Source organism: Mesorhizobium sp. WSM4845 (assembly GCF_055811455.1).
The window spans coordinates 116,019-157,465 of record NZ_JBVVQA010000014.1 but is presented as its reverse complement, the minus strand read 5'-3'; the positions used below and the strand labels follow the sequence as shown (position 1 = coordinate 157,465).

55 protein-coding genes and 1 pseudogene are annotated in these 41,447 nt (G+C 62.8%); 26 read left to right on the top strand and 30 right to left on the bottom strand.

Features of this window, described 5'->3' with window-relative positions; all coding sequences use genetic code 11:
- Both AC0L2C_RS17920 and AC0L2C_RS17915 read left to right on the top strand, forming a co-directional pair.
- Positions 1-1,383: efflux RND transporter permease subunit (locus AC0L2C_RS17920; protein ID WP_473524015.1), on the top strand; the 1,383-nt coding region annotated here is incomplete at its 5' end.
- Between the two features lie 98 nt (positions 1,384-1,481).
- Positions 1,482-1,640: a DUF3309 family protein gene (locus AC0L2C_RS17915; protein WP_091593346.1), complete on the top strand. Its 159-nt coding sequence runs from the start codon at positions 1,482-1,484 to the stop codon at positions 1,638-1,640.
- 114 nt (positions 1,641-1,754) lie between these two features.
- Here AC0L2C_RS17915 and AC0L2C_RS17910 read toward each other — a convergent pair whose 3' ends face one another.
- A complete protein-coding gene (locus AC0L2C_RS17910) occupies positions 1,755-2,714 on the bottom strand; it encodes an NAD-dependent epimerase/dehydratase family protein (RefSeq protein ID WP_287238288.1) in 960 nt (319 codons plus the stop codon).
- Between the two features lie 94 nt (positions 2,715-2,808).
- Between AC0L2C_RS17910 and AC0L2C_RS17905 the strand changes: the two genes are divergently transcribed.
- Positions 2,809-3,720, top strand: a complete 912-nt coding sequence (locus tag AC0L2C_RS17905; protein ID WP_128181997.1) for a LysR family transcriptional regulator — start codon at positions 2,809-2,811, stop codon at positions 3,718-3,720.
- Here the strand turns inward: AC0L2C_RS17905 and AC0L2C_RS17900 are convergent.
- The 3 genes from AC0L2C_RS17900 to AC0L2C_RS17890 form a co-directional block, all read right to left on the bottom strand.
- Positions 3,678-4,874, bottom strand: coding sequence for an MFS transporter (locus AC0L2C_RS17900; RefSeq protein ID WP_473524014.1), 1,197 nt, complete (start codon positions 4,872-4,874; stop codon positions 3,678-3,680). The two genes, AC0L2C_RS17905 and AC0L2C_RS17900, sit on opposite strands and share 43 nt — an antisense overlap.
- 194 nt (positions 4,875-5,068) lie before the next feature.
- Positions 5,069-5,377, bottom strand: coding sequence for a DUF1244 domain-containing protein (locus tag AC0L2C_RS17895; RefSeq protein WP_023797020.1), 309 nt, complete (start codon positions 5,375-5,377; stop codon positions 5,069-5,071).
- Positions 5,378-5,402: 25 nt separating this feature from the next.
- On the bottom strand, positions 5,403-6,200 hold the full coding sequence (locus tag AC0L2C_RS17890) for an N-formylglutamate amidohydrolase (protein ID WP_473524013.1): 798 nt from the start codon (positions 6,198-6,200) through the stop codon (positions 5,403-5,405).
- Between the two features lie 245 nt (positions 6,201-6,445).
- Here AC0L2C_RS17890 and AC0L2C_RS17885 point away from each other — a divergent pair, with 245 nt between their 5' ends.
- Together AC0L2C_RS17885 and pyk are read left to right on the top strand one after the other, a co-directional pair.
- Positions 6,446-6,934 (top strand): DUF1036 domain-containing protein, encoded by a 489-nt coding sequence (locus AC0L2C_RS17885; protein ID WP_473524019.1) that lies wholly within the window; start codon positions 6,446-6,448, stop codon positions 6,932-6,934.
- The gene (gene pyk / locus AC0L2C_RS17880) at positions 6,931-8,367 is read left to right on the top strand and encodes a pyruvate kinase (protein ID WP_023797023.1); all 1,437 of its coding nucleotides are present in this window, start codon (positions 6,931-6,933) and stop codon (positions 8,365-8,367) included. The genes AC0L2C_RS17885 and pyk overlap by 4 nt, the downstream gene beginning before the upstream one ends.
- A 33-nt stretch (positions 8,368-8,400) precedes the next feature.
- Here the strand turns inward: pyk and AC0L2C_RS17875 are convergent, their stop codons facing one another.
- The 11 genes from AC0L2C_RS17875 to AC0L2C_RS17825 all read right to left on the bottom strand — a co-directional run bounded on the left by AC0L2C_RS17875 (position 8,401) and on the right by AC0L2C_RS17825 (position 17,131).
- Positions 8,401-9,468 (bottom strand): alpha/beta fold hydrolase, encoded by a 1,068-nt coding sequence (locus AC0L2C_RS17875; RefSeq protein ID WP_473524012.1) that lies wholly within the window; start codon positions 9,466-9,468, stop codon positions 8,401-8,403.
- 87 nt (positions 9,469-9,555) lie between these two features.
- On the bottom strand, positions 9,556-10,140 hold the full coding sequence (locus tag AC0L2C_RS17870) for a tetratricopeptide repeat protein (RefSeq protein WP_023797025.1): 585 nt from the start codon (positions 10,138-10,140) through the stop codon (positions 9,556-9,558).
- 219 nt (positions 10,141-10,359) lie between these two features.
- The gene (ykgO, locus tag AC0L2C_RS17865) at positions 10,360-10,485 is read right to left on the bottom strand and encodes a type B 50S ribosomal protein L36 (protein WP_006327841.1); all 126 of its coding nucleotides are present in this window, start codon (positions 10,483-10,485) and stop codon (positions 10,360-10,362) included.
- Between the two features lie 178 nt (positions 10,486-10,663).
- Complete coding sequence (locus tag AC0L2C_RS17860; RefSeq protein WP_473524011.1) at positions 10,664-11,740, bottom strand: 5-(carboxyamino)imidazole ribonucleotide synthase; 1,077 nt, start codon at positions 11,738-11,740, stop codon at positions 10,664-10,666.
- Positions 11,737-12,234, bottom strand: coding sequence for a 5-(carboxyamino)imidazole ribonucleotide mutase (gene purE, locus AC0L2C_RS17855; RefSeq protein WP_287238283.1), 498 nt, complete (start codon positions 12,232-12,234; stop codon positions 11,737-11,739). Before purE ends, AC0L2C_RS17860 begins: the two co-directional genes overlap by 4 nt.
- Positions 12,235-12,338: 104 nt before the next feature.
- Entirely contained in the window at positions 12,339-13,544 is a 1,206-nt protein-coding gene (locus AC0L2C_RS17850) for an aminotransferase class V-fold PLP-dependent enzyme (RefSeq protein WP_031254066.1), read from the bottom strand.
- A gap of 24 nt (positions 13,545-13,568) precedes the next feature.
- Positions 13,569-14,030 (bottom strand): RidA family protein, encoded by a 462-nt coding sequence (locus tag AC0L2C_RS17845; protein ID WP_287238282.1) that lies wholly within the window; start codon positions 14,028-14,030, stop codon positions 13,569-13,571.
- A 37-nt stretch (positions 14,031-14,067) separates the two neighbouring features.
- Positions 14,068-14,862, bottom strand: a complete 795-nt coding sequence (locus tag AC0L2C_RS17840; RefSeq protein WP_287238281.1) for an amino acid ABC transporter ATP-binding protein — start codon at positions 14,860-14,862, stop codon at positions 14,068-14,070.
- Positions 14,863-14,866: 4 nt separating this feature from the next.
- The gene (locus AC0L2C_RS17835; RefSeq protein ID WP_077380470.1) at positions 14,867-15,517 is read right to left on the bottom strand and encodes an amino acid ABC transporter permease; all 651 of its coding nucleotides are present in this window, start codon (positions 15,515-15,517) and stop codon (positions 14,867-14,869) included.
- A 1-nt stretch (position 15,518) separates the two neighbouring features.
- Entirely contained in the window at positions 15,519-16,184 is a 666-nt protein-coding gene (locus AC0L2C_RS17830) for an amino acid ABC transporter permease (protein ID WP_023797032.1), read from the bottom strand.
- A 71-nt stretch (positions 16,185-16,255) separates the two neighbouring features.
- The gene (locus AC0L2C_RS17825) at positions 16,256-17,131 is read right to left on the bottom strand and encodes a transporter substrate-binding domain-containing protein (RefSeq protein WP_031254072.1); all 876 of its coding nucleotides are present in this window, start codon (positions 17,129-17,131) and stop codon (positions 16,256-16,258) included.
- A 123-nt stretch (positions 17,132-17,254) separates the two neighbouring features.
- On the opposite strand from AC0L2C_RS17825, the gene AC0L2C_RS17820 reads away from it, so the two are divergent.
- Positions 17,255-18,058 (top strand): IclR family transcriptional regulator, encoded by an 804-nt coding sequence (locus AC0L2C_RS17820; protein WP_023797034.1) that lies wholly within the window; start codon positions 17,255-17,257, stop codon positions 18,056-18,058.
- 33 nt (positions 18,059-18,091) lie between these two features.
- Here AC0L2C_RS17820 and AC0L2C_RS17815 read toward each other — a convergent pair whose 3' ends face one another.
- Positions 18,092-18,295, bottom strand: coding sequence for a YdcH family protein (locus AC0L2C_RS17815; RefSeq protein ID WP_023797035.1), 204 nt, complete (start codon positions 18,293-18,295; stop codon positions 18,092-18,094).
- Between the two features lie 240 nt (positions 18,296-18,535).
- Here AC0L2C_RS17815 and AC0L2C_RS17810 point away from each other — a divergent pair, with 240 nt between their 5' ends.
- The 5 genes from AC0L2C_RS17810 (at position 18,536) to AC0L2C_RS17790 (ending at position 22,810) form a co-directional block, all read left to right on the top strand.
- Positions 18,536-18,721, top strand: a complete 186-nt coding sequence (locus AC0L2C_RS17810) for a YdcH family protein (RefSeq protein ID WP_023797036.1) — start codon at positions 18,536-18,538, stop codon at positions 18,719-18,721.
- A 376-nt stretch (positions 18,722-19,097) separates the two neighbouring features.
- A complete protein-coding gene (ispG, locus tag AC0L2C_RS17805) occupies positions 19,098-20,351 on the top strand; it encodes a flavodoxin-dependent (E)-4-hydroxy-3-methylbut-2-enyl-diphosphate synthase (RefSeq protein ID WP_128245993.1) in 1,254 nt (417 codons plus the stop codon).
- A 4-nt stretch (positions 20,352-20,355) separates the two neighbouring features.
- Positions 20,356-21,222, top strand: a complete 867-nt coding sequence (locus AC0L2C_RS17800; RefSeq protein WP_128170589.1) for a lytic transglycosylase domain-containing protein — start codon at positions 20,356-20,358, stop codon at positions 21,220-21,222.
- Between the two features lie 296 nt (positions 21,223-21,518).
- Positions 21,519-21,680, top strand: a complete 162-nt coding sequence (locus AC0L2C_RS17795; protein WP_473524010.1) for a hypothetical protein — start codon at positions 21,519-21,521, stop codon at positions 21,678-21,680.
- 239 nt (positions 21,681-21,919) lie between these two features.
- Entirely contained in the window at positions 21,920-22,810 is an 891-nt protein-coding gene (locus tag AC0L2C_RS17790) for a LysR family transcriptional regulator (RefSeq protein WP_287238279.1), read from the top strand.
- Positions 22,811-22,835: 25 nt separating this feature from the next.
- On the opposite strand, the gene AC0L2C_RS17785 is transcribed toward AC0L2C_RS17790, so the two are convergent.
- Entirely contained in the window at positions 22,836-23,753 is a 918-nt protein-coding gene (locus AC0L2C_RS17785) for a polyprenyl synthetase family protein (RefSeq protein WP_128245996.1), read from the bottom strand.
- 79 nt (positions 23,754-23,832) lie between these two features.
- Here AC0L2C_RS17785 and AC0L2C_RS17780 point away from each other — a divergent pair, with 79 nt between their 5' ends.
- The 3 genes from AC0L2C_RS17780 to AC0L2C_RS17770 all read left to right on the top strand — a co-directional run bounded on the left by AC0L2C_RS17780 (position 23,833) and on the right by AC0L2C_RS17770 (position 25,568).
- On the top strand, positions 23,833-24,603 hold the full coding sequence (locus AC0L2C_RS17780; RefSeq protein WP_128245997.1) for a biosynthetic peptidoglycan transglycosylase: 771 nt from the start codon (positions 23,833-23,835) through the stop codon (positions 24,601-24,603).
- A gap of 137 nt (positions 24,604-24,740) precedes the next feature.
- On the top strand, positions 24,741-24,923 hold the full coding sequence (gene rpmF / locus AC0L2C_RS17775; protein WP_006203806.1) for a 50S ribosomal protein L32: 183 nt from the start codon (positions 24,741-24,743) through the stop codon (positions 24,921-24,923).
- 243 nt (positions 24,924-25,166) lie between these two features.
- Positions 25,167-25,568, top strand: coding sequence for a hypothetical protein (locus AC0L2C_RS17770; protein ID WP_287238278.1), 402 nt, complete (start codon positions 25,167-25,169; stop codon positions 25,566-25,568).
- A 145-nt stretch (positions 25,569-25,713) separates the two neighbouring features.
- Here AC0L2C_RS17770 and AC0L2C_RS17765 read toward each other — a convergent pair whose 3' ends face one another.
- Both AC0L2C_RS17765 and AC0L2C_RS17760 read right to left on the bottom strand, forming a co-directional pair.
- Complete coding sequence (locus AC0L2C_RS17765; RefSeq protein ID WP_473524009.1) at positions 25,714-25,947, bottom strand: hypothetical protein; 234 nt, start codon at positions 25,945-25,947, stop codon at positions 25,714-25,716.
- Positions 25,948-26,026: 79 nt separating this feature from the next.
- The gene (locus AC0L2C_RS17760; RefSeq protein WP_091593309.1) at positions 26,027-26,554 is read right to left on the bottom strand and encodes a winged helix-turn-helix transcriptional regulator; all 528 of its coding nucleotides are present in this window, start codon (positions 26,552-26,554) and stop codon (positions 26,027-26,029) included.
- Between the two features lie 100 nt (positions 26,555-26,654).
- On the opposite strand from AC0L2C_RS17760, the gene AC0L2C_RS17755 reads away from it, so the two are divergent.
- From AC0L2C_RS17755 to AC0L2C_RS17735, 5 genes and pseudogenes are all read left to right on the top strand, one after another.
- Positions 26,655-27,506 carry an alpha/beta fold hydrolase gene (locus AC0L2C_RS17755; protein WP_287238277.1) on the top strand — a complete coding sequence of 284 codons (852 nt, stop codon included), beginning with the start codon at positions 26,655-26,657 and terminating at the stop codon, positions 27,504-27,506.
- Positions 27,507-27,613: 107 nt separating this feature from the next.
- Positions 27,614-27,722, top strand: a pseudogene (locus AC0L2C_RS17750) (glutathione S-transferase family protein); the annotation flags it as partial.
- A gap of 96 nt (positions 27,723-27,818) precedes the next feature.
- A complete protein-coding gene (locus AC0L2C_RS17745; RefSeq protein ID WP_023797047.1) occupies positions 27,819-28,163 on the top strand; it encodes an ArsR/SmtB family transcription factor in 345 nt (114 codons plus the stop codon).
- A 10-nt stretch (positions 28,164-28,173) separates the two neighbouring features.
- Positions 28,174-28,674, top strand: coding sequence for an SRPBCC family protein (locus AC0L2C_RS17740; protein WP_128245999.1), 501 nt, complete (start codon positions 28,174-28,176; stop codon positions 28,672-28,674).
- The gene (locus tag AC0L2C_RS17735; RefSeq protein WP_473524008.1) at positions 28,674-29,282 is read left to right on the top strand and encodes a glutathione S-transferase family protein; all 609 of its coding nucleotides are present in this window, start codon (positions 28,674-28,676) and stop codon (positions 29,280-29,282) included. The genes AC0L2C_RS17740 and AC0L2C_RS17735 overlap by 1 nt, the downstream gene beginning before the upstream one ends.
- A 107-nt stretch (positions 29,283-29,389) precedes the next feature.
- Here AC0L2C_RS17735 and AC0L2C_RS17730 read toward each other — a convergent pair whose 3' ends face one another.
- The 3 genes from AC0L2C_RS17730 to AC0L2C_RS17720 all read right to left on the bottom strand — a co-directional run bounded on the left by AC0L2C_RS17730 (position 29,390) and on the right by AC0L2C_RS17720 (position 31,235).
- Positions 29,390-29,677, bottom strand: a complete 288-nt coding sequence (locus tag AC0L2C_RS17730) for an ArsR/SmtB family transcription factor (RefSeq protein ID WP_128246001.1) — start codon at positions 29,675-29,677, stop codon at positions 29,390-29,392.
- Between the two features lie 31 nt (positions 29,678-29,708).
- Positions 29,709-30,956 carry an MFS transporter gene (locus AC0L2C_RS17725; protein ID WP_023797051.1) on the bottom strand — a complete coding sequence of 416 codons (1,248 nt, stop codon included), beginning with the start codon at positions 30,954-30,956 and terminating at the stop codon, positions 29,709-29,711.
- Positions 30,957-31,040: 84 nt separating this feature from the next.
- Positions 31,041-31,235, bottom strand: coding sequence for a DUF1192 domain-containing protein (locus AC0L2C_RS17720; protein WP_023797052.1), 195 nt, complete (start codon positions 31,233-31,235; stop codon positions 31,041-31,043).
- Between the two features lie 193 nt (positions 31,236-31,428).
- Here AC0L2C_RS17720 and AC0L2C_RS17715 point away from each other — a divergent pair, with 193 nt between their 5' ends.
- From AC0L2C_RS17715 to AC0L2C_RS17705, 3 genes are all read left to right on the top strand, one after another.
- On the top strand, positions 31,429-32,442 hold the full coding sequence (locus tag AC0L2C_RS17715; protein WP_473524007.1) for an NAD(P)H-quinone oxidoreductase: 1,014 nt from the start codon (positions 31,429-31,431) through the stop codon (positions 32,440-32,442).
- 131 nt (positions 32,443-32,573) lie between these two features.
- A complete protein-coding gene (locus AC0L2C_RS17710) occupies positions 32,574-32,714 on the top strand; it encodes a DUF1127 domain-containing protein (protein WP_023797054.1) in 141 nt (46 codons plus the stop codon).
- Positions 32,715-32,954: 240 nt separating this feature from the next.
- Positions 32,955-33,419: a hypothetical protein gene (locus AC0L2C_RS17705; protein WP_473524006.1), complete on the top strand. Its 465-nt coding sequence runs from the start codon at positions 32,955-32,957 to the stop codon at positions 33,417-33,419.
- A 135-nt stretch (positions 33,420-33,554) separates the two neighbouring features.
- Here AC0L2C_RS17705 and AC0L2C_RS17700 read toward each other — a convergent pair whose 3' ends face one another.
- Positions 33,555-33,761, bottom strand: a complete 207-nt coding sequence (locus AC0L2C_RS17700; RefSeq protein WP_473524005.1) for a hypothetical protein — start codon at positions 33,759-33,761, stop codon at positions 33,555-33,557.
- A gap of 7 nt (positions 33,762-33,768) precedes the next feature.
- Here AC0L2C_RS17700 and AC0L2C_RS17695 point away from each other — a divergent pair, with 7 nt between their 5' ends.
- The gene (locus AC0L2C_RS17695; RefSeq protein WP_473524004.1) at positions 33,769-34,083 is read left to right on the top strand and encodes a helix-turn-helix transcriptional regulator; all 315 of its coding nucleotides are present in this window, start codon (positions 33,769-33,771) and stop codon (positions 34,081-34,083) included.
- 39 nt (positions 34,084-34,122) lie between these two features.
- Here AC0L2C_RS17695 and AC0L2C_RS17690 read toward each other — a convergent pair whose 3' ends face one another.
- A complete protein-coding gene (locus AC0L2C_RS17690) occupies positions 34,123-34,740 on the bottom strand; it encodes a LysE family transporter (RefSeq protein WP_473524003.1) in 618 nt (205 codons plus the stop codon).
- Between the two features lie 345 nt (positions 34,741-35,085).
- Between AC0L2C_RS17690 and AC0L2C_RS17685 the strand changes: the two genes are divergently transcribed.
- Positions 35,086-35,781, top strand: coding sequence for a DUF1013 domain-containing protein (locus AC0L2C_RS17685; protein WP_473524002.1), 696 nt, complete (start codon positions 35,086-35,088; stop codon positions 35,779-35,781).
- Positions 35,782-35,949: 168 nt separating this feature from the next.
- Here AC0L2C_RS17685 and AC0L2C_RS17680 read toward each other — a convergent pair whose 3' ends face one another.
- From AC0L2C_RS17680 to AC0L2C_RS17665, 4 genes are all read right to left on the bottom strand, one after another.
- Positions 35,950-36,669: a helix-turn-helix transcriptional regulator gene (locus AC0L2C_RS17680; RefSeq protein WP_128176150.1), complete on the bottom strand. Its 720-nt coding sequence runs from the start codon at positions 36,667-36,669 to the stop codon at positions 35,950-35,952.
- A 70-nt stretch (positions 36,670-36,739) separates the two neighbouring features.
- Positions 36,740-37,150 carry a hypothetical protein gene (locus AC0L2C_RS17675; protein ID WP_091593299.1) on the bottom strand — a complete coding sequence of 137 codons (411 nt, stop codon included), beginning with the start codon at positions 37,148-37,150 and terminating at the stop codon, positions 36,740-36,742.
- A 101-nt stretch (positions 37,151-37,251) separates the two neighbouring features.
- Entirely contained in the window at positions 37,252-37,854 is a 603-nt protein-coding gene (locus AC0L2C_RS17670) for a DJ-1/PfpI family protein (RefSeq protein WP_128246005.1), read from the bottom strand.
- Between the two features lie 83 nt (positions 37,855-37,937).
- On the bottom strand, positions 37,938-38,105 hold the full coding sequence (locus tag AC0L2C_RS17665) for a hypothetical protein (protein ID WP_082982284.1): 168 nt from the start codon (positions 38,103-38,105) through the stop codon (positions 37,938-37,940).
- Positions 38,106-38,362: 257 nt separating this feature from the next.
- Here AC0L2C_RS17665 and AC0L2C_RS17660 point away from each other — a divergent pair, with 257 nt between their 5' ends.
- Both AC0L2C_RS17660 and AC0L2C_RS17655 read left to right on the top strand, forming a co-directional pair.
- Positions 38,363-39,316, top strand: a complete 954-nt coding sequence (locus AC0L2C_RS17660; protein ID WP_128246006.1) for a ring-cleaving dioxygenase — start codon at positions 38,363-38,365, stop codon at positions 39,314-39,316.
- A gap of 160 nt (positions 39,317-39,476) precedes the next feature.
- The gene (locus AC0L2C_RS17655; RefSeq protein ID WP_128170600.1) at positions 39,477-39,638 is read left to right on the top strand and encodes a hypothetical protein; all 162 of its coding nucleotides are present in this window, start codon (positions 39,477-39,479) and stop codon (positions 39,636-39,638) included.
- A 139-nt stretch (positions 39,639-39,777) separates the two neighbouring features.
- Here AC0L2C_RS17655 and AC0L2C_RS17650 read toward each other — a convergent pair whose 3' ends face one another.
- Both AC0L2C_RS17650 and AC0L2C_RS17645 read right to left on the bottom strand, forming a co-directional pair.
- Positions 39,778-40,509: an SGNH/GDSL hydrolase family protein gene (locus tag AC0L2C_RS17650; RefSeq protein ID WP_128246007.1), complete on the bottom strand. Its 732-nt coding sequence runs from the start codon at positions 40,507-40,509 to the stop codon at positions 39,778-39,780.
- A 114-nt stretch (positions 40,510-40,623) separates the two neighbouring features.
- Positions 40,624-41,364 (bottom strand): DUF899 domain-containing protein, encoded by a 741-nt coding sequence (locus AC0L2C_RS17645; RefSeq protein ID WP_473524001.1) that lies wholly within the window; start codon positions 41,362-41,364, stop codon positions 40,624-40,626.
- Positions 41,365-41,447: the final 83 nt, after the last annotated feature.

The following is a 41,447-nucleotide window of genomic DNA, read 5'->3' as shown; positions in this document are numbered from 1 at the left end:
GAAGACGTGGTCGGCGTGATCCAGTACGAGTTCGTCGACTGGCGCGAGCGCAAATCGGCGAACGCCATCCTGGACGAACTGCGCGGCGTCATGGCCGGCATTCCCGGCGTCGACGTCGAGGTTCGCGTGCCCGAGGCCGGCCCGCCCACAGGCAAGCCGATCCAGATCAGGCTGTCAGCCGTCGACCCGAAAGGTCTCGACGACAAGGCGCGCGCCGTCGCCGCACGCATTGCCAAGGTGCCCGGCGTCATCGACATTTCCGACGGCCTGCCGCCGCCTGGCGTCGACTGGGCGCTCGACGTCGATCGCGCCAAGGCGGCGCAATACGGCATCAGCCCGACGTCAGTCGGCACGGTGGTGCAACTGGTGACGAACGGGCTGAAGCTCAGCGAATACCGGCCGGCCGGTGCGGACGACGCCGTCGACATCAGGCTGCGCCTGCCCGAGGACCGGCGCACGCTGTCGACCCTCGACGACCTCAGGGTGCAGACGTCGCAAGGGTCGGTGCCGATCTCGAATTTCGTCGTGCGCAAGCCCGAGCCGACGGTCGGCATCCTCAACCGCATCGACGGCGCGCGCACCGTGGTCGTCCAGGCCAATGTCGCCGCCGGCGAGCAGGTCGCTTCTGTCCAGCAGCAGGTCAGCCAGGCTGTCGCCGAAGTGGATCTCGGCAGCGGCATACGCTGGAAGCTTGCCGGCTCGAACGAGGACAGCGCCGAGGCCAGCGCTTTCCTCAGCAAGGCCTTTGGCGCGGCGATCTTCCTGATCTTCCTGGTGCTTCTGATGCAGTTCAACAAGTTCACCAGCGTCTGGCTGGTGCTGTCCTGCGTGGTCATGGCGACCGTCGGCGTGTTCCTGGGATTGCTGTTGACTGGAGAGGCGTTCGGCATCGTCATGTCGGGCATCGGCGTCATCGCGCTGGCCGGCGTGGTGGTGAACAACAACATCGTGCTGATCGACACCTACGACCGGCTGCGCGAAGAGGGCTGGGACAAGATGGACGCGGTGCTGCAGACTTGCCGCGAACGTGCCCGCCCGGTGGTGCTGACGGCGGTGTCGGCGATCCTCGGTGTGCTGCCGATCGCTTTCGGCCTCGGTCTCGAAATCTTCCATCACGAGACGACGATCAACGCGCCGTCGACGCAATGGTGGATTTCACTGTCCTCGGCGATCGTCTTCGGCCTGTCCTTCGCCACCTTGCTGACTCTGGTGGTGACACCGTCGATGCTGATGGTGTTCACGCGTAGCAAGAACAGCCGCTTCTATGCATTCTTCCGTCGGGTGTTCCGGCGCGGAACGCCAGCCAATGCGACTATGGAGACCTCCGCAGGGCCGGGCTTGCTCGACGAGCCGGCGATTGACTTCTCGAAGGCCGCCGAATAGGTCGCTCCCTTCAGCCCAGGTAGAAAAGGCCGCCGGGAACAACCCAGCGGCCTTTTGCATTGTCCTGTCATGGAATGCCTCAAAGCGGGGAGTTTCTCATGACGCTCAGCACCATTCTCATCATCATTCTGATCCTCATTCTGATCGGCGCGGTGCCGGCATGGCCTCATTCGCGTTCCTGGGGTTATGGTCCCTCCGGCATCGTCGGCGTCATCCTGATCGTGCTGCTGGTGCTGCTGCTGATGGGCAGGATTTGACCCGGAGTTGGTGCACGAATGCTACAGCGCTGCGCGTCCTTTTGGACTCACAGCGCTGTAGCATTTGATTTTGCGCATGGTCCTTTCCGAGCCTTCGGTTCGAAACGCACGTTTTCAGGCAGCTTTCGAAACGCCATCAATCGTGGCCACACCGATATCATCGAGGGCTTCTGCCACCGCCCTATCCAGCGGCGTATGCGGGATCGTGCCGAGGATGCTTTCCAGTCTTGCCGAGACCAACTGGTGTGGCTCGAAGCGGAGATAGGACATCGAGACGAGCTCGCGCCACATCGCCACGAACGGACTGCCGGCGCGCAACACCCACCACGGCATCGACGTCAGTTTCAACGTGCGCCCGAGCGCCTGCTCCGCGGCGGCCTTGATCTCCAGATCGGTAACGGCGTGGCCGGGAAAGTTCAGCGCCTCGTAGGTGCCGAGCTTGTCGAGATTCTCAGTCAGTCCGACGAAAGCCTTGGCCATATCAGGCAGATAGGCCCATTCATGCAGGAGATCGGCCGGCCCGGGGGCGGTATAGACGCCCTTGTCCATCTTGGCGGCCACCATCAGATCGAACCACGATCCGGTGCCGGTGCCGCCGAAGAAATCGCCGGCTCGCAGCAGAATGGTCCGCACTCGGCCTGCTTCGGCCTCGCGGCGGAAGAGGTCTTCCATGGCGACGCGGATGCGGCCCTTTTCCGTCGTCGGGTGGAATGGCGTGTCTTCGGTGATGACCGTCGGCATCGGCGAGCCGTAGTTGTAAACGCTGCCGGGAGCGAGGTGCAATGCGTGGTTCGCCCGGCACGCGGCCATGACGTTCTCGGCCATCGGCAGGCACTTGCCCCAGTCGGTATAGATCGGGTTGAGGCCGTTGAAGATGATGTCGACGCCTTCGGTGGCGCGGATAAGCGCTTCGCGATCGAGCCCGTCGCCGGTGACGGCCGCCGAGCCGATGAGTTCTGCCGTTATCTTGCCGCTGCGGGTGATGACGCGGACATCATAGCCGGCGTCGATGAAGGCCTTGGCAACCACGCGGCCGAGCCGGCCATTGGTTCCCAGAATTGCGATCTTGGTCATGTTTGGTTTCCGTGTTTGCGTTACGGTCACAATATGATCCGCCCGCAAACGAATGGAAATTGACTGAATCTGGCAACATGATATTCAGTTTTGAATGGAAATCGACTGGAATCTGATCAAGAGTTTCGTCACCGTGGCGGAAACCGGCAGCCTGTCCGCTGCCGCGCGCAAGCTGGCTGCAAGCCAGCCGACGCTCGGCCGCCATATTGCCGAGCTGGAGCAGGCGCTCGGCGTCACCCTGTTCCGGCGCGGGCGGCGCGGCTACGCGCTGACGGAAGCCGGCAGCACGCTCTACGAACGCGGCCGGGCGGTGAGCGAGCAGGCAAGCGCCTTTTCGCTATTGGCGCTGGGATCGGTCGAGGCGATCGAGGGCACGGTGCGCATTGCCGCCAGCGAGGTGGTGGCGGCCTATGTCCTGCCAGAGATGACGGCGCGGCTGGGTGCCGAGGAGCCCGGCATCGAGGTCGAGATCGTCGCGTCGAACCAGGTCGAGAATCTTTTGCGCCGCGATGCCGACATCGCTATCCGCATGGTCAAGCCGGCCCAGAACGAGGTGGTGGCGCGCAAGGTGGCAGACATTCCGCTCCGCGCCTGCGCGGCAAAATCCTATCTCGACCGGCGTGGCCGTCCGCGCGAACCCGGCGATCTTGCCGGCCACGACCTGATCGGCTTCGACCGCAGCGATGAGATCATTCGCGGCTTTGCCCAATTCGGTGTCCTGCTCACCCGCAATGCCTTCCGCTTCAGGACCGACAACCAAATCGTGCTGTGGGAGGCGGTGCGGGCGGGAAACGGCATCGGCTTTGGCCAGGAGCCGCTGGCCGACCGCGATCCGCTGGTGGAGACAGTGCTGCCGGGCCTCGGGCTGCCGACGCTGCCGGTATGGCTGGCCATGCACCGCGACGTACGCACCAGCGTGCGCATCCGCCGTGTCGCGGATTTCCTCTATGAGGAGTTGAAGCGCTATTCGGCCGGGGCCGCGTCAGGCGCGAATTCGGCGCGGTGAGCGAGCCCGGCCATCAAGAATACGACGACCAGCAGTCCCGACAAAGCGACAAAGATCGGACCGAAGCTTGAATGCTCGGCGATGAAGCCGATTGCCGACGGCGCCACCAGAATGCCGGAATAGCCCATTGTGGTGACGACGCTCATGCCGGTGCCGGACGACATGCCTTCCTGGTTGCCGCCGGCCGAAAACAGGATCGGCACCATATTGGCGATGCCGAAGCCGCAAAAGGCAAAAGCTGAGATGGCGAGCCAGGGCGAGGGCGCAAGACCCGCCACCAGCATGCCGGCAGCGGCGACAAGCGCCGAAACGCGCAATGTCGTCACGGCGCCGAAACGGTTGCGGACGCCGTCGCCAACGAAGCGCATGACTGCCATGACGCCGGAAAAAGCGGCGTAGGCCAAACCAGCTACGGCGAGGTCGGTGCCGAGTTCCTGTTGCAGGTAAAGCGCTGCCCAGTCGAGCACCGCACCCTCGGAGATCATCGTCATCAGCGCCATCAGCCCGACCAGATAGACCAGCGGATTTCCAGGCAGCGCGAACTTGCGATGCCCGATTACCCCCGAGGATGCTTGGACTGGCTTGTCCTCCGCGATCAGGTAGCGGACTGCCACTGCAATCACGGCGAAAGCGAGCGCCGTCACCACCGTCGCATGGGCGAGATGACCGTAATTCTGGATGGCGAGGCCACCGAGAGCGCCGCCGGCGAAACCGCCAAGGCTCCAGAAGCCGTGCGAGGACGACATGATGGCCCGGGACAAGCGCCGTTCCACCGTGACCGCATTGGCGTTCATGGCGACATCCATGCCGCCGATCGAACCGCCAAAGATGAACATGGCGATGGCCGCTAGCGGCACGTTTGGAGCCAGCGCCACAACCAGCAGCCCGAAGCTGCCGATGAGGCCGAACCAACTCAGCACGGTGCGCGACCCATGCCTGGAGATCAGGTGGCCGCACCAGGTCATCGCTGTGACCGCGCCGGCGCCGAACAGCAGGATCAGCAGGCCAAGCGTGAACTTGCTGATATCCAGCCGGGTCAGCACCACCGGGATCTGCGGCGCCCAGGCGCCGGTCAGAAAGCCATTGGCCAGGAAGATGGCCGCCACCGCCCATCGTCCACGAATGGCGGCCTGCATGCGGTTTAGCGTGTCCATCGTGTAGAATCCGATGCGAAAAATAGTTTCGCGCCGCAAATTAGATCGATTCAATCCTCAGTCAAGCGCTCGTTCTTGAAAAGTGCTTGGGCCAAACGGCTCGCTTGCACCCAGGTTGATGAAGCCGATCTGGTCGGGCTTTGTTCGACCACGATCTTATCCGAAAACCGGTTTCCACTTTCGGGATCGTGGTCTCAGTGATCCCTGGGGCGTCTTGCCTCGAACTCGGCCTTCTTGGCATTGGAGGCGTCGGTCTGGTTGAGCGCCTGCCATTCGGCATAGGGCATGCCGTAGATGATCTCGCGCGACTGGTCCTTGCTGAGATCGACACCCTCGGCCTCGGCGGCATCGCGATACCAGTTGGAGAGGCAATTGCGGCAGAAGCCGGCGAGGTTCATCAGGTCGATGTTCTGTACGTCCGTGCGTTCGCGCAGATGCGCGACCAGTCGGCGGAAGGCGGCGGCTTCGAAATCGCGTTTCTGCTCGTCGCTGAGTTCGGTCATGTGTTCTGGGCCTCCTTGGGCCTCCTTAGAGCGGCCCGGTGCGCGAGCCGAATCGTTTGACCCGATGTATATCGGGACGGCGATTGATCGCGTCAACGATCGGCGCCAGCCGTTCGGCCCAGGCGACCGCATCCTGCCGATCGGCGATCAGGTCCTGACGGATTTCGATCAGCGCATGGGCAAATCCGTTGACGATGGCATGTCTGAACATGGTGTCGCCGCGCAGCGCGCCGTCGTAGGGCTCATTGTCGCCGACGACAAGGCTTTTGTCCTCGGCGAGCATGTCGATCAGCGGTCGCGCCACCCGGTCGTCGCGATCCCACAAGATGCCAACATGCCAAGGGCGCACGAACCCCTGCATGAACGGGGTGAAGGAATGCACCGAAAGGATAAAGGGGGCGTTTGCGCAAGCCTGCGCCACCGAGGCGATCATGGCGCCGACCGCATCGTGGTAGGGTCGATAGAAGCGGTCGAGCCGCCTTTCACGTTCTTTCAAGGTAAGTGGATAATTCCCCGAAATGACGGTGCCGTCATAGAGTTGGCGGATCAGCGTCGGATCGTCTTCGCCGCGATTGGGATCGATCAGAAGTCGCGAAAAATTGGCGAGTACCGCCGGCACGCCGAGCAAAGCGGCCAGTTCGCGCGTCACCGTCTCGACACCGATGTCGTAAGCGATATGGCGGTCGAATTCCGCCGCCGGCAGGCCGAGGCTGCCATACTCGTCCGGCAGGTCGCGACGGGCGTGATCGGCCAGGAGCACGATGCCTCGCTTGCGATCGCCTTCGACGACGTCGAAAGGCGCGAAAACTGTGGATCGGGTCATCGGCGGGAAATGGTCTGTTCGCTGGCTTCGGGGGAGGATGGTATCCTCATTCCACGAAGGGGACGATTACGCAATGCCGTCGTTTGGCCACGGTTTCTGCGGAAATCTGGCAGAAGGCGACTGGCCGTGCGCCGAAGCCTTTCTAAATCGATTGGAATTGAGCGGGAGGGCGCGTTGACACGCGCCCGGACTTTTCCGAAAAGGGGCGTTGAGAGATGCAAATGTGGTTCTTGAGAGGTTTCAGGATGGGTTCCGCCGGCAGGCCGCGTGTGCCCTATGCCTTCGCCATGCCGTTCCTGACCTTCGCCGTTGGCCTCGCCGCGATGGTTGCTGCCTCGCCGGCGCGCGCCGATTTCCGTGTCTGCAACGCCACGCAGAACCTGGTCGGCGTCGGCATCGGCTATCGCGCCAAGGCCGGCTGGATCACCGAAGGCTGGTGGCACATCGAGGGTTCGAGCTGCAAGACGCTGATCGAGGGCCCGCTGTCATCAAGATTTTACTATCTTTATGCAGAAGACGCCGAGCGCGGCGGGCGCTGGGATGGTCCGATCAACATGTGCGTGGCCGAAAAAGAGTTCAAGATCGCCGGCGTTAGCGATTGCGTCGCCCGGGGCTTCCAGCGCGCCGGATTCCAGGAATATGACACGGGCGAGCAGGCAAGCTGGATGGTCCAGCTGACCGATGACCCCGCAACGGGGGGCGTTCCAGCCGCTCCGGGAACAAACAGTCAATGAGACGCAGCCGCAAGGTCAAGATACTCGCCACCATCGGTCCGGCCTCCTCCTCCGAGGACATGCTGAAGAAGCTTTTCGAAGCCGGCGCCGACGTGTTTCGCATCAATATGAGCCACACCGATCATGAATTGATGCGCACACTTGTCGGTCGCATCCGCACCGTCGAGAAAGCGGTCGGCCGGCCGATCGGCATTCTCGCCGACCTGCAGGGACCCAAGCTTCGGGTCGGCAAGTTTGCCAACGGGAAGGAGACGCTGACACTCGGCCAGACCTTCACGCTCGACGACAATCCCGAGCCCGGCAACTCGACCAGGGTCTATCTGCCCCATCCGGAAATCCTGAGATCGGTCGAGGCCGGTCACCGTCTTTTGATCGACGACGGCAAGCTCGAGCTGAAGGCGGTGGAGAGCGACGGACAGGCGATCGTCTGCACCGTCGTCGCCGGCACCAGCATCTCCGACAAGAAGGGCGTCAGCCTGCCCGACACCGACCTGCCGGTCGGCGCGCTGACCGAAAAGGACCGCAGCGATCTCGATGCTGTGCTGGCCACCGGCGTCGACTGGGTGGCGCTGTCGTTCGTGCAGCGGCCGGAGGATTTGGCGGAAGCGCGCAAGATCGCGCGCGGCCGGGCGCTGATCATGGCCAAGATCGAAAAGCCGCAAGCCGTCGCCAGGCTGGCCGAGATCATCGAACTTTCGGACGCACTGATGGTTGCCCGCGGCGATCTCGGCGTCGAAATGCCGCTCGAAGCCGTGCCCGGCATCCAGAAGCAGATCACCCGCGCCGCGCGCCGCGCCGGCAAGCCGGTGGTGATCGCCACGCAGATGCTGGAATCGATGATCACCGCGCCGGTGCCGACCCGCGCCGAGGTGTCGGACGTCTCGATCGCCGTGTTCGAAGGCGCCGACGCCATCATGCTCTCGGCCGAATCCGCGGCCGGCGCCTACCCGGTCGAGGCGGTGGCGATGATGAACCGCATCGCCAGCAAGGTCGAAACCGACCCGACCTATGCCGGCATCATCAATGCGCAGCGCTCGGAGCCGGAAGCGACCGGCGCCGACGCCATTTCGCTTGCCGCCCGCGAAATCGCCGAGACGCTGAAACTGTCAGCGATCATCAGCTATACGGCGTCCGGCACGACCGGCCTGCGCGCCGCGCGCGAGCGGCCGCAGGTGCCGATCGTCGCCCTGTCGCCGATCGTCAACACGGCGCGGCGGCTATCGCTTTTGTGGGGCACGCATTGCGTCGTCTCGCCCGACGCCATCGACCTAGACGACATGGTCGACCGCGCCTGCCGCATCGCTTTGGACGAGGGGTTCGGCAAGCCCGGCGACCGGGTCATCATCACCGCCGGCGTGCCGTTGAGGACGCCCGGCTCCACCAACATGCTGCGCATCGCCTATGTCGGATCGGACGTGCAGGCCCGCCGCTAGGCTTGGCCGTCGCTTCGAATGATTTCGGTTGCTCTAAATTGGCGCGAGTTCGGCGTCCGGGGCTTTGATGTCGGCGCATTTGCCGGCACCGTAGGTGTCGCCGGCAATCCTGATTTCCACGGCCTTCGCCATTGCCTGGAGGTCCACGTCCCTGCCGGCGACCTTTTCGATCGCGCCGACAACGACATCGGGTGCTATCCAGTCTGGCTTGTGGCCGAGATTGCGGACCCAGACCAGTTCGGCCCCGGCGATATCGCGGACGAGGCCGACCGAATGGATCGTTGCATAGACCACCTTGTCGCGGTCGCCCGAGATGACCACAGTCGGCGCCTTGATATCGCGGTAGTGCGGTGCGGCATCGAGCGTGTAGCGATAAAGCCCGGCGACATCGGTGGCGTTGGCACGAAAGGCGTTCGGCCGAAGCACCAGCGGGATCGCGACCTCGGCGACATAGAAGTCCGGCACCTTGTTGGGGGCAAAGACGCAGGCGGTGGCGGCATTCATCTGCAGCGTTCCCGACGGATAGGTCAGCGTTTCGGAAAAAAGCCGGCCGACGATCGGAATGGTCGTCAAATTGTAGTACCAGGCGGTCGCGCCGCCCGGCCAGGGATGGGTGGCAGGCGCCATGAACACCAGGCCGAGCGTCTTGTCGGGATGCTCGCGGCCGAAGGCGGTGGTCACCGAGCCGCCGAAGGAATGGCCGGCGATGATGGCTTTCCTGATGCCGAGATGGTCCATCAGCGCTGCGATGGTGCTGGCCTGTGCCGATGGGGTCTCGTTGTTGCCGGGGCCGCGCGCCGACCAGCCTGCACCCGGGCGGTCGAAGAACAGCATCTCGGCACGGCCTTCCAGCAAGGGCCTCAACGGCAGCATCTGATCCCTGAGATTGGCGCTGGCGCCGTGGATAAAGACGATCGGCGGCAGTTCGGCGTTTTCCCCGGCCGGAATGTGAACGTAGTGGATGCGGGCACCGTTTACATCCGCGAAGTCGCCGATCGGCGGATTGCGGCGCTCGATCAGCCATGAACCGGCGCGGGTGACACCTGCAAAGGTGAACACAAGCGCCAGGAGGAAGGCGAGCGCGGCGTAGATCGGGTTCATGGAGAGAGGTACGGACCGGAGCGAAATTAGTTCACAGTCTAGCTAAAAAGACTTTCACTTAAGTGGAATTGTCCGCCAACTGGGAATTCAGATCCCTTCGCCGGCAAGTTCTTCCGAAAGCGTGCCGACCTGATCCTGGGCGCTGCGCATCATCGGATAGATGCTGAGCACGCGCTGCCAGGCTTCCAGCGCCGACTGCTTGTGGCCGGTTACCGCCATGATCTGCGCCAGGCCGGACAGCGCGCCGAAATGGCGCGGCTCGAGCTGCAGCGTGCGGTCGATGTCCGCCATCGATTTCCCAAAGTTATTCATCATGAAATGCACGGTGGCGCGCCGGTTCCAGCCTTCGGCATAGGCCGGTTGCAACGTCACCACCTGGTCGAGGAAGTCGAGCGCCACGTCGAACTTCTTGTCTTCGGCCGCCTTTTGCGACCATTGCATCATCAGGTCGATCGAGGCGCTGCCGGATTGCGACCACTCGTGCGAGATGCGCGCCGCGATGCGCTCGGCGGCTTTTTCATTGAGCTCGCGCTTCAGGTCGACAAACAGCTGGTCGAGCCTTTCCTCCCTGGTCGTGGCAACCGGAGGGGTGACCGGGTCTTCCGCTTGAGCCGGAAGCGGGGCGACACCGAAAAGAAAAAGCGCCGCGAAGAATGCAAAATGAATCCGCATGACCGGAATCTAACCCCGGACAGCGGATCGTCAAACTGAATTTAGCGTGAAAGGGCCGGCAGGCCGGTATTAGAGCGCCACGCGTCCTTTTGGACGCGTAAAGGCCGTTCCAGCATTTTGAATTCCTGGCATCGTGCTTTCCGAAAATCGATTCCGATTTTTGGATCGATGCGGTACATCATGCAGGCGCGGAGGCAGGCGCCCCCAACGCGAAAAGGCTCAGCCCTGGCGCGCCTTGTAGCGCGGAGCGGTCTTGTTGATGATGTACACGCGGCCCTTGCGGCGAACCAGCTGGTTGTCGCGGTGACGCGCCTTGAGCGCCTTGAGCGAATTCTTGATCTTCATGGTCTTGCCCGTCGGTCTGGGCCCGCTTGGGCCGAATTATTAAGGCGCGCTCGGAAAGCGCGCCTCTCAACTTGTGCGTGGCTCATAAACGAGGAGCCTTGCCCGTGTCAACCAAGCATGTGGCGGAGTTTGAGTTTCTGCCCTATCGACGGCATTGGAGCGGCGCCGTCCAATAGCCTCAATGGTGGCGGCTCATTCGCGTAAAATGGCCCATCTTGCGGCCGGGACGTGCCTCGGCCTTGCCATAGAGATGCAGCATCAGATCGGGCTCCACGAGCAGGGCCGGGACGCGCAGGATATCGTCGCCGATCAGGTTTTCCATGACGCAGTCAAAATGGCGGCCGGGGTTTCCCAACGGCAGGCCGGCGACGGCGCGAATGTGCTGCTCGAACTGCGAGACGAGGCAGGCGGCTTCCGTCCAGTGGCCGGAATTGTGAACACGCGGCGCGATCTCATTGGCCAGCAGCGCGCCGTCGGCAAGGACAAAGAACTCGATGCCGATGACGCCGACATAGTCGAGCGCGGCGAGTATTTCTGCTGCCGCCGCCTGCGCTGCAGCGGCGGTTTCGGACCCTATCCTGGCCGGCAGGGTCGAGCTGTGCAGGATGCCGCTGCGGTGGATGTTTTCTGCCGGATCGTAGGCGGCGAGCGAACCGTCCATGCCGCGCGCCGCGATCACCGAAATCTCGCGTTCGAAGGCGACGAAGGATTCGAGGACCAGCGGCACGTTGCCCATTGCCTCGCAGGTGCCGGCAAAGCCCCCTGTTTCCATACTGCGGAACACGCGCTGGCCCTTGCCGTCATAGCCCATGCGTCGCGTCTTCAATATGCCGCTGCCGTCGAACTTTTTCAGCGCCGCCGTCAATTCGTCGTCATTGTCGACGGGGCAGAAATCAGCGGTGGGAATGCCGATGCCGTTGAGGAATTTCTTCTCCGCCACCCGGTCCTGCGCTACTTCCAGCGCGCGCGCCGGCGGGTAGACGGGCACCGTGACGGCAAGCGCGCTGGCGGCCATGACTGGAACGTTCTCGAACTCGTAGGTGACGACGGCGCTGACTGCAGCCAGTTCGGCGAGCGCGGCCGTGTCGTCATAAGCGGCAGTGATCTGGCGGTTGGCGACCTGTGCCGCCGGACAATCCGGCTGCGGCTCCAGCACGACCGTGCGGTAGCCGAGGCGCGCCGCGGCCATCGCCAGCATGCGGCCGAGCTGGCCGCCACCGATGATGCCGATGGTCGATCCGGCGGCCAGGCTCATGGCGTGTCCGTGGGCTCGGCGGCGACCTTGGCGGTCTGGGCGGTGCGCCAGGCATCGAGCCGGGCGGCGAGCTTTTCGTCGGTCAGCGCCAGCACGGCCGCAGCCAGAAGGGCGGCATTGGTGGCGCCCGCCTTGCCGATGGCCAGCGTGCCGACCGGAATGCCGGCCGGCATCTGCACGATGGAGAGCAGCGAGTCCTGTCCGGAAAGCGCCTTCGATTCCACCGGCACGCCAAAAACCGGGAGCGGCGTCATCGCCGCCGTCATGCCGGGCAGGTGTGCCGCACCGCCGGCGCCGGCGATGATCACCCGAAAGCCGGCCGCCTTGGCGCCCTTGGCGAAGTCATAGAGCCGGTCGGGGGTGCGATGAGCCGAGACGATCAGCCGCTTGTGCGGGATGCCCAGCGCCTCCAGCGTTTCGGCGGAGTGGCGCATCGTCGCCCAGTCGGACTGGCTGCCCATGATGATGGCGACGTCGGCGCGGTGATCGTCCAATCTTGTGCTCCCGGCGGCAAAGGCGCGCCTTAGCGGAATTCGGGTTCGACGGCAAGGATGCGCTGCCTCTGCGCAAGCGTTCTGGCGCGAGGCGCCATCATTACCTAATCCGGCCAGCGCAAGGCGCCGGCGCTATCCTTGCGGGCTGCCTTCATCGCATCCGCCGGACGCTCGGCCGCGCTCAACACGGCCCGCAGGCGTTCGGCGACGATTTCCGCCTCGCCGGGATGAAGATTGCATGGATCGAGGAAGAAATGCCCGCGCTCGACTTCGTGGTTGCGCACTATAATGGGAGGCGAACCGGCCGCCAGCGCCGACGCAAGGCCGGCGGCGGTGAACCTGCTCTCAGCCGTAACAAACACCTGCAGGCGGTCGAGCGGATTACCGGTCGGATCGGGAATGACATGCGCGGCGATGCCCGGCAGGCCCTGCAATGCGTCCTTCCACAGATCGAGCGCCGCTTCTTCCCGCTTGCGGATGCCAGCATGATCGCGCCGCTCCCAGGCCTCCAGTGCGGCCATGGTGCCGGCGATGCTTTCCTTGCCGACCTTCATCGCCCGCGCAACGCCACGGACCTGCAGATAGGCGGCGCGCACCAGATCCTTGCGCCCGGTGACGATGCCGCTTGTCGGTCCCGAGAGGAATTTGTGTCCGCTATAGACGACGATGTCGGCGCCGCGCGCGAGAAAGCCGCGCAAATCGTATTCGGAGGCGGCGTCGACGATCACCGGGACGCCTTTGGCGTGGCAGATCTCGCAGAACTCCTCGAGCGAGAGCATGCCGTATTGCACCGTGTGATGGGCAACGACATAGAGGCCTGCTGCGGTGCGGTCGCGGATCGCCTCGCGCACATGATAATCCTGAGTCACGCTGACCGTACCGGCCGGTACGGTCCTTGCCCCGGCGAGCCGGATCGACTGGTCGATCGGCGCGCCGTAATTGACGATGTGGCCGAGTTGGACGATGACCTCGGACTTGAGGCCTTCGGTGTCGTCCGGCAGCCGCTCGATCGCCAGAAGGTTGGTGCCGGTCATCGTGCCGGCAATGGCCATGGTGATGCCGCTGGCGCAGCACGCCGTGATGAAGCCGGCCTCACCGCCGGTGAGGCGCGCGACAACCGTGCTTGCAGCGCGCTGCAGATCGTCCATCTCCACCCACTGCGAGGCGATTTCCGACATGGCGGCGATCGCTTCCGGGACGATGATCGAGGCGCCGAGTGCCGTCATCGTGCCGGAGACATTGATGATCGGGCGAAGGCCGAGCCGTTCGCGGATTGTCGTGTTGGAGCCGTTCGCGGAATAGGTTTTCATCTCTAAAGGTCCCATTGGTAGATTTCAGGCGGCGATCTCGACGACCGCCTCGATTTCCACGGTGATGTTGCCCGGCAGGGAGCCGACACCGATCGCCGAACGGGCGTGCCCGCCGATACTATCAAAGACAGCGGCGAAAAGATCGGAACAGCCATTCACCACCTGCGGATGGTCGCTGAAGGTCGGGATCGCGTTGACGAAGCCAAGCAGCTTGACGACGCGCACGATACGGCCGAGGTCGCCTGCCGCAGCGTGCATGACGGCGAGCAGGTTCAGACCGGTGAGACGGGCATGCTTATAGGCCTCTTCAACCGTGACGTCCTCGCCGACCTTGCCGGTGCAAAGCGTGCCGTCGGCGCGCAACGGCCCTTGGCCGGAGAGGAAGATCAGCCGTCCGCTTTCGGCGTGCGTGACGAAGTTGGCGATCGGCATCGGCGGCTCGGGCAGCGTCAGGCCCAATTCGGCAAGCCGGATGTAAGGCGTCATGAAAAGGCTCCTTTGCGACAGCTTTCGCCGTCCGATGTCAGAAATGCGAGGCACGGAACCGCGCCAGGAAACTGCGGAGACGCTCATTGTCGATCTCCGCGCCCAGAATCTCGGCGGGCGGGCCTGCGGCGCTGACGCCGCCATCTGCCATGAAGATGATTCGGCTCGAGGCATCGCGGGCAAAGGCCATCTCGTGCGTGACCATCACCATCGTCATGCCGTCCTCGGCCAGGCTGCGGACGACTTCGAGCACCTCGCCGACGAGTTCCGGGTCGAGCGCGGAGGTTATCTCGTCAAGAAGCAGGATTTTTGGCTCCATCGCCACCGCGCGGGCGATGCCGACACGCTGCTGCTGGCCGCCGGAAAGCTCGGCCGGCAGGCTGTCGGCCTTGTGGGCAAGGCCGACCCGGCCGAGCCAGTGCTCGGCAATGGCGCGGGCCTCGGTACTGCTCTTGCCGCGCACCTTGCGCAGGCCAAGCATGATGTTGCCGGCCGCCGTCAGATGCGGAAACAGATTGAAACTCTGGAACACCATCCCGGTTTCGGCCCGCATCTTCGCCAGGTCGCGCTCGCTGCGGCGCTGGCGTGTTCCCGTGTCGCGAAAGCCGACCTCCTTGCCGTCGATGCGGATGGAGCCGCTGTCGTAGCTCTCCAGGAAGTTGACGCAGCGCAGCAGCGTGGTCTTGCCGCTGCCGGAAGGCCCGATGACAGTCACCACCTCCCCGCGCGTCACCTGCAGGCTGACGGAGCGCAGGACCGCGACGGATCCAAAGGATTTGGAAACCTCGGAGACAGCGAGAAGCGCCGGATTGGCGGGCGGGGCGATGGGCATCTTGCTATTCCCGGATGAAGGAGAAACGCCGCTCCAACCGTCGGCTGGCCAGGGAGAGCGCGTAATTGACGGCGAAATAGATGACCGCGCCGAGGATGTAGAGCGGCATCGCTTCGTAGGTGCGGCCGATGACCTGGTTGATGGCGTGCATCAGGTCGGTGATGCCGAGCAGCGAGACCAGCGCGCTGCCCTTCACCGCATCGGTGACGCCATTGATCCATGGCGGCAGGAAACGCCTGAACGCTTGCGGGAAGATGACATAGGCCAGTCGCTGGCGAAAGGTCAGCCCGATCGCCATCGCCGCTTCGGACTGCCCCTTCGGTATGGAACCGACCGCACCGCGCAGATACTCGATGACCTGCGCCGTCTTGAACAGGGTGAGCGCCAGCACGGCTGCCCAGAAGGATTCCAGATGGAGGCCGACGGCAGGCAGGCCGTAATAGACGAAGAAGATGAGCACCAGGATCGGAATGCCGCGAATGGTATCGCTGAAAATGCGCACTGCCCAGCGCAGCGGAGCCGGGCCATAGACAAGGCCGACGCCCATCATCACGCCAGCGACGAGCGACAACACCACGACCAGCAGCGACACCCATAGCGTCACGGCAAAACCCTGGGCCAGGAAGGGCAAGGCATAGGCGATCTGGCCAAGCATCCTAGTGCGCCGCCCTGAACCGGCGCTCGACAAGCCGAAGTGCAAAAAGAAGCGCGTAGCCGGTCAAGAGATACATCGCCGTCACCACAAGGTAGACCTCGACGATGCGGAAGGTGTTGAAGTTGATCCACTGGGCGCCGTAGGTGAGTTCGGGCACCGAAATGACCGACGCAACGGACGTGTCCTTGAACAGCGACAGGAACGTGTTGGAAAGCGCGGGCAGCGTTATGCGCAGCATCGTCGGCAGGCGCACATGGACCAGCCTTTGCCATGGCGTCAGGCCGATCGCCTTGCCGGCGTCGAGCTGTCCGCGCGGAACCGCTTCGAGCCCCGAGCGGAACACCTCGACCAGATAAGCGCCGCTATAGAGCGACAGCGTGGCGATGAACGAGGTCTGCGCGCTGTAGGCGATGTCGACCACCGTCGGCAGGCCGTAGAAGACGAGATAGACGAGCAGGATCAGCGGCACGTTGCGGATGAACTCGACATAGGCGGCGATGACGGTCCGCACCGCACGCCCGGCCGACACGTACCAGACCGCCAGAAGCAGTCCGATGAGGATGCCGATCGCGATGGAGATCACGGCCAGCTCGAGGCTGAGCAGCAGCCCGCCCCAAAGCTTGTCGAAATGCCGCCAGATCAGGTTGAAGTTCAGGGTATAACCCATGTGTCCCTGTCATTATCGAGGGCTGTCGACGATAAGCCGCGGAAGGGCGCAAGCCCTTCCGCCTGCTTGCATCAGATGACCGGGAAGCCGGGATGGCGCGCCGGCGGCTCCTGTCCAAAATAGTCCTTGAATGCAGCGTCGTAGAGCGCCGTCTCATGGCCGAACATGGCGGTGGTGAAGGTCGTGTTGACGAAGGTCAGCCAGTCGGGGTCGCCTTGCCGAAGCGCGGCGCCGTAAAGCATCGAGAACCAGCTCTTGCCGGCATCGAAGTATTTGTCCGGATTGCGCGAGGCGAGCCATCGAACCGTCGACAGATCGACGGCGGCGGCGTCGACGCGTTTCGATTCCAGTGCCTGCAGCACGTTGGCCTGCGTGTCTATCTGCATCACCTGCGACTCCGGCAGGACGATGTGCACATTTGCCTCGGCATCGACATTCTGCAGAATGGAAACCCGCGTCGCCGAACCGCCGGCAAGCAGCTTGTCGAAGGTCTTGTTTTCGGCGTTCGGAAGGGTCAGCAAGGCGATGCCTTCGACGTAATAGGGCCGGGAGAAGTGGATCAGCTGCGAGCGCTGGGCGGTCATGGTCATGAACTGGATCGAAATGTCGACCTTGTTGGTGGTCACGTTCGGAATGCGCTGGGCCGGATCCTGCATGACGAACTCGACCTTGGTCGTATCGTCGAAAAGTCCCTTGGCAAGAATGCGCCCCATGGTGATGTCCATGCCGACCAGTTCGCCGGCATCGTTTTCAAAGTGCCAGGGCGCGTTGGTGCTGCCGGTGCCGACGATCACCTTGCCGCGATCGAGAACGGTGCGCAGCAGGCTGTCCGGTGCCGCCTGCGCCGCCGCCTTCTGAACATCGACTGTTGTCGCTGCGCCCACCACTCCGGCCGTTGCAAGCCCGGCCAGTTTCAGAAAATCACGTCTTTTGGATGTGTCGTTCACGGCGACCTCCTTTTCGTGTTGTGTTCCCCTTTGCCGATACATGCATCGGTAATCTGCTGGATTGTCTCTTACAAAAGACACATGTATCCTGTACGAGACAGATACTAACACCAGGAATCAGCAATGCAAGATGGCAATGGCTTGGCAGTTCGGCCGGACGCTGGTCCGGACGAAGACAGGATTGCGGGCTCCCGCGAGAAGGGTCTCAACCGCGTGCTCCATATCCTGGAGTTTCTTCATGCGAACCAGCGAGCGATCGGGATTGGCGATCTCGCCAAGGGAGTGAATGCGCCGCGCTCGACGATCTACACGCTTGTGCGCTCGCTCGTGGATGCGGGCCTGCTGGAAATGGCCGGCGACGGCAATCGCGTCTATTTCGGGAAGAAGCTTTATCTCTACGGAATGGACTATGTGCGCGGCAACGACCTGCTCAGGAGAGGGCGTCAGGAAGTCGACGATCTTTCGCGCGAGACAGGCGAGACCTCCGAATTGTGCATGCTGCAAAGCGGCCGCTACACGATTGTCCATTCAAGCCCGGGCACCAGGCCGTTCCGGATCAGTTCGGCCACGGGTCTGCAGATACCGCTTCCCTGGACCGCTTCCGGGCGGTTGCTTCTCGCCGGTTTCGAACGGGCTGTTATCGAAGACATGGTGTCCGAAGACGATCTCGTCCTGCCGGATGGCCGCAGATTGCTGCTGTACGACTTCATAGAAGATATCGCTACGGCCGGGGCTGCCGGCTACTGTGTGACTTCCGGTCTTGTCGACGCCTATACAAAGTGCCTTGCCGCGCCGGTCTTTTCAGCTGCCGGCAAGGTCGAGGCGACGATATGCCTGGTGGTTCCCATCGACACTTCCGAGGAAAAGACCGGCGATCTCATCGCCCTGCTGCGCGAACGCGCCGCGAGGCTTTCGATCACGGGATGAGCAGGATTTGTCGCGACCGTAAGTGGGATTCGCTCACGCGATGATGTCGGGGATGATCCGGTCTTCCAGCGCCATCAGCCGGTCTTTCAGGAAGAGCTTTTTCTTCTTCATGCGCTGGATCTGCAGAGGGTCGCAGCCCATGGCGATCATCGCGTTGATCGCCGCGTCGAAATCGGCGTGTTCTTGCTTTAGCCGAGAATATTCGAGGCGGATATCGGCCTGTTCCTGTTCGGACATTATTTACCGTCTGCACGTCTGCGGCGCCCAAAAATGGGCCTGATTGGGCGAGGCCGGAGGTATCTTGCACCGGCGCGCAGCCAATACCACATTTCGTATTGTCGTGGAATGCTACCACGCAGCATTCGACATCGGTGCCCGATAGTGGCACACTGTCATTATGCCGTCACAGAAGCGAAATTGCGGTGGGACGCGCCTTGACGGCTGCAATCGAGGAAACCATGAAAGGGAGAACCAATCATGTCTCTTGCATCCCATCTTGATGAGCTGCAGCGGAAACACGGCGACATCGAACGCGAAATCGATGATGCGATGAACCATCCATCGGTCGACGACCTCGAAATCGTGAATCTCAAGCGGCGCAAGCTGGCGCTCAAGGACGAGATTGAGAAATTGAAGGCGAAGCCGAAACCCACCACGCACTGACGCTCATCTACGGCGCTGCGCGTCCTTTGGACGCGCAAAGGGCGCTGTCGTGCTTCTGATTTCGGCGCATGGTCCTTTCCGAAAATCCTTTCGGTTTCGGGTTCATGCAGGGAACAGTGCGCGCTTTGCCCGACCATCTTCTCCGGTGGCAACCAATGCCGCCGGAGCGTTTCCCTGTTTGTCCGGCGGTTCGATTTGACAGGTTTGCCTGCCTATCGCCATTGACAAGCCATCTTTGCTCCTCCACCTCATGCCGGGACCTTCTATAGCGCCGCGCCTCCTTTCGGACGCGCAATGGACGCTGTATTTTGATTTTTGCGCAGATTGTTTCCGGAAACCGATTCCGGAATTCGGCGCTAACAAAGGGCAGCCGGCCATGACCGGATATTTTTCTTCACCCTTCTCGCGCCGCACGTCTGTCGGTGTCGACGTCGGCGGCGTGATGGTCGGCGGGGGCGCCCCTGTCGTCGTTCAGTCGATGACCAACACCGACACCGCCGATGTCGACCAGACAGTCGCTCAAGTTGCCGCGCTGCATCGCGCCGGCTCCGAGATCGTGCGCATCACCGTCGACCGCGACGAGAGTGCCGCCGCCGTGCCCGCCATCCGCGAGCGGCTCGAACGGCTCGGCATCAATGTGCCGCTGGTCGGCGATTTCCACTATATCGGCCACAAGCTGCTCGCCGACCACCCGGCTTGCGCCGAGGCGCTGGCCAAATACCGCATCAATCCCGGCAATGTCGGCTTCAAGGACAAGAAGGACCGGCAGTTCGCGGCGATCGTCGAGATGGCGATCCGGTACGACAAGCCGGTGCGCATCGGCGTCAACTGGGGTTCGCTCGACCAGGAGCTTTTGACCAGGCTGATGGACGACAACCAGCGCCAGGGCTTTCCGCTGACCGCGCAGGAGGTAACGCGCGAGGCGATCGTGCAGTCGGCGATCCTGTCGGCCGGAATGGCCGAGGAGATCGGCCTTGGCCGCGAGAAGATCATCCTGTCGGCCAAGGTCAGCGGCGTGCAGGATCTGATCGCGGTCTACACCGAGCTTGCCACCCGCTCCAACCACGCGCTGCATCTCGGCCTCACAGAGGCCGGCATGGGTTCGAAAGGCATCGTCGCCTCATCCGCGGCGATGGGCATTCTTCTCCAGCAAGGCATTGGCGACACGATCCGCATCTCGCTGACGCCGGAGCCGAACGGCGACCGCACCCGCGAGGTGCAAGTGTCGCAGGAACTCCTGCAGACCATGGGGTTTCGGCAGTTCGTACCGATCGTCGCCGCCTGCCCCGGTTGCGGCCGCACCACCTCTACCGTGTTCCAGGAACTCGCGCAGGATATCCAGGCGGATCTGCGCAAGAACATGCCGGTGTGGCGTGAAAAATACCCCGGCGTCGAAAACCTCAAAGTCGCGGTGATGGGCTGCATCGTCAACGGTCCGGGTGAATCCAAGCATGCCGATATCGGCATTTCGCTGCCCGGCACCGGCGAGACGCCGACGGCGCCGGTATTCGTCGACGGCAGGAAGGCGGCGACGCTGCGCGGCCCTTCGATCGCCGCCGACTTCGAGAAAATGGTCGCCGACTATATCGAGCAGCGGTTTAGGCAACCTGGCAAGGCTGCGGCGGAGTAGGTCGATGCGGCGCTTCCCTTGGGCGACGCCGATTTTGCTTGGTGTTTTACTTGGTGGGCTGGGCTGGGCGACGGCCGTCCACGCCGATCCGCCGCGCCCTGCCAAGCAGCGGCTGCTCGACCGGGTTTGCAACCTGATCGAGGCGCATGCCGATCAAAACGGCCTGCCCAAGGATTTCTTTGCCCGGCTGATCTGGAAGGAAAGCCGCTTCGATCCCAATGCGGTCAGTCCGGTCGGCGCCGAAGGCATTGCCCAGTTCATGCCGGGCACCGCCAAGATACGCGGCCTCGCCAATTCCTTCGATATCGAGCAGGCCATTCCGGCCTCGGCAAAATATCTCGCCGAAATGAAAACCGGCTTTGGCAATCTGGGCCTGGCCGCCGCCGCCTACAATGCCGGCGAAAGCCGGGTGTCGCGCTGGCTGAGTTCCGGCGGCTTCCTGCCGATGGAGACCGAAAACTACGTCCTGGACATCATGGGCGAGCCGGCCGACAGGTTCACCGACACCGCCTATGCCGGCAGCATCCAGCCGCTCGACAAGAAAGCGAGCTTCGCGGTCGCCTGCCGAAAACTGCCGGTCATCAAGTCCCAAACCGTGGCCATGGCGTCGATCAACATCAAGCCGTGGGGCGTCCAGGTGGCCGGCAATTTCCGCCGCGCCGCGGCGCTCAATCAATGGACTGGTGTGAAGCGCCGGTTTCCGGCCTTGCTTAAGGGCCATGATCCGGTGGTCAGCCGGGTGCGCTCGCCGATCGGCAGGCGCGGGATCTATGCTGTCCGCATCGGCGCCGACTCCAAAGCCAAGGCCGACAACATCTGTCGGAAACTGCAAAGCGTCGGCGGTGCATGCATTGTGGTGCGGAATCGGTGATGGGTGCCGACTGATTTTCCCGACAAACCATCGAAGCTGCGCTTTTATTCCACGAATTCTGCTGGTCCACGGCTTCAGCTATAGGCTTACCATGACCGACCGTCTCTACAACGATCCGGCCTCGTCCAGTTCTATGATATGGGAGAACGAAGGCGGCGTGGACTTCGAACGATTTCCGCCACAATCCCGCTACCGGTGTCGTCACTTACTCCACCCGTTACGAAATGCCCGGCAGCGGACGCGTGCTCAGCGCCGAATCGAAAATCGCCGTGCCGACAAAGGAAAGCCTTGCGCCGATGCTGGACCAGACCGGGCTGGTCGTCGAAGAATGGCTCGGCAACTGGCGTGGCGAGCCATACGCTCCAACATCGCCAAAAATCATTCCGATCGGCCGGCTGCGCCAGCCCGGACGTTGCTTCGCCTTGAGCGTTTTCCCATTCCTTGACGTGACCGATTGAGCGTACGGATAAGCCAAAGACACCACCGCCTAATTGCGGCGCTGCGCTGACGACGTGCCCACCGATGCACGTCGTGAGCATCTCGCAGGTTTACGTGTTCTGCACCCATGGCACCTCCTCTCCAGCATTTTGCATGCTGAAGAGGAAAACATATTATGGTTCGCATCTGCCGATAATCGGTGATAGTTTCCGTTCATCTGTGACGAATTGGAATAGATATCATCGACCGGCAAGAGACGATGGGTGTGTTCCTGGCAGTTGTCGAGGAAGGCGACTTCTCGGCAGCGGCACGCCGGCTGCGGATGACACCTTCGGCCGTCAGCAAAATCATCGGTCGGCTTGAGTCCCGCCTTGGCGTGCGCTTGCTGCAGCGCTCGACGCGGCGCATCAGCTTGACGGCGGAAGGCAGCACCTATGCCGAGAGCGCTCGCCGCATCCTGAACGACATCAAAGAGGCTGAAATCGCGGTTCAACCCGGAGCAGAACCGCGCGGCCGGCTGCGCGTCAGTCTTCCGAGCGCCTTCGGCCATCGCTTGATCGTGCCGATGTTGCCGGCCTTCATCGATCGCTACCCGGCCGTCGAACTCGAGCTGATGTTCACAGATGCGATTGTCGACCTGTTGGCTGAGGAAACCGACGTCGCCGTGCGCGTTGCCGCACACAGCGATTCCAGGCTGGTGGTGCGGCGGCTGGCGCCCAATCGCCGTGTCATTTGCGCATCACCTCGATATCTCGAAAGACATGGCCTGCCGATAACGCCAGACGACCTTCAAGGTCATATCTGTCTTGGCGTCACAGCACGCGGCGGTCTCAATATCTGGGAGTTCGATGGCCCGGACGGTCTGCAAAGCATGCGTATCCGCAGCCCGATAGAGGCCAACAGCACCGAAGCGCTACGCCGGCTGGCGCTCGCCGGTATAGGCATCATCCGCATGTCCGAGATCTTGGTCGGGCCGGATATCGAGGCAGGCAGACTGACCGCGCTGCTCACCGGATACAATCATCCTGACGGAGCGCCAATCTGCGCTGTCTATCCGCCTGGCCGAATTCTGTCGCCGCGCGTGCGCGTGTTCGTGGATTTCCTGGCGGAACAGTTCGCCAACCCTCCCTGGCTGCACGGCGCGCCATAGGGCGGGAGTACAGCTTGGAACAGCGTCAGCTGTTGCGGGCCGCCACGAATTCCGCTGCTTGCTTCAGAAGCACGGCGTCTTCGCCATAGGGACAAAGCAAGGCGTGGGCCTGGTCGACGAGGCCTTGAAGCTGGTCCCGCGCCCAGTTGGCGCCGTGCAGCGCCACCAGCGTCGCCTTGCCGGCTGCTGCGTCCTTGCCGGTCGCCTTGCCCATCTGGCGCGCATCCGCCGTCAGATCGAGCAGGTCGTCGGCAAGTTGAAAGGCAAGCCCGATCGCCGAGCCGAATTCCGCCATTCTTTCACGGTCGGCCGCCGGCGCGCCGGCAACAATTGCGCCCGCTTCGCAGGCGAAGCGGATCAACGCGCCGGTCTTCATCGCCTGAAGCCGGATGATGCCGGCTTCCTCCGGCCGGTTACGCTCGGCTTCGAGATCGAGCATCTGGCCGCCGACCATGCCGCCGGCTCCGGCGGCGCGGGCCAGCGCTAGCACCAGCGCCGCCCGCCGTTCGGCCGGCAGCATTGTCGCTTCGTCGGCAATGATGTCGAAGGCGAGCGCCAGCAAGGCGTCGCCGGCGAGGATGGCGGTCGCCTCGTCGAAGGCCTTGTGAACGGTCGGCTGGCCTCGGCGCAGATCGTCGTCGTCCATGGCCGGCAGATCGTCATGGATCAGCGAATAGCAATGCACGCATTCGAGCGCCGCCGCCACGCGCAGCGCCGCCTCGCCGTCGGCGGAAAACAGCGCGGCGCTTTCCATGACCAGGAAAGGGCGCAGGCGCTTGCCGCCGTTCAGCACGCCGTGGCGCATCGCCTCCATCAGACGCTGCGGCCGCGCGATCTCGCCTGAAAGCGGGCGGTCGTCGAGCAGCCGCCTGAGCAGCGCCTCAATCGGCCCTGTGCGTGCGAGAAGCGCTGCCTCGAACGGTATTTGATCGTCTTTCGCCATGCCGGGGACGGGTAGCCGACACTCAGACGTTGCGCAAGAAGCCAAGCGCCATTATGCCGGGGGCAGGGAGCAGCATGGATTGAGCGGCTTGGCGGAACCGATCGTCGATCACGAAACCGAAGGGCTGGACATGGTGAGGCCGAAACGCGGCAATCGCATCGGTCTCAAACGCTGGCCTCGGCACTGGGTCCGGCGCGGTATCTCCGTCGCCGTGGTGCTGGCGCTGATGCCGGTGGTGTTGACCTTTCTGTACCTGCCGCCGTTCGTGCATCCGGTATCGACACTGATGCTGAAGGATCTGGCGACGTTTTCCGGCTATGACCGGCGCTGGGTCTCGATCGACGATGTCGCGCCGGCGCTGGCGCATTCGGTCATCATGTCGGAGGACGGGCAGTTCTGTTTCCATCGCGGCATCGACCTCGGCGAGTTGAGGGGCGTCGTCGACGACGCGCTGGCCGGCGAGATGACGCGCGGCGCCTCGACCATCACCATGCAGAGCGTCAAGAACCTCTATCTGTGGTCGCGGCCGCTGGGCTCGGTCCGGAAAGTCGTCGAGCTGCCGCTGGCTGTCTATCTCGACATGGTGATGTCGAAACGGCGCATCATGGAAATCTATCTCAATATCGCCGAATGGGGGCCGGGCATCTATGGCATCGAGGCCGCCGCCCAGCACCATTTCGGGGTTTCGGCAAAACGATTGTCGCGTCGCCAGGCGGCGCTGCTTGCCGTCACCCTGCCGAACCCGATCGCCCGCAACCCGGCGAAGCCCGGGCCGGGGCTGAGACGGCTGGCCTCGCTGATCGAGCGGCGCGCGGGTCGGTCCGGCGCCTATGTCGGCTGTCTGCGATAGCTTAAAAAAATTCGCGACGGCGCTGGCCAAAACGGCGCAGGGCGTGTATAGGCACCCGACTTTCTCAGATTCCGGCCCTGACGCGGCCCTTTCACGAGGGCAGCCGGGGCATTTTGACCATGTAGTGGAGCATATCCATGGCCGTACCGAAACGAAAAACCTCCCCGTCGAAGCGCGGCATGCGCCGCTCGGCCGATGCGCTGAAGGCCCCGACCTATGTCGAGGACAAGAATTCCGGCGAGATGCGCCGCCCGCACCATATCGACCTGAAGACCGGCATGTATCGCGGTCGCCAGGTTCTGGAGCCGAAGGAAAGCTGAGAACGCTTTCGACGGTTTGGAACTATCGAAGGACCGGCCATCGCGCCGGTCTTTCTGCGTTTTGCGCAGATGATCGCCCCTCGAATTGTTGTCAAATATGCCAGCAGCCGTACCGGATGCAGCCGTACCGGCTGGTACTGTTATTTCGCACGGTCTTTGTCCGTGTTCGCGGTCGCATGCGAAAATTCTTGACGGCGAACGCCGAGCGCATACTAGAGAAGGCTGTCCAACCGGAGCCTTCTGATGTTCGGTGCCATCCCGCTGCTGATCGTACCCTTCGTCCTCTATAATCTTGGGCTTCTGGGAATATTCGGCGGCGGCGAGGATCCTTGGGCAATCCAAATGTTCTCGATCCGCATGATGTCGGGCGGAGTGTTCTCGATGACGCTCGGCGATCTGATCGTGCTGATCGGGCTGCTTCTCTTCTTCGTCGAAATCTTGAAATCGACGCGCACGACGAGCGCCTCGATCATGGACCACCTGTTGTCGACCTTCGTCTTCGTGGCGTTCCTGGTCGAGTTCCTGCTGGTGAAGGGCGCGGCGCACTCGGTTTTCTTCATTTTGATGGTCATCGCACTGGTCGATGTCCTGGCCGGCTTCTCAGTATCGATGCGAGCAGCCAGCCGCGACATAACCATGAGCTAATGCATGTCGCGCAAAGCATGCCTCGGGCTTGAACGAGGGTGCGCAGCGGTTTTGCTGTAACGACATGCATAAAAGGCGGTGAAGCAGCCGCCTCGTTGTCATCACCTGCCGACGGCAGGACAGGCCCGCCCGACACGCCGGACCGCTATTTTTTCTTGGCGCGTGTCGGCTTCTTCACCGGAGCAGCCGGCGCATTGGCGAGGTCTTCTGCTTCCTTGGCAAGGCGGAGCGCCCTCAGCTTGTTGGTCTTTATCTGGCGGGCATCGCTCTCGGCGACATATTCCGCCATCGCCTTCTGACGAACCGTGGCTGCCTCTTCCTGCTTCTTGAAACGCAAATCGGCCCGCGCGCGGGCAGTATCCTTAGAGCTCTCAACCAAGGGCTTTTCCAATCCCGTAAATTATAGCTTTCAACGGCTTTAATAGCAGAGCCGCCCTGCGATGGGGGAAATAAGTTGGTCAGGCGCCGGCATCGCACCCGGCGCCCGCCGCCTTTCGGGCGACAACCGCCTCGTATCCGGCCTGCAACGTCGCACGCACGGTGGCATCCGGCGGCGTGTCGGAAGGCGTGCCCAGATGTTCGTGGCGCAGTTCGTCCATGAACTTTTCCCACATCGGCGGGCCGCCCTTTTCCAGAAGCTCGGCGCGGATCGAGAGCTCCTCGCTGACCGGCAGCCAGACGCGACCCCAGGCGCCGAGATGCGCCAGGATCGGCACCAGCGTTATCGCCATTTCGGTCAGGCTGTAGATCGCCTTCTGCTTGTGGGTGGGATCGTCAGCCCTGGTCAGCATGCCGAGTTCCATCAGTCGCTTCAGCCGATCGGCGAGGATGTTGGAAGCGATGCGTTCCAATGACCCGTTGAGCAAGTCGCGAAAGTGGCGTTTGCCGCCGAAAATCATGTCGCGGAGGATGATCAGGCTCCACCGGTCGCCGAACACCTCAAGCGACAGGTTGATCGGGCACCCAGAACGATGATCGATGCTCATGCGAATCTCCGACAGAAACTGGTTGCATTATCATATCAGTTTTATTATCGTGCAACTGATTGCGAAATGCAATCGGTTTTGCAGAGAGGAGCCGGCGACCATGACCAAGGCAGCGGAGCCCGAAATCGTGTCGCAGACGTTTGGCGATCCCGCGCATCCGCCGATGCTGCTGATTATGGGCGCGATGGCTTCGATGCTTTGGTGGCCTGAGGCGTTCTGCCGGAAACTGGCCGGCAAGGGCCTGTTCGTGATCCGCTATGACAATCGCGATACCGGCCGTTCGACCAAATATGCGCCGGGCGAACCGCCTTACACTTTCGACGACATGGTGGACGACGCCATTCGCGTCCTCGACAATCATGGCATCGCGAAAGCGCATGTCGTCGGCATGTCGATGGGCGGCATGATCGCGCAACTCGTGGCGTTGAAATATCCGTCGCGGATCATCTCGCTAACGGCGATCAGCACTTCGCCAATCGGGATCGACACCTCGCACCTGCCAGGGACGAGCGAAGCCTATATGGAGCATTCGGCCGAAGGCGCGAAGGTCGACTGGTCGGACCGAGCCCAGGTGATCGACTACATCGTCAAGGACGCGCACGCGATCGCCGGCACCGCGCATCCATTCGACGGGAAGCGGACGAGGGCCTTCGTCGAACAGGACTACGACCGGTCCGGCGGTTTTCTAAGCGCGACCAATCATTTCATGCTTGAGAGCGGTGAAGATCGGGGCGGCGAGGATTGCAAGGGTCGCCTGCACGACTTGAAGGTTCCGCTCCTCGTCATCCACGGCACCGCGGATCCGATCTTTCCGGTCGAGCATGGCGCCGCTCTGGCCGAAGCAGTTGCCGGCGCGAGGCTTGTCCGCATTGAAGGCGGCGGCCACGAACTCCATCCCGACGATTGGGCCACGATCGTTGATGCCATCGTCGCCCATAGCCAAGCCAAGTAAGCGCGGAGCTGGACCTTGACACACCATTGGCAATAGTTAAGTAATCGCTTCAGTGTTTAGCTCCGTAAACCATGCAGCGGCGAACCACCAAGGGAACGAGCAAAGCAGTGTCCTTGACGATGCATCTCCATCCGCTCGCCTCCTTCTGCTGGAAGCCGCTGATCGCACTATGAAAACGGAACGCCGTTCACATCTGCCGGCAATGAACAGTCGCGCTACCACGACCGGCTGCTGCTGCGGCCGTCTGTCGCCCGAGTGATCGAAGAAGCGCAGCCCTATTTGAAACTTTCCCTACAACAACGGTTGAGCCCGATGCTGCACGATACCGCCCAGCTCGACCTGATGTTCCAGGCGCTCGCCGACCCGGCGCGGCGGCACATGGTGGAGCGGCTGTCGTGCGGCCCCGCATCGGTCAGCCAGTTGGCCGAGCCGCTGGCGATGTCGCTGTCGGCGGTCGTCCAGCACCTGAACGTGCTCGAGGCGAGCGGTCTCGTCCGCACCGAAAAGCTCGGCCGGGTGCGCACCTGCCAGCTCGAGCCGAGGGCGCTGAGGACCGCCGAACACTGGATCAACGAACGGCGCCTGGGTTGGGAACAGCGGCTCGACCGGCTCGGCGGCTTTCTTGCGGAAACCAAAGACGAAACCGAAGGAAACTGAGGAGGCCAACATGAGCGAACGCTCCGTCATCCATTCGACCATAGTGCTCGAACGCAGCTACGACGCTTCGCCGGCGCGGGTGTTCGCCGCTTGGTCCGATCCCGCCGCATTGCAGCGCTGGGGCTCGCCCGGCGAGGGTTGGGAAAGCAGCATTGAATGCTTCGAGTTCCAGGTGGGCGGCATTGCGCTCAGCCGTTTCGGACCCAAGGGTGGCGAGAGTTATGTGAACGAGACGCGCTACCTCGACATCGTGCGCGACCAGCGCATCGTCTCGGCTGGTGGCATGACCAGCAGCGGCCAGCGACTGTTTGTCGGCCTGCTGACGGTTGAATTCAGTCCAGAAGGCACAGGCTGCCGGCTGCTGATGACCGAGCAAGGCGCCTTTCTTGACGGCCATGATCAGCCCAAAAACCATCAGGCTGGCTGGAGCCAGATGCTCGACAACCTGCAGGTGGAATGCGCGCGAGCGCCCCAGCCTGAGCCAAAGACCAGCAGAATCGGGAGGATATGATGAAACTCTACTGCGGCATCGGTCCGAATTCCTACCGCCTCCGCATCTTCATGGCTGAGAAAGGCATCGACGTTCCGCGGGTTGATGTCGATCTGACAAAAGGCGAGCACAAAACCCCGCAATTCCTTGAGCTCAACTCACTCGGCCAGATTCCCGTGCTCGTGCTCGATGGCGGGACGGTGATCACCGAAAGCATCGCCATCTGCCGCTATCTGGAGGCGCTTCATCCAACGCCGGCACTGTTCGGCTCGGACGCGGTCAGCCAAGGCAAGGTCGAGATGTGGAACCGCCGCGCCGAGATCGAGATCTTCGGAACGATCGGCAGCATTGCGCTGCATTCCGATCCCATGTTTGCGGAGCGGCTTGTGCAGTTCCCGGCTTTCGCCGAAACCCAGCGCGAAGCCGTTCCGGCAAAGTGGGCGTGGCTTGACCGCGAGATCGCCGATGGCCGCCCGTTCATCGCGGGCGACCAGTACTCCGTCGCCGACATCACCGCCGGCGTCGCAGCGTGGCTTGGCGCCTTCTTCGGAGCCGACATCCCGGACTCGCTCGTCAATGTCCATCATTGGCTCGACCCCGTTCAGAAACGTCCAAGCTGGAACGCTTAGGCCGGTGTCTGACATTGTTTCAATGAGAATGTGCGGCTCAGCGCCAGCACCTGGACCCAGAGGAGCTTCGCCATGCCTGTCTACTGGCAAAGATGCGACGGCGCAGCTCAGCTTCCGAGCGAGCCAAGCTGCTCGGCTTCCCAGAACTGGTCGAGCCAGATGTTGAGCTTCAGGAAGCCGGCACTGCTGACCGTATAGACGCGCCTTGTCCCTTCCGGCTTGGCGTTGACCAGCCCGGCGTCGAGCAGCACTTTCAGATGCTGCGAAACCGCCGGGCGCGAGACCGGCAACCCGGCGGCCAGTTCGTTGACAGTCTTCGGGCCGCGCCGAAGCTCTTCCAAGAGATAGCGCCGGTTGGGGTCGGCAATCGCCATGAAGGCGTCGGAAAACATCATGCCCTATTTGTGAGGCAAAGTTTTCCGAATCTCAACCGTTGGTTTCAGGCTTTCTGCGCGGATCGAGCCGCAAGGCTTCCGGGGTGATCGAACGCTCGGCCGGTTGCGTCTTGAAGGCGTCGCGGTCTTCGATTGGCACCGGTGCGCGCCGGCTGATGCGCAGCAGCGTATAGCCTGCCAGACAAAGATGCGCGAGGGCCGTTGCAAGGAACAGGCTTTCCGGACGCATCCAGCCCATCAGGCCGGCGGCCAGCAGCGGCCCGATCATCGTGCCGAAACCATAGAGCAGCAGCAGGCCGCCGGACACTTTGACGAAATCCTCCGCCCGGGCGTGATCGTTGGCATGGGCCACGGCGATCGAATAGAGCGTGTAGGCAAAGGCCCCGTAGGCGGCGGTGCAGACGATGACGAAGACGCCGGAGCGCGGCTCGAACAGGAACAGCGCGATGGCGAACAGCGCCGCGCCGAAGGCCAGGCCCGCCAGCACGAAGCGGCGGTCGGTCTTGTCGGAGAGACGCCCGGCCGGAAGTTGCATGGCGGCGCCGGCGACGACCACCAGGCTCATCATCAGCGCGATCTCCGCCGTGGAAATGCCGATGCGGGCGCCATAGACGGCGCCAAGCGTGCCCCAGGCGCCGTTGGCGACGCCGATCAGAACGCAGGCGATCGCCGACACCGGCGAATTGACATAGAGCCCCTTGACGTCGAGCGAGACGTCCTGCAGCGGCTTGGGATGCGAAGCCGTCGACACTGCGGTCGGAATGAGCGACAGGCAGAACAGGATACCGGTGATCATGAACAGCGAGGCCGACTTCACATCACCGCCGGCAACGATCATCTGGCCGCCCATGATCGAGGCATAGGTGACCATCATGTAAAGGCCGAAGACGGCGCCGCGGTTCTCGTTGGTGGACTTCTCGTTGAGCCAGCTTTCGATGATCATGAAGGCGCCGGCCATGGTGAAGCCGGTGAAGGCGCGCAGCAGGATCCAGATATATTCGTCGATGATCAGGCCGGTGAGCAGTGCGACGATGGCTCCCGATGCCGCAAAGGCGCCAAAAGCGCGTACGTGACCGGCGCGGCGCACCAGGCGCGGCGCAAAGAAGCAGCCGGTGACGAAGCCGCCGGCCCAGGCCGTGCCCATCAGGCCGAGCGATGCGGTCGAGAAACCCTCCAACTGGCCGCGCAGCGGCAACAACAGCCCGTGCAGTCCGGTTGCCGCCAGCAGGAAAGCGGTGCCGCGAAGCAGCGAAAGGATCGGTCGGTAGCTTGCGAACATTTAGCTGATCCGGCTGGAATTTGGGGAGGGTCTGAAGACAGTCGCATTCGAGCTTTTCGGCGGCGGGCGCTTCGGCTCTGGAAACTATCCGCGGCGAAACAGCGCCTCGGCCGCTGATTTGGTGGTGCTCTTGGTCTTGAGCTCGGCTTCGAGCCGGGCGATCTCGTCGCGCAAGATGCCGATCCGCTCGGACAGTTCATCGACGGAAAGCAGCGACAGATCCTGCCCGATCTCATGCGGGCGCGCTTTCTTTTTGGGTTCGTCGTCGAAGATCGCCATCGTCGCTCCTCGCTCATGCGTCAAAATTAAACGGCTACAGCGTCCTTGGCGCGTCCAATCGCACGCCCGGCGCTGCAGTGGCCATTTGCCTGATTTGGCAATCAGCATACATAGGGCAAGGGCATGGATGCAAACAGTCGGCAAGAAAACCGAGAGCTGGCAAGAACTGGCGAAGCGAGACGGGAAAAAATTCATGGCGAGCGGACAGGACAGAATTCCGGCGAAGATGACGGCCATCGCGATCTCGGAACCCGGCGGACCGCGGGTGCTAAAACCGGAAACGCGTGACGTGCCGGTGCCCGGTCCCGGCGAAATCCTGATCCGGGTGCGCGCCGCCGGTATCAACCGGCCGGATGTGCAGCAACGCAAGGGCGTCTACCCGCCGCCGCCTGGTGCGTCGGACCTGCCGGGCCTCGAAGCGTCAGGCGAAGTTGCCGCTCTTGGCGACGAGATATCGCGCTGGCGCGTCGGCGACCGGGTCTGCGCGCTGACGCCCGGCGGCGGCTATGCCGAATACGTCAAGGTCCATGCCGGCAGCGTGCTGCCGCTGCCCGCCGGCTTTACCCACACCGAAGCGGCGGCGGTACCGGAAAACTACTTCACCGTCTGGCATAATGTCTTCGAACGCGGCGCCCTAAAGAGCGGCGAGACGCTGCTCGTGCATGGCGGCTCGTCCGGGATCGGCACCACGGCGATCCAGCTCGCCTCGGCCTTCGGCGCCCATGTCATTACCACTGCCGGCAGCCAGGAGAAGTGTGACGCCTGTCTGAAGCTCGGCGCCGACCGGGCGATCAACTACCGCGAGGAGGACTTCGTCGCGGCGGTCAAGGACGCGACCGGCGGCAAGGGCGCCAACGTCATCCTCGACATGGTCGGCGGCGACTATGTGGCGCGAAACTACGAGGCCGCGGCGGTGGAAGGCCGCATCGTCCAGATCGCCACGCAGAGCGGGGCGGTGGCAAGCACCGACTTCTCGAAGATGATGGCCAAGCGGCTCACCCACACCGGCTCGATGCTGCGGCCGCGCACCGTCGAATTCAAGGCGGCGATCGCCGCAGCGCTGGAGGCGCAGGTGTGGCCGCTGCTCGGCACCCGCAAGGTAGCACCGGTCATGGACATGATCTTTCCGCTCAGGGAAGCGTGGCGGGCGCATGAGCGGATGGAGGACGGCGACCACATCGGCAAGATCGTGCTCGATGTCGGCTGACGGTCGGCAGCAAGCTGAACAAAACCTTAATTGCGCAATGCAACAAACGCATTGCCGCCATGCAAAAGCGTCTGTTCAACTTTTCATCAGCGGTGCCTATTTGAGCGGCATCGAAACGATGGAGGACTACCATGAACCCGATCCGTGCTTTCCGTAACTGGCGCATGTACAATGAAACCGTGCGCGAACTGAACCGCCTGAACGCCCGCGAGCTCAACGACCTCGGCATCAACCGTGGTGACATCGAGAGGATCGCCCGCAAGACGCTTTGATCCGCCAAGCAAGAGCCGAGGCAGGCGGGTTTCCCGCCGCCGGTTCCGAGCCCGCTGGACCCAGTCTGGCGGGTTTTGTCGTTTTTAAGTCCGAGGCTACAGCGGCGGCTGCTATGATGGCCACTATCCAGAACCGAATACAACTCGACCGCAATCTGCGGTTGACTCCGGTTTCAGCGTGGGCATTTTGATCGCGCGGGACTAGGTCAGCGGCAGCGGGCGCTGATCCGGGCCAGTAGCGTGCTGACTCTGAAACAGGCTTGCGCCCATGTTCGACGATCTGACGGACAAGATCTACGAGGCGGCTTTCGTGCCGGAACTTTGGGGGATGCTCTCGAAGCTGCCGGCAGTCTTTCAGGTTCGGCCACCGGCGCCATCTTCCTGTTCAGTGCCGAATCTCCGGTTCGCGGCAGATTGAGTGACGTTTCTCCGGTTCACGGCAACTCGCTGCGATCCGTGTTTGATGAATTTGTCGCCAGCGACGGCTGGAAATTCTCTGACGCCGTTCAGCGTATGTGCAGCATGCAGCCGGCGAGCTTCGTTCAGGTCGAAGATTTCCTGACAGCCGAAGAGGTCGAACGTGATCCGGTACGGATACAGCTGAGAGCGGCCGGTATCGGCGCACATGTTTGTTCGGCAGTCGCCATGCCGAGTGGCGAGCTCGTCACTTTCGTCTTTCAACGGTGGATGAAGGATGGCACCTAGATCGGGCGTCGGTCGATCGGCTGGACCAGCTTCGCCCGCATTTCGCGCGGGCCGGCATGGTCTCGGCGCGATTGGGGTTGGAACAGGCCAGGGCGACCGTCTCGGCACTCGAGACCATCGGGCTGCCGGCCGCGGTCATGGCTGCATCGGGGAGGCGTGCTGACGGCCAACAGCCTGCTGGAAGAAATGACCAAGATGTTTCTGCCAACCGCCTGGCGGCATGGCGATCGCCAATGCCTCCGCCAATGCGCTTTTCCAGCGGGCCATTCTCGAGAACCGCAACGATTTCGCGATCCGATCCATTCCTGTTGCTGCGAACGAAAGCCGGCCGGCTCCGGTCATCCATCTTTTGCCGCTGCGCCGCGCCGCACATGATATTTTCTCCGGCGCGGACATCCTGGTTGCGGCGACGGCGGTAAGCGCCAGTTCCGTCGTGCCTTCACCAACCCTCCTCGCGGGCCTGTTCGACCTGACGCCCTCCGAGGCTCGTCTGGCCGCCGCGCTTTCGCAGGGACGACCCTTGAAAGATGCGGCATCCGACTTGAAGATCACCGTGAAGACCGGCCGGACCTATCTCGAACGGATTTTCGCCAAGACCGGGACAAGTCAGCAAAGCCAACTCGTCGCCTTGCTCAAGAGCACAGAACCGCTCAATCGCAGATGACGATCGGCCAAATCGGTGGAAGACCGCCTATTTGTTGCTTCAATGGCCAAGCGCGGCAAAACCAATCGCTATCAAGGCGCCTCCCAGCACGATGTCCACGTGCTTGCGGAAACGGTTGTAGAATTCGCGCATGGCTGGCTGGGAAATAGCCAGGCCGACAAGGCCAAACCAAGCGATTGCAATGGCAAAAACCAGCGCTATCACGGATATCTGGATTGGCCCGCGCGTATTCAAGCTCAGCGCAGAGGATGCAAAAAACAATGCGGTGGCCGGATTTGCCGCCGCCGTGACAAACCCCAGCCGGAAGTACCGAACGATGGGAAGCGGCTTCGGCTCGTCGGCGCCGATCGTGATCGACAGCGCCCGCCGCATCAAATTCCAGCCGATGAAGACCAGCATTGCGCCGTAAAGGCTGGCGGCTATCTGGTGCGCAATGCCCCCCGGCGGCAGCGCTGCAGCGCCCGTCGCGACGACCATCGCCAGCGAACTCGCGCCTAGGGCAATGCCGGCGGCGGCCGAAAGTGCTGTGGCACGCGAAGCAGTTAGCCCGGACTGCGCGACGACAGCAAAATTGGCGCCCGGCAGCATTGCCAGAAGCGCATAGGAAATGGCGAACGGAAACAACCCCGCCGCGACAGCGTGCCCGATTTCCAACATCGATTAGCCCACATCGGCGGCGGCTTGCCCTCCCAAAGCAGCTCGCCGCTACCGAAGCGAAATGTGGATGAAACATGTTCCCACTAACAGTCGGCAAATGCCGACAGAAGGACGTTTTGTTGCCGGGCCAGCGGCCGCGGCCGCTGAGCGGCTCACCGAAGGCGCGATGCTGAAGCCGATAAGGCTGCCTTGACAGGTTCGATATCTCCCCCCATCTCGCGACTACCTTCCAAAAACGTTGCGGAACGGCAACGGAGCGGCTATATAAACCGCGATTTTCCCATTTTGGTGGCTCTAAAACCACCGCCCGCGCGGGAACGCGGGCGAACGAGAAGGATATTTGCAATGGCCAATACGCTGCTGATGCCCAAGGCGACCGCCGTCTGGCTGGTCGACAACACCGCGCTGTCCTTCGAGCAGATCGCGCAGTTCTGCGGACTGCATCCGCTCGAAGTCAAGGCGATCGCCGACGGCGAATCGGCGCAAGGCATCAAGGGCATGGACCCGATCATGACCGGCCAGCTGAGCCGCGACGAGATCGCACGCGCCGAGAAGGATCCGAACCATCCGCTGAAGCTGTCAGACCCCAAGGTGCGGGTGCCCGAATCCAAGCGCAAGGGTCCGCGCTACACGCCGCTGTCGAAGCGCCAGGACCGGCCCAACGCCATCCTCTGGCTGGTGCGCAACCATCCCGAGTTGAAGGACGCGCAGATCGCGCGCCTCGTAGGCACCACCAAGTCGACGATCGACCAGATCCGCGACAGAAAGCACTGGAACTCAGCCAACCTGCAGCCGATGGATCCGGTGACGCTGGGGCTCGCCTCGCAGATCGACCTCGACATGGAAGTCAACCGCGCCTCGCGTGGCCGCGAACAGGCACAGCCGGCCGGGGACACGCTGCTGCCGGCGGCATTGACCGAGCGCCTCGTGCCGGCGCCGGAGAAGCCAAGGGACGAGGATGCGGAACTCGACGCCAACGCCGTCTTCGCCAAGCTCTCGGCGCTGAAGTCGAAGGACGAGGACAAGGACGACGAGGAGTGAGGCGCCTCTTCCTTCTCTACTTGTGGGAGAAGGTGGATCGGCGCGCAGCGCCGAGACGGAAGAGGGGTGTTGGAAGAAATGAGGCGTCGGCGTTCCCTGGAACACCCCTCATCCGGCCGCTTCGCGGCCACCTTCTCCCACAAGGGGAGAAGGCAAGAAGCGCCGCGCCTAGGTTCGCGCGGCCCGGTCCGGCGCCATGCCGTAGTCCTCGCTGCGCTCCACCGCACGGTAAAAATCGGCGAGCTGCTTGCCGCGCTCCGGCTTGAAGGCGCGGCCGGCTATGACCACTGAAGCAATGCGGTCGATGCGGAAAGCGCGAAAGTCGTCGCGCATCTCGCACCAGGCGACCAGCGTCCACACCTTGCCCCAGAACCACAGGCCCAATGGCCTGATGTCGCGCACGGTGCTGCGGCCTGCTTCGTCGGAGTAGTCGATGGTCAGCACCTGGCGTTTTTCCACCGCGCGCTCGATCAGGTCGATGGCTTCGCGGGCGGCGTCGCTCACCACCCACATCGGCGTGTGGATCTCGGTGCGGGCGATGCGGTCCTTCTCGGCATCGGGCAGCACGGCGCCGATCTTGACCAGCGCCTCGTCGGCGGCCCGCGCCATGGCAGCGCCGCCAAATGCGCGCACCATGCGGGCGCCGGCGACCAGCGCGACGATCTCGTCACGCGTGAACATCAGCGGCGGAAGGTCGAAACCCTCCCTCATCATGTAGCCGACGCCGGCCTCGCCGTCGATCGGCACGCCCGTCGACTGCAGGTCGGCGATGTCGCGGTAGATGGTTCGCTCGGAAACCTCGAGCCACGTGCCCAGCTTCTGGGCGGTGACCAGACGGCCACCGCGCAGATGCTGCACGATCTGGAAGAGCCTGTCGGCGCGGCGCATCGTACGGTCCCTCGATGTTGTTTTTAGCCTGTCGTTGTCCCCAAACCGGTTCCAACTTTCGGGCGATGCATTATGGCTCAAGCCCTTCGCGCTTGCGCTGCGCGGCGACGAATGCCGCGCCGAAGGACAACTTCCCTGTTGTCGGCGTCTTTGCATCCAGCACCCGCCAGAACGGCGCGATGTCGCTCAGCGTCATGCCGCGTTCCAGATCCTCGTTGGCGGCCTCGGCGACAGTGCGCAGATGATAGCCGATGGTGACCGGACATGTCACTTCGGCGCCGTGCTCAATGGCGAGCGTGGTGCGCAACGCGCGGACATCCATGGCCACGCCCTTTGGAATTGAGCGGATGAAATCATCGACCTGCCGTGCCGTCGGCACCAGCATCGGCTGGCCCTCGACGACGTCGGCAACAGTGCGCGGCGTCGGCTTGATGCCATTGACGCCCGGCGTGTTCAGCCTGTCGTTCCAGCTCTTTACCATGCGTCACCTAGACGAAGAGCCCGAAGCTTTTGCAGGGATGAAGGCCATGTCTGTCTCCTGGTACTTTCGAATTATTGCACGCCGCTCCTGACACCATACTGTCAGGAGGCTTCAGCATATTCCCCTTCTGCATACTCCTTGGCGAACAGCGTGCGCATCTCAGCGAGATCGCTGCTTCTCTGGGGATAGAGCGTCTTCAAATAGGCAAGAGCGAAGGTGCCGGGAGCCGAACCCGGCGCGGACACGATGCGACCATCGGCGACGGCATAGGGCACGTCCTGATAGTTCTGGGCGCCCGGATAGCCCGGTTCCTTTTCGTTGATCCAGTCACGACCATTGCTGGTGTGTTTGGCGTTGCCGAACAGGCCGGCACGCGCTAGTGCCAGCGTGCCCGCGCAGATGCCGCCGACCACACCGCCGCGCGCTGCGACCGCTGTCAGCAGTGCGGAGACGTCAGGCGGAGCATCGACCCACTGGTCGGAGCCGATGACCGCGACGGCGTCAAGATCGGTGTTTTCATCAACCGCGGTGGAGCGGTCGGGCGTCAGCATAAAGCCGCTGGCCGAAGTCACCGGTTTGCCGTTCGGCGCCAGCGAAACCGCGCGTGCGCCGAACCATTCGACCGCCGAAGCCGCCAGCAGCCCGTATTCCCAGTCGGCGAAGCGATCGATGAAAAGAACGCCGATAGTTTTCTGTTCCGACATTTGCTGCTCCGTCTTTCGGTCCGCCTGACCTGTTTATCTGGGCGCGTGGCGTTGGCATGCAACCGCTGCCGCAAAAAATCGCCTCAATGGCCGCGGCCGTGGCGGCCTTCATAATTATCCGGCCAACCGATGTCCTTGCGGATGCTCTGCGGCAACCCGTTCATGAAACGCCGGGTGCGGATCTCGTTGCGCATCGTCCGGATCTTGCCGACATAGTGCTGAACGCTACGCAGAATGGTAAAACCGTTCATAGCTGGTCTCCTCTCTTTCGATGGAGACACTATCGCACACCCCTCCTGACAGCAGTCTGTCAGGAGGCTGAGCGGTCTTTGGTGAGCGTGCCAGGTTTTGCCGGTTCTGATCCGTTTGCCCGAGTGAAGCAGGCTTTCTCGTCGCCGGGATCAAGTCTTTCATCTGCCAACGACGGACCGTCGGAATCCGCAGCAGCGACAGGGCCGGGGTTCTGATATCTAAGGAGAAAAATTTTCCAGAGATCAGGGAGATGACAATGAGCCTGCAACTGACAGGAATTCACCATCTGACCGCAATCACGGCCAATGCACCCGGAAACCTTCGTTTCTACACCACGAACCTGGGCCTGCGACTGGTCAAGAAGACGGTCAATCAGGACGACACGTCGGCCTATCACCTTTTCTATGCCGACGCCGAGGCGACGCCTGGCACCGATCTTACCTTCTTCGATTGGCCGGTGGGACGCGAGCGGCGCGGCACCAACAGCATCGTGCGGACCAGCCTGAGGGTCGCCAGCCCTGAAAGCCTTGCCTGGTGGAAGCAACACTTGTCCGGCGAGACCGTCGCGACGGGAGAGACCGGCGATATCGGCGGCTACCCGTCGTTGGACTTCGAAGACCCGGAAGGCCAGCGCCTGCGTCTCGTCAGCGATGGCGGCAAGGGCGACAGTCACCCCTGGGTGCAAAGCCCGGTCCCAATCGAGCACCAGATACGCGGGCTCGGGCCTATCGTCATCAGCGTTCCCGACATCACCAACACTGAAACCGTGCTGACCAGGGTGATGAACATGCGCAAGGCGCGGGACTATGCCTCGCCGGATGGTCAGGGCCAGGTTTACGTCTTCGAGATGGGAGAAGGCGGCCCGGCGGCGGAGCTTCATGTCGCCGTGCAGCCGGGCCTTGCGCCGGCACGGCAGGGCGCCGGTGCGGTCCACCACGTGGCATTCAGGGCGCCGGACCAGGAGATTTTGCATCAATGGACGGCGCGGCTGGCCGAATTCCGCCTTCCGTCAAGCGGTGAGGTCGAGCGATACTACTTCCGCTCGCTCTATTTCCGCGAGCCAAACGGCATACTATTCGAGATTGCGACAGACGGCCCGGGATTCACGGCCGACGAGCCGCTGGAAACGCTGGGCGAAAGGCTGGCCTTGCCACCGTTCCTCGAACCGAAACGGGCTGCGATCGAGGCCAATCTCAAGCCGCTGGCATAGTGCTCCCGTGAGGGAGCGAAAGGAGCGCTTCGACAGCTGAGCGCGATGCCGGAGCGCCGCGTCCTTGTTGACGCGCAAAGGACGCTACAGCACCTTCTACGCATCGTGCTTTCCGAAATCGATTTCGATTTGCGGGCCGATGCGCTAGTCAAAAGCGGCCATGTCGAAACTCCTCGCGCTCGTTATCATTGCCATGATGGTCATCCAGCTGATCAAGCCGCTCGGCTGGCCGGGGCTGAAGCGGCGCAGCGATTTTTGGAAGCTGGCGGTGCTGGCGATGGCGGCAATTTCGATAACAGCGGCGCTGGGCCATTGGGCCTAAAACGCGTCGCGTTCGACCGACCTCACGCGACGCGCTTTAGGTTGTTGTTTTATGCATGTCGTTATCGCAAACCGCTGCACACCCTCGGTTCAAGCCCGAGGGCATGCTTTGCGCGACATGCATTAGGGCTGGCGGGCCGCTACGCGAGGCGTGGTTCGTTGGCCAGCACCAAATCGACCAGATGTTCCGCCCAGGCCCGGTAGCCCGCTTCCGAGGCATGAAATCCGTCGGAGGCAAAACCGGCTTCGGCATTGGTGATCGGCAGGCGCGGCGCCGGCACAGCGCCGCGTTCGAGGCAAAGGCGCTCGCCCATCCGGTTCATCTCGGCGGCGCGGATTTCCAGGATCTTTCCGAGCAGCGGCGGCATTGCCGGTGCGCGGGTGAATTCCAGCACCGGCGACCACACCACGCGCGCCTCCGGCCATTTGGCGCGCAGCGCGTAGAGCAGGCCGCCAAAATCGCTTTTGAAGCGTGGCACCGAGTGAAAGTTCTTGGTGTCGTTGGTGCCGATGACGAGCACGATATGCGTCCAGGGATCGGCCGACAGATTCGGCAGCACATGATCGCGGATCTGGCCTGAGGTCGCCGAGTTGAAGCCGGCTGCCCGCCAGCGCACCGCGCGGCCGGTGCGTTTTGAGATCAGCTCGGCCAGTTGCGCGGCCAGCCCGTACTCGGAATTGCCGATGCCGACCGAGGCGGCGGAAGAATCGCCAAGCATCAGCAGCGAGATCGCCGGCGCCATGCCCGAAATCTCGTGCATGACTGGGCCTTGCGCCGGCAGCATGCGGCTGGTGCGGCGGCGCACGCCGAGCCCCTGCCAGACATAGACCGGAAAGGCGAGCCAGGTGAGGAGGGCAAGAAAACGCTGCATCGCACACCGTTAATGGGGCCAACCGCCAATGGGTAAGTCCGTCAAAGGGCATAGCAAGCAGCACTTAGCGCATATCGGGCCAGAGACGAAAGACCTTGCGTTGGCCGCCCGACGTCAATGGCAGCAGGCGCCCTCCATTTCGTGCCTGCCCGCATATTCATCGTGCAGCCGCACCCAGTCCATCAGGCTGTGGTAGGGACCGGTCTCGTTGCGGCCCTTCGGCGTCAGGTCGAGATAGTGATAGGCGCCGATCAGCGGATCGCCGCCCCTGGAGCGCGACATGAAAGTCAGGAAGATGTCGCCGTTCTCATCCCTGTAGAACACGCTGACGCCGGGAAGGTCCTTCGATCTCAGCGGGCGCTGCTCGAAATTGTAGGTCGTGTCGCCGGATGCGATCTGCTTGTCGGTGAAGGAAACCTGCATGTCGAAGTTGAAGTCCGAAACGTAGGACGACACCCAGTCGAATTTCCAGCCCATGCGCTGTTTGTAGGGCAGAAATTCGGCCAGCGGCGCCTGCGAGATCACGATCAGCGACACATCATGGTGCTTGAGGTGCTGGTTGGCGCCGTCGATGTGATCGGCAAGAAAGGAACAGCCTTCGCAACGGTAGTCGGCGCCCGGCCCGAACATGAAGTGGTAGACGATCAGCTGGCTCGCGCCTCCGAACAGGTCGGCCAGTTTCTTCGGGCCCCGTTCGGTCTCGAAGACATAGTCCTTCCGCATCTTCAGCCAAGGCAATTGCCGCCGTTCGGCAGCGATGCGGTCGCGAAAACGCGTCAATTCCTTTTCACGGGCCAGATGCGCCTTGTGCGCCTGGAACCAGTCTTGCCGTGAAACGATCCTGTTGTTTGGCATCAGCCTGCTCCTCGTTGAGCCCCAAGGACGTTCGGGCTCAACGCAAGCCGACACGGCGCCGCATTTTTTTGGAGCATTTTGGA

Bases quoted from the DNA above. Each gene is read 5' to 3' on its own strand.
- AC0L2C_RS17915 (WP_091593346.1), top strand. From the start codon at position 1,482: ATGACGCTCAGCACCATTCTCATCATCATTCTGATCCTCATTCTGATC.
- AC0L2C_RS17910 (WP_287238288.1), bottom strand. From the start codon at position 2,714: ATGACCAAGATCGCAATTCTGGGAACCAATGGCCGGCTCGGCCGCGTG.
- AC0L2C_RS17905 (WP_128181997.1), top strand. From the start codon at position 2,809: ATGGAAATCGACTGGAATCTGATCAAGAGTTTCGTCACCGTGGCGGAA.
- AC0L2C_RS17900 (WP_473524014.1), bottom strand. From the start codon at position 4,874: ATGGACACGCTAAACCGCATGCAGGCCGCCATTCGTGGACGATGGGCG.
- AC0L2C_RS17895 (WP_023797020.1), bottom strand. From the start codon at position 5,377: ATGACCGAACTCAGCGACGAGCAGAAACGCGATTTCGAAGCCGCCGCC.
- AC0L2C_RS17890 (WP_473524013.1), bottom strand. From the start codon at position 6,200: ATGACCCGATCCACAGTTTTCGCGCCTTTCGACGTCGTCGAAGGCGAT.
- AC0L2C_RS17885 (WP_473524019.1), top strand. From the start codon at position 6,446: ATGGGTTCCGCCGGCAGGCCGCGTGTGCCCTATGCCTTCGCCATGCCG.
- pyk (WP_023797023.1), top strand. From the start codon at position 6,931: ATGAGACGCAGCCGCAAGGTCAAGATACTCGCCACCATCGGTCCGGCC.
- AC0L2C_RS17875 (WP_473524012.1), bottom strand. From the start codon at position 9,468: ATGAACCCGATCTACGCCGCGCTCGCCTTCCTCCTGGCGCTTGTGTTC.
- AC0L2C_RS17870 (WP_023797025.1), bottom strand. From the start codon at position 10,140: ATGCGGATTCATTTTGCATTCTTCGCGGCGCTTTTTCTTTTCGGTGTC.
- ykgO (WP_006327841.1), bottom strand. From the start codon at position 10,485: ATGAAGATCAAGAATTCGCTCAAGGCGCTCAAGGCGCGTCACCGCGAC.
- AC0L2C_RS17860 (WP_473524011.1), bottom strand. From the start codon at position 11,740: ATGAGCCTGGCCGCCGGATCGACCATCGGCATCATCGGTGGCGGCCAG.
- AC0L2C_RS17850 (WP_031254066.1), bottom strand. From the start codon at position 13,544: ATGAAAACCTATTCCGCGAACGGCTCCAACACGACAATCCGCGAACGG.
- AC0L2C_RS17845 (WP_287238282.1), bottom strand. From the start codon at position 14,030: ATGACGCCTTACATCCGGCTTGCCGAATTGGGCCTGACGCTGCCCGAG.
- AC0L2C_RS17840 (WP_287238281.1), bottom strand. From the start codon at position 14,862: ATGCCCATCGCCCCGCCCGCCAATCCGGCGCTTCTCGCTGTCTCCGAG.
- AC0L2C_RS17835 (WP_077380470.1), bottom strand. From the start codon at position 15,517: ATGCTTGGCCAGATCGCCTATGCCTTGCCCTTCCTGGCCCAGGGTTTT.
- AC0L2C_RS17830 (WP_023797032.1), bottom strand. From the start codon at position 16,184: ATGGGTTATACCCTGAACTTCAACCTGATCTGGCGGCATTTCGACAAG.
- AC0L2C_RS17820 (WP_023797034.1), top strand. From the start codon at position 17,255: ATGCAAGATGGCAATGGCTTGGCAGTTCGGCCGGACGCTGGTCCGGAC.
- AC0L2C_RS17815 (WP_023797035.1), bottom strand. From the start codon at position 18,295: ATGTCCGAACAGGAACAGGCCGATATCCGCCTCGAATATTCTCGGCTA.
- AC0L2C_RS17810 (WP_023797036.1), top strand. From the start codon at position 18,536: ATGTCTCTTGCATCCCATCTTGATGAGCTGCAGCGGAAACACGGCGAC.
- ispG (WP_128245993.1), top strand. From the start codon at position 19,098: ATGACCGGATATTTTTCTTCACCCTTCTCGCGCCGCACGTCTGTCGGT.
- AC0L2C_RS17800 (WP_128170589.1), top strand. From the start codon at position 20,356: ATGCGGCGCTTCCCTTGGGCGACGCCGATTTTGCTTGGTGTTTTACTT.
- AC0L2C_RS17795 (WP_473524010.1), top strand. From the start codon at position 21,519: ATGCTGGACCAGACCGGGCTGGTCGTCGAAGAATGGCTCGGCAACTGG.
- AC0L2C_RS17790 (WP_287238279.1), top strand. From the start codon at position 21,920: ATGGGTGTGTTCCTGGCAGTTGTCGAGGAAGGCGACTTCTCGGCAGCG.
- AC0L2C_RS17785 (WP_128245996.1), bottom strand. From the start codon at position 23,753: ATGGCGAAAGACGATCAAATACCGTTCGAGGCAGCGCTTCTCGCACGC.
- rpmF (WP_006203806.1), top strand. From the start codon at position 24,741: ATGGCCGTACCGAAACGAAAAACCTCCCCGTCGAAGCGCGGCATGCGC.
- AC0L2C_RS17770 (WP_287238278.1), top strand. From the start codon at position 25,167: ATGTTCGGTGCCATCCCGCTGCTGATCGTACCCTTCGTCCTCTATAAT.
- AC0L2C_RS17760 (WP_091593309.1), bottom strand. From the start codon at position 26,554: ATGAGCATCGATCATCGTTCTGGGTGCCCGATCAACCTGTCGCTTGAG.
- AC0L2C_RS17755 (WP_287238277.1), top strand. From the start codon at position 26,655: ATGACCAAGGCAGCGGAGCCCGAAATCGTGTCGCAGACGTTTGGCGAT.
- AC0L2C_RS17745 (WP_023797047.1), top strand. From the start codon at position 27,819: ATGCTGCACGATACCGCCCAGCTCGACCTGATGTTCCAGGCGCTCGCC.
- AC0L2C_RS17740 (WP_128245999.1), top strand. From the start codon at position 28,174: ATGAGCGAACGCTCCGTCATCCATTCGACCATAGTGCTCGAACGCAGC.
- AC0L2C_RS17735 (WP_473524008.1), top strand. From the start codon at position 28,674: ATGAAACTCTACTGCGGCATCGGTCCGAATTCCTACCGCCTCCGCATC.
- AC0L2C_RS17730 (WP_128246001.1), bottom strand. From the start codon at position 29,677: ATGATGTTTTCCGACGCCTTCATGGCGATTGCCGACCCCAACCGGCGC.
- AC0L2C_RS17725 (WP_023797051.1), bottom strand. From the start codon at position 30,956: ATGTTCGCAAGCTACCGACCGATCCTTTCGCTGCTTCGCGGCACCGCT.
- AC0L2C_RS17720 (WP_023797052.1), bottom strand. From the start codon at position 31,235: ATGGCGATCTTCGACGACGAACCCAAAAAGAAAGCGCGCCCGCATGAG.
- AC0L2C_RS17715 (WP_473524007.1), top strand. From the start codon at position 31,429: ATGGCGAGCGGACAGGACAGAATTCCGGCGAAGATGACGGCCATCGCG.
- AC0L2C_RS17710 (WP_023797054.1), top strand. From the start codon at position 32,574: ATGAACCCGATCCGTGCTTTCCGTAACTGGCGCATGTACAATGAAACC.
- AC0L2C_RS17700 (WP_473524005.1), bottom strand. From the start codon at position 33,761: ATGACCGGAGCCGGCCGGCTTTCGTTCGCAGCAACAGGAATGGATCGG.
- AC0L2C_RS17690 (WP_473524003.1), bottom strand. From the start codon at position 34,740: ATGTTGGAAATCGGGCACGCTGTCGCGGCGGGGTTGTTTCCGTTCGCC.
- AC0L2C_RS17685 (WP_473524002.1), top strand. From the start codon at position 35,086: ATGGCCAATACGCTGCTGATGCCCAAGGCGACCGCCGTCTGGCTGGTC.
- AC0L2C_RS17680 (WP_128176150.1), bottom strand. From the start codon at position 36,669: ATGCGCCGCGCCGACAGGCTCTTCCAGATCGTGCAGCATCTGCGCGGT.
- AC0L2C_RS17675 (WP_091593299.1), bottom strand. From the start codon at position 37,150: ATGGTAAAGAGCTGGAACGACAGGCTGAACACGCCGGGCGTCAATGGC.
- AC0L2C_RS17670 (WP_128246005.1), bottom strand. From the start codon at position 37,854: ATGTCGGAACAGAAAACTATCGGCGTTCTTTTCATCGATCGCTTCGCC.
- AC0L2C_RS17665 (WP_082982284.1), bottom strand. From the start codon at position 38,105: ATGAACGGTTTTACCATTCTGCGTAGCGTTCAGCACTATGTCGGCAAG.
- AC0L2C_RS17660 (WP_128246006.1), top strand. From the start codon at position 38,363: ATGAGCCTGCAACTGACAGGAATTCACCATCTGACCGCAATCACGGCC.
- AC0L2C_RS17655 (WP_128170600.1), top strand. From the start codon at position 39,477: ATGTCGAAACTCCTCGCGCTCGTTATCATTGCCATGATGGTCATCCAG.
- AC0L2C_RS17650 (WP_128246007.1), bottom strand. From the start codon at position 40,509: ATGCAGCGTTTTCTTGCCCTCCTCACCTGGCTCGCCTTTCCGGTCTAT.
- AC0L2C_RS17645 (WP_473524001.1), bottom strand. From the start codon at position 41,364: ATGCCAAACAACAGGATCGTTTCACGGCAAGACTGGTTCCAGGCGCAC.